This is a genomic window from Nocardia grenadensis (assembly GCF_050942415.1).
GTDB lineage: Bacteria > Actinomycetota > Actinomycetes > Mycobacteriales > Mycobacteriaceae > Nocardia > Nocardia grenadensis.
The window spans coordinates 345,080-401,564 of the sequence record NZ_CP192054.1; the positions used below are offsets into that span (position 1 = coordinate 345,080).

Consider the following 56,485-nt stretch of genomic DNA (forward strand, 5'->3'; position numbering starts at 1 on the left):
TGGTGCCCTCGGTCGAGCAGATCAGGACGGCGTTCGACAAACGCCGGACCCGGCCCGCGAACCCGGTGCAGCGCCTGCTGCGCGCGCTGCTCGGTATCGACGCGAAGGTGGCGCAGTACGTGCGCGGGAAGGCCTTCGTCGACGAGGTGGTGCGCACAGTCGGAATGGAACGGTTCAACGTGATCTGGACCGATGCCGATACGCTGCCGCGTACCGACGAGATCGACGAACCGCGGCGCTGGATCGCCCGCGTGCTGGACTGAGCGGTGCCCTCCGCCGAACAGCGGCCGATCCGGTTACCGGAGACGCCCGCGGTGCTCGGTGTGCGGCATGCGGTGCGGGCGTGGCTGACCGGGTTCGGCCCGCAGCGCCGGTGCGTGGCGGTCGCGCTGTCGGGCGGCGCGGATTCCCTGGCGCTCACCGCGGCCGCTCTCGCCGAAGCCGCGGAAGTGCACGCCCTGATCGTGGATCACCGGTTGCAGGACGGATCGGATGTGGTCGCGGCCACGGCCGCAGCGACGGCGCGTTCGCTCGGCTGCCGCTCCGCGCGGGTGCTGCCGGTCGAGGTGAGCGGGGCCGGCGGTATGGAGGCGGCGGCGCGGCACGCGCGCTACACGGCGCTGGACGAGGCCAGGTCGGGTTTGCCGGTGCTGCTGGGCCACACCCTCGACGATCAGGCCGAAACCGTACTGCTGGGACTCGGACGGGGCTCGGGCGCGCGTTCCATCCAGGGGATGGCCCCGAGCGATGGCCCGTGGGGCCGGCCACTGCTGGGGGTCCGCCGCGAGACGACCCGGCAGTTCTGCGCCGACCTCGCGCTGACGCCCTACGAGGATCCGCATAACAGCGCCCCGGAGTTCACCCGGGTACGACTGCGCACCGAGGTGCTACCGCTGCTCGAGGAAGTGCTCGGCGGTGCGGTGGCGCCGGCGCTGGCCCGGACCGCCGAACAGTTGCGTGAGGACAATGCCGCTCTGGACGAGTTCGCCGGCGAGCTGCTGGTGCGGGCCGGCACCGGATCGCCGGTCTGCGCTGTGCTGGCGGTGGCCGCCGCCGCGGTGCGCCGCCGGGCGGTGCGGGCATGGCTGCTCTCCCAGGGGATTTCCGGGGTGACCGGAAAACATATCCGCGGTATCGACGACCTGGTGGTGGCCTGGCGGGGGCAGGGCGGGGTCGCGGTGGGGGGCGGTGAGCGGGGGACGCGGTTGGTCGTCGTTCGTGAGCATGGCAGGCTGACACTTGCCCGCACCGATCGGGAACGCCGAGACCGAAGGGAAACCAGTTGACGTGTACGGGGACGATATCGATTCGGTCCTGATCACCGAAGAAGAAATTGCGGCGAAGGTCAGCGAACTGGCCGAACTGATCGCCAAGCGGTACCCGGCCGACGCACCGGAGGGCGATCTCCTGTTGATCGGTGTGCTCAAGGGCGCCATCTTCTTCATGACGGATCTGGCCAAGGCGCTGCCGATACCGACTCAGATGGAGTTCATGGCCGTTTCGTCCTACGGATCCTCCACATCGTCGTCCGGCGTGGTGCGCATCATGAAGGACCTGGACAAGGACATCGCCGGCCGCAATGTGCTCATCGTCGAGGACATCATCGACTCGGGTCTGACCCTGTCGTGGCTGATGCGCAATCTCTCCACCCGCAACCCGGCCTCGCTCGAGGTCGTGACGCTGCTGCGTAAACCCGACGCGCTGCGCACCCAGGTCGAGGTCGCCAATGTGGGTTTCGACATCCCGAACGAATTCGTCGTCGGTTACGGCCTCGACTACGCCGAGCGGTACCGGGATCTGCCCTATATCGGCACGCTGCACCCGCGGGTGTACGGCGGCGAACAGTCCTGAACGAACCGTGGGTAGGTGGGCGAGCCCACCTACCCACGGTTCGTTGCCGGATCAGGCCGGGATGGCGGGAGGCGCGGCGAAGCCGCCGGAAACGGCTCGCTGGCCGAATTCGAGAATCGTCGGCCGGGTGTCGTCGGCACGCCAGGCCACCGCGAGTTCGCACGGCGGCAGGCCGGTCACCGGACGCGCGGTGAGCCCTGGCCACCGGTACATCGGCACGTTGTTCTCGGCGAGCAGGCACAGGCCCAGTCCGAGCCCGACGGCCTCGAGCCGGTCCTCGGGGGTGGCGGCTTCCGCGCCGATGGTGGCGGGGCGGCCGTTGCGGGCGTCGTTACCGAGCCAGAAATCGCGGACGGCGCCCGCCTCGGCGGGCAGCGCGATGAACCGCTCGTCGATCAGGTCGGCGAAGTCGATCATTTCCTGATTGGCGCGGGGATGGTTCTCCGGTAGGAGTACCCAGCGGCGCTCGGTACGCAGTACCTGCCAGCGGTAGCGGTTCTGGTCGGGCAGCGGGAGCCAGACCAGCGCCAGATCGGCCTGGCGGCCGGCGAGGCCGCTGGAAGGGTCGGTCCAGGCGGCGGCATGCAGGGCCAATCGGTGGCCACTGGCGCTCTCGAGATCGTTGAGCAGTCCCCGACCCAGCGTTGATTGCAGGCCGACACGCAGGACTTCGCCCGCCTCCTGCAGCGAGCTGTTGGTGGTCCCCCAGAGCTCCAGGATCTTGCGGGCGCCGCTGAGCAGTTCCTTACCGGCAACCGTGAGCGCGACACTGCGCTGGTTGCGATCGAACAGGACCACATCGAGCTGACGTTCCAGCTGCCGGATCTGACGCGACAGGGTCGGTTGGGCGATGTGCAGCCGCTGAGCGGCGTTGGTGAAGTGCAGTTCCTCGGCGACGGCGACGAAATACCGCAGATCGCGCAAATGCGGGTCCATAGCACCTTGCTATCAGAATCGTTGCTGAATTTCCAGCCCTAATTTGTCCGGTGGGTCCGCATATTGGGTCCGAAACAGTCAGCAGGTTTGTTAGTGACAGCTTATGTGGTGGCGCGGTGATGTGCATCATGAGTTCTTCGGATCGCCGACGGTCGGGCATTGCCGGGCGATACGACGTAAAAACCGACACGTTTGCAGTGGTAGAGCTGTTCATCCGGTGCGTGCTGTCACCTCGGGCTATGGAACTCCGGTCCGATCCGGCGGTGGTCGCGCGAAACGATCTCGCGCCACCATTTCATCGACTATGCACGTCAAGTGACATTGATCACAATAGAGTTTCGGTGGGGTCTCGACGGGCCGATGGCGGTGCGCCGCGGCCCGTCGGGTGACGGACCGCGGCGCGGTGACGGCGACCGGCGGATCAGCTCCCCCGGACCCGCTCCTCGTAGGCCTTGCGCTCCTCGGCGTTCACATCGTCGAGGAAGGTCTGGGCCGACCCCATCGACCGACCGAGGGCATCACCCACCGACTGCGGCAGCAGATTAACGAACACCGACATCGCGCCTGCCGCCCGGGTGACCCGGGCCTTGGGCCGAGGTTTGGCGATCAGCCGGACCACCGCCGCGGCGATATCCTCCGGTTCCGCCGCGGGCAGGCCCTTCGGTGCCGCCACCCCGGAACCGAGTTCGGTCCGGGTCAGTGTCGGCAGCACCGAAGAGAACGCCACACCGGTGCCCCGGTACTCCTCGCGCAAGGTGTCGGTGAAACCGAGCACCGCGTGTTTGGAGGCGTTGTAGGTGGCCAGACCCGGAATATGTGTCTCGCCGGCCAGCGACGCGATATTGATGATGTGGCCGCTACCGCGGGCGAGCATGCGGATCAGCGCGATCTTGGACCCCAGGATCACGCCGTAGACATTGATATCCAGGATCCGCCGGGTGATCTGATCGGTTTCCTCCACCAGTCGCCCGGTCGGCATGATGCCCGCATTGTTGATCAGGACATCGATCGGCCCGATCTCGCGTTCCACATCGTCGAGGAATGTGGTGAAGGACTGGATATCGGTCACGTCGAGCCGGCCGTAGTAGTCGAAATCGTGGCCGGTGCCCGATTCCTTGACGGTCTTCTCGTCGATATCGCCGATCGCGATCTTGGCGCCCAGCTTGTCCAGGGCGATCGCGGTGGACAGGCCGATACCGCGGGCGCCCCCGGTGATGACGACGACCTTGCCGCGGATGGATTCGGTGCTACTCGCCACGGTTGTCTCCCTTGAGTCGCAGCAGCGCGGGGATATCGATCCGGCGCATACCGCGCGCTCCGGCCGCGCGCATGGCGCCGAGCCCGATCAGGATCTTGTTGAGGTCATAGGGCATCCAGGTGAGTTCGCGTTCCTGGGTGGGCAGTATCGGCGTGGTGATCGCCTTGGCCCGGCAGTACTTGCGCACCCCGTTCGGGCCGCCCCACCGGGCGCCGACACCGGAATCGCCCCAGCCGCCCATCGGCAGCGCGAAATTGAACAGGTTGGCGAAAACGTCGTTGATATTGACCGCGCCCGCCTGCAGCGCCCGGGCGACCCGTTCGCCGCGTGCCTTGTCTCCCGTCCACACCGTCGCGGACAGCCCGTAAACGGAGTCGTTCGCCAACCGGATGGCCTCGGCTTCGTCGGCGACCTTCATGACGGGCAGTGTCGGCCCGAAGGTTTCCTCGGTGATACACGACATGGAGTGGTCGACGTCCACCAGCACGGTGGGTTCGAAGAAGGTGCCCACACCCGTCCGTTTGCCACCGGTCAGGATCTTCGCTCCGGCCGCTACCGCTTCGTCGATATGCCGCTGGACGATGCCGACCTGGTTCTCGTTGGCCATGGCGCCCACATCGTTGCGGGGCGTGCGATCGTCGCGGCCCTGTCGCAGGGACTTGACGTTGGCGGTCAGTTTGGCGACGAACTCGTCGTAGACGGGCGCCTCCACATAGACCCGCTCGACCGAGATACAGACCTGCCCGGAATTGAACATGCCGCCGAAGGCGATGCCGTGGGCGGCGCGGTCGAGATCGGCGTCGGCCAGCACGATGGCCGGATCCTTGCCACCCAGTTCCAGGCTGTAGGGGATCATCCGGGCCGCACAGGCCGCCGCGATCCGACGGCCGGTCGCGGTGGAACCGGTGAACTGGATGTAGTCGGCGTGCTCGACCACCGCCGCGCCGGTGACGCCCGCTCCGGTGACGACGGAGAGCACCGGTGGCGCGCCGATCTCGGCCCAGCCGCGGGCGAGTTCGAGCGCGGAGAGGGGAGTCACCTCGGAGGGTTTCAGGATCACCGCCGCGCCGGCGGCCAGCGCCGGGATCACATCGAGCAGCGGCATGGCCAGCGGGAAGTTCCACGGCGTGATCACACCGACCACCGGATACGGCTCGAATACCGTGGTCAGCCGTTTCACCCGGGAGAGCGGACTGTGCGGGGCGGGATGCTCGTCGGCGAGGAACTTGGCGGCGCGGCGCGCGTAATAGCCGATGAGATCACTGCCGAAGATCGGATCGATGAGCGAATCGACCCGCGGTTTACCTGTCTCGGACTGCAGGACATCGGCCAGCACCTCGGTGTTGTCGATAATCCAGTCCTGGAGTTTGAGCAGCCATTCCTTGCGCTCGTCGGCGCCGATGGCCTGCCACGCGCGCTGGTGTTCGCGTAACTCGGCGACGGCCGCGACAACCTGCTCGGCCGACATATCCGGTACCGAGCCGACCACCTCGCCGGTGGCGGGATTCAGGACTTGGATCTCCGAGTCCGGAGTCGGGTCCACGGTTTTCACCGTGGCGTCGGGTTGTCCCGATTCGGTTTTGGTCACTGCGTTCTCCCACTGCGTCGTGCTCGGAACCGCTGGGCCGATCATTGTGAATCAGCTCACGGGATCGATCGTGACACACTGTGCGAGACACCGCGCCCGGTCGCGGTGTCCGATACCGGGATCTATTGGGATTCGCGAGCCAACCGGCGCAGTGGCGGCTCGGTCGCCGGGGGCACCCGGCGGTCGGGTAATTCGGCGAGCAGTTCGGTGGTGGCCGCGGCGACGGCGGCGACGGCTTTGTCCAGGGCGGGCTTGGTGGCCGAACTCAACCCGGACAGGCCACCGACCTTGCGCACGTACTGCAGTGCGGCGGCATAGATCTCCTGCTCGGTAGCGGCGGGCTCCAGACCTCGCAAGACGGTGATGTTTCTACACATGAATGCACATTAGCGCTGGAACACAGCCTGTGACAGGGCAAGGAACAAATGTGAAAATACGTCGCCCGGACCGGCCGGGGCCCGCGCGTCCTAGACTCACGGTATGGCTGCTGCCGGATTGCCCACGCCGACCCCCTTCCCCTATCCGGAGCTCGACAAGCGCGAGGAGGACCACTGGTCCGGCGCGCAGATGGACGATGACCGCCTGCGCGCGTTGTCGTTGGGCGCCTTCTATTCGGCGCGCTGGGACGCCTTCCACGACGCGCTGCTGCTGGGGCCCGAACGCGACCATCCGCTCGGCGACCGGCGTGAGCTGGCCATCGACACCCTCACCGGGGCCTGGGGGATCACCGACGGCACCGAGGCGCGCGCGTCCATGGAGCAGCTGCTCGAGGGTATGCACGCCCCGCTGTACGCCCTGGTGCATCCACTGGTCACCGCCTCACTGAACGCCAGCGAACGCGACCGGTTCGGCGAACGCGCCGATCGGCACCGGGCCTTCCTACGGCAGGTTGCCTCGTTCCGCGGTATCGACAATTCCGAGGCCCTCGTCCGCGACTACGACATCTGGTCCCAGGCGATCAAAATCGGTTTCACCGACCACCTGTCGCGTCCCCTACCGGCCGATATCCACGCCTGGGATCTGGCGCGGGTGGTCGCGGTGGCGCGTATGTCCTACACCGCCGGCTATATCGAAGCCGATGTCGCCTGGGACTATCTGGGCCGGGCGCTGCCGCTGGCCCAGCGCAAGTACCGCAACTGGCGGCAGTTCGGCGACGCCTACCTCACCGGCTGGACCTATTGGCAGGCCTGTGAGGACTTGGCCGAGCTGAAGGACGGTGGCGTCGACCGCCGCCTGGAACTGATGCGCCTGTGGCTCCGCCCGACCAGCCCCTGGCGCCGCATCGGTTTGGTGTAGCCCGGAATACGTCGGCCGGCCCGGCTGCCGTCCGCCTGCGCGGCCGGTCACGACGGCCGGCTCTGGGCGGCCAGCCACTGGTCGAAGGTTGTCGGGGCGATTCGTGCGTTCTCGGCGGGCAGCAGCGTGTTCCCGGCCATTTCCGGCCCGAACAGTGACGACCAGGTCGGCACCAGCCGGACCGAGCGACCCCGCGCGTCATTCGTACGGCGGGCCATATCGACCAGGTCCTGGGGTTCCGGTCCCGCGATATCGCGATAGCGGCCCTGTGGCGTGCCGGTCGCGAGTTCGGCGAGGATATCGGCGACATCGGCCGGGGCGATCGGCTGGACGAGCAGCGGAGCGAGGGTGGCGACGCCGTCCTGTTCGGTCCAGCCGGTGACGGTCGCGGCGAAATCGTGGAACTGGGTGGCCGCGACGATCGTCCACGGCACACCTCCCTCCGTGACCAGACGTTCCTGCTCCCGCTTCCCGGCGTAGTGCGCGTTGCCCTCCACCCGGCCGATACCGACGATGGACAGCAGGACATGGTGTGCCACGCCGGCGCGCTGCTCGGCCGCCAGCAGGTTGCGGGTGGTGCTGCCGAGATAGTCGACGACCTCGGCGCGGTCGGTACTTTCGACGCTGATGGCGTCCACCACGGCATCCACCCCGGTGAGGGCGGTATCCAGTCCCGCGCCGGTGCACAGGTCGACGCCGAGCGAGCGGCTGATGCGGACGACCTCGTGGCCCGCGGAGCGCAGTGCCCCGACGGTGAGTCTTCCGATATTGCCGGTGGCGCCGGCGACGGCGATTCGCATGGTCATGGCCTGTCTCCTCCAGCTCTGGTCTGCTGCTGCCGGCAGATTATCTCGGACTAAATAGATCTGCAATATCTTGGATAGAATCACAGGCATGAAGTTGCCGGTGAGTACCGAATGGCTGTTGCACTGCGCCACCTCGCTGGCGCAGCTCGAACCGGGAACGACCGCCTCGGCGGCGCAGCTGGCCCAGTACTTCGATCTGCCGGCGCCCTACCTCGCCAAACAACTCCAGGCCCTGGTTCGGGCCGGCCTGCTGAGCGCCAGCACGGGCCCCCGCGGCGGATTCCGGCTGGCCCGGCCCGCCTCGGAGGTCACGCTGCTGCAGATCGTCGAGGCGGTGGACGGCGGCGCCTCGCCCTACGAATGCCGTGAGATACGTCAGCGGGGTCGCGGCGGACTACCCGCGGAGGAATGCCGCGAACCGTGCCTCCTCGCCGTGAAGATGGCCGAGGCGCACGAAGCGTGGCGGGCGAGCCTGGCCGCCACCTCACTGGCCGAACTCGTCGCCGAGTTACCGGAATGGGCTCCGGAACGAACCCGTCGGCGTCTCGTGGGGTGGCAGTAGCCGGACGGGCACCGGTCCGGCCGGGCGGTGGGCCCGGCCGGACCAGGGCTCAGATGCCCGGAAGTGAGCGCAGAATCCCGCGGCCGTAGCGCTGGAACTGGGTGTCGTCGACCATGCCCAGGGAATGCCGCTCCACCAGCAGCTCCCATTCCGAATACAGATGCGCGACGCTGGGGTCGGCGGGGCCGGCGGCACCGTCCACCGCGACCAGCCGGACGGCGAAGTTGATCGCGGTGGCCAGCCGTTCGGAATCGGCGCGATCCATCGCGGTGAAGTACATCGTCGTATTACCGTCGTGTACTTCCACCAGAGGACGGCGGTCCCGCACCCGGATGTCCTCCACCACCGAGACCGCCTCCTCGGTGGCGCGGGCCCGCATGATGACGGGGATCGGCAGTTCGTGGGCATACGCCTCACCGGTGCCGAGCGAGACCAACAGCAGCCGCGTCGTGGTCACGGTGAACAGGCAGGGGTCGTCGTCGCCTACCGGCGGGTGGGCGACGACACTCGCGGTCTCCAGCACGTATTCGTCAGGTGTGACGTAACCGGCCAGATCGGCCACCGCGGCCTCGCCCCGCCCGGTGGCCGACATCCGGCGTACCGCGCGCTCCACATCGGCGCGTACCGGCCCGTGCTCGGTCTGTTCGGTGGGTGGCGCGATCAGCTCGGGAGCGGCGATATCGATCCGCTGGGCGGCGAGGATCTGGTCGTTTATCCGGGCGACGATGCCGGCGGCCGCCGGTACATCGTGTTCGGCGATCAATACGGGCAGCGGCGTCCGGTCGGCGGGAACGCCGACCAGCACGGGGGTCGGATAGCGCAGATATATCTCGATGACCACCGCGTCGTCGGCTCGCCGGCTGAGTCGCACCTCCAGTAGATCGGTCACCGCGACGTCGAGAACCCGCTCGCCGTCGCTCTCGGATTCGCCGTCGGCACCGGGGCGAAGGACGACCAATCGCCCTTCGCCGTGCCGCACGATTGCTGTGGGTGTCCGTAACTCGACTATGTCCATACCCCCTGCGCTCGGGTCGTACGCGATCATCATCGGTCCTACATGCGTGCCATGATTGTGATCACTACGAGATATCACAGACCATGACCCCGGGAACCACCGTGGTTTTCCGGCCGTTTACCTCTTGAACTCCATCACCAGCCGAACCACTGGCTTGCGACGAGTCAGGAAGCGCGATGTATCGACTAGACCGTACGCGGTAACGTGGCATGTCCGCACCCGAATCCGCTCAGCGGGCGGTAAGGATGTGGGTTGCGTCGCCCGAGATCGACGCATCGCTAGGCAAGAACGCGGAGACGCCTGAAAGGACTGGCCGCCCGGCCGACGCTCTATGAACCGCAAGACAGTGTTTCGTACCCTGGCGATAATCGCGGGCATTCTGCTCGTGATCTATCTGTTCAGTTACTTCGGCAACGACACCCGCGGCTGGCAGAGCGTCGACACGTCGGTGGCCATCAGTCAGCTCACCGACAAGGAGAACGTCGCCCACGTTCAGATCGATGACCGCGAACAACAGTTGCGGATCGAACTGAACAACGGCAACGACGCCACCCAGGGCCACGACAAGATCATCGCAAAGTATCCCGGTGGCAGCGACACCTCGGCTCAGATCTTCAAGGCCGTTCAGGATTCGGGCGCCCCGTACAACACGGTGGTCAAACAGGAGAGCTGGCTCACCCAGATCCTGCTGTTCGTACTGCCCATGGTGATCCTGCTCGGCCTGTTCATCTTCGTGATGTCGCGTATGCAGGGCGGCGGCCGCGGCGGCATGATGGGCTTCGGGAAATCCAAGGCCAAACAGCTGTCGAAGGATATGCCCAAGACCACTTTCGCCGATGTGGCCGGTGCCGACGAGGCGGTCGAAGAGCTCTACGAGATCAAGGACTTCCTGCAGAATCCGGTGCGCTACCAGGCGCTGGGCGCCAAGATCCCGAAGGGCGTCCTGCTCTACGGTCCGCCCGGCACCGGTAAGACGCTGCTCGCGCGTGCCGTGGCCGGCGAGGCGGGCGTCCCCTTCTTCACCATCTCCGGTTCCGATTTCGTGGAGATGTTCGTCGGTGTCGGTGCCTCCCGCGTCCGCGATCTGTTCGAGCAGGCCAAGCAGAACAGTCCCTGCATCATCTTCGTCGACGAGATCGACGCGGTCGGCCGTCAGCGTGGCGCCGGACTCGGCGGCGGCCACGACGAGCGCGAACAGACCCTCAACCAGCTGCTGGTCGAAATGGACGGCTTCGGCGATCGCACCGGCATCATTCTGATCGCCGCGACCAACCGCCCCGATATCCTCGACCCCGCCCTGCTGCGTCCCGGCCGGTTCGACCGGCAGATCCCGGTCAGCAATCCCGACCTGGCCGGCCGTCGCGCCATCCTGCGGGTCCACTCGCAGGGCAAACCGATCTCCCCGGAAGCCGATCTCGACGGCCTGGCCAAGCGCACCGTCGGTATGTCGGGCGCCGACCTGGCCAATGTCATCAACGAGGCCGCCCTGCTCACCGCGCGGGAGAACGGTTCGACCATCACCGGTGACGCGCTCGAGGAATCCGTCGACCGCGTGATCGGCGGCCCGCGCCGCAAGAGCCGGATCATCAGCGAACACGAGAAGAAGATCACCGCCTACCACGAGGGCGGTCACGCGCTGGCCGCCTGGGCCATGCCCGATATCGAACCGGTCTACAAGGTGACGATCCTGGCCCGTGGCCGCACCGGCGGGCACGCGATGACCGTGCCCGAGGACGACAAGGGCCTGATGACCCGCTCGGAGATGATCGCCCGGCTGGTCATGGCCATGGGCGGCCGCGCCGCGGAGGAACTGGTCTTCCACGAGCCGACCACCGGTGCCTCCTCCGATATCGACCAGGCGACCAAGATCTCCCGCGCGATGGTCACCGAATACGGGATGAGCTCCCGGCTCGGTGCGGTGCGGTACGGCCAGGAACAGGGTGATCCCTTCCTCGGTCGCTCCATGGGCACCGCCTCCGACTACTCGCACGAGGTCGCCGGCGCCATCGACGTCGAGGTCCGCAACCTCATCGAGGCCGCGCACACCGAGGCGTGGGCGATCCTCAGCGAGTACCGCGATGTGCTCGACGATCTGGCGACCGCCCTGCTCGAACGCGAAACCCTGCACCGCAAGGATCTGGAAACCATCCTCGCCGCGGTGCAGAAGCGGCCCCGGATCACCGCGTTCAACGATTTCGGCGATCGCGTGCCGTCGGACAAACCGCCGGTGAAGACCCCGGGTGAGCTCGCCGCCGAACGTGGCGAACCGTGGCCTCCGCAACCCGCCGTCCCCGCCGGTGTCGGCCCGGGCGATCCGGCGCTCGCCGGGAGCGTGCCGCAGCCCGCGGGATTCCCCGGCGGCGCGGTTCAGCAGCCCGGTTACGGCCGGCCGCCCAGCGGCTACCCGGCCCCGCCGCAGCCCGCTCCCAGTTATCCCCGCGGCGCCACGCAGGGCTCCCGGCCGGACTACGGCGCCCCCGCAGGCTGGTCGGCGCCGGGGTGGCCGCCGCGCGAGGAACCGCAGGCCCCGCCTGCCGACCGCGGCTACGGCGGCGGGCAGGAACAGCCCCGGTACTCGCATCCCGACCAGAACTCCGGGCACGACGAATCCGGATACGGCTCCGGTGAGGATTCCGGCCGTGGTGGCCCGCACTCCTGGGACAGCCCGAACGGTCGGCAGTAAACCGCCGCCGATTACGCTCGGAGGGGTTCGGCGCCCGGTGTGTACTGCCGGGCCCGAGATGTGGAGGTGTCCTCGAATGTCGACCGATCAGCAGACCAACGGCTACCCGGCCGATATCCACGCCGAGCTGGGTGAGAGCGGCGCACCCGCCGCGGAGCTGGTCGCGCTGCACACCGGTAGACGCTTCGATCAGCCGCGTGCCGAGGCGGCGGTGCGCGAGCTGCTCCTCGCGGTCGGCGAGAACCCGGACCGGCCGGGACTGCTGGACACCCCGGCCCGGGTTGCCCGCGCCTACCGGGAGATGTTCGCGGGGCTGTACGTGGAACCGGACGCGGTTCTCAACACCACCTTCGACGAGGAGCATCAGGAACTCGTGCTGGTGCGCGATATCCCGATGTACTCGACCTGTGAACATCACCTCGTGTCGTTCCACGGCATCGCCCATGTCGGATATATTCCAGGCCCGCACGGCCGGGTGACCGGGCTGTCCAAATTGGCGCGGCTGGTCGACCTCTACGCCAAACGCCCTCAGGTGCAGGAGCGGCTGACCAGCCAGATCGCCGACGCGATCATGCGGAAACTGGATCCACGCGGCGCGATCGTCGTGGTCGAGGCCGAGCATCTGTGCATGGCCATGCGCGGTATCCGCAAACCCGGCGCCAGTACCACCACCTCGGCCGTCCGCGGAATCCTGCAGACCAGCTCGGCCTCGCGGGCCGAGGCCCTCGACCTGATCCTGCGCAAGTGAGTGACCGGCGCACGGCCGTGGCCGTACCGACCCTCACCGGGGTACGGCCACGGCCCGGCGTGGAGCCGCGTCCGGGTCGCTCCTGCGTGGTGATGGGCGTGGTCAACGTCACCGGTGATTCCTTCTCCGACGGCGGCCGCTATCTGGATCCGCAGCGGGCGATCGAGCACGGTATCCGGCTCTACGAGATGGGCGCCGACATCATCGATGTCGGCGGCGAGTCGACCCGGCCCGGCGCCGTGCGGGTCGAGGTGGAGACCGAAATCGACCGGGTGGTGCCGGTACTGCGCGGGCTGGTCGCGGCCGGGATACCGACCAGCGTCGACACCATGCGGGCCCGGGTCGCCGAAGCCGCCGTCGCGGCCGGGGTGACGGTGATCAACGATGTCTCCGGCGGCCGCGCCGATCCGGCGATGGCCGCGGTTGTCGCCGCCGCCGATATCCCGTGGATCCTCATGCACTGGCGGGCGGCGTCGGACTACCGGCACACCGGACCGGCCGACCACTACGACGATGTGGTGGATGAGGTCCGTGCCGAGCTGGGAGTGCAGGTGCGGCACGCGATCGACGCGGGTGTCGATCCCGCCCGCATCATTCTGGATCCCGGCCTCGGATTCGCGAAAACCGCAGCACACAATTGGGCGCTGCTGGGCGCCCTGGATCGGTTCGTCGCCGACGGATTCCCGGTGCTCATCGGCGCCTCGCGCAAACGGTTCCTGGGGTCGCTGCTGGCCGACGGTGCCGGTCCGCGCCCGCCGGCCGGTCGGGAGACCGCCACCGCCACGGTGTCCGCGCTCGCGGCCTGGCACGGCGCCTGGGGTGTCCGGGTCCACGATGTGCGTGGATCTCGGGACGCTCTCGCGGTGACCGACGCCTGGCGTCGCGCGCAACAGCCGGGAACTCCGCGGTGAGCGCACCGGCACCCGGCCCGGACCGGATCGAGTTGCGGGGGTTGCGGGTTTTCGGCAGGCACGGAGTTTTCGAGCACGAACGCCGTGATGGGCAGGAGTTCGTGGTGGACCTCACCGTCTGGTCGGATTTCGGCGCCGCGGCGGCCACCGACGATCTCACCCACACCGTCGACTACGGCGCGCTCGCGGAGCTGGCCGTGCGGATCGTGACGGGCCCGCCCCGGAATCTCATCGAAACCGTCGCCACCGAGATCGCCGACCGGGTGCGCGAAGTGCCCGGCGTCACCGATGTCGAGGTGGTGTTGCACAAACCGGCCGCGCCCATCCCGCACAACTTCGCCGATGTGCGGGTCGTCACCGCGGGCCGCCGGGGTCAGGGGGCGCCGTGACGCGTGCCGTGCTCTCGATCGGTTCGAACATGGGGGATCGGCGCGAACTGCTGCGCAGTGTCGTCACCGGGCTCGGTGCCCGGGTGCGGGCCGTATCACCGGTGTACACCACCGCGCCGTGGGGCGGGGTGGAGCAGGATGATTTCCTCAATGCCGTGTTGGTGGCCGAGGATCCGGATTACGACTGCCGTGCCTGGCTGCGGCACGGACAGCGGTTGGAGCAGGCCGCCGGGCGTGAGCGGACGGTGCGCTGGGGCGCCCGGACCCTCGACGTGGACATCGTCTCCTGCGCCGAGCGGGCCGGCACCGGACTTCGTGCCCTGCGCAGCACCGATCCCGACCTCACCTTGCCGCACCCGCAGGCGCACCACCGCGCGTTCGTACTGATCCCGTGGCTCGATGTGGAGCCCGACGCGTCCCTGACCGTCGACGGGACCGAACGTCGTGTGCGCGAACTACTGGCGGAACTGGACCCCGCCGAACGTGACGGTGTGCGGCGCACGGAGTTCACGCTCCTACCCGCCGCGAGGACGGTGCCATGATGCGATACCCCCGCCTCGGCCGCGGTCTCCGCGGGCCACAGGTACCCCCTTCGAGGGGCGTTCAATGACTCGCGGTGGCGGCCATATGGACACCGGCGGCGGCCGGGGTGATGGCGACGACGGGGGGATGAAGCTCAAACCCACCCGCATCCGGGAATTGCTGGCCAATGTCCTGATCGCCGCGGTGATCGCCTGGGTGGCCACGCGGCTGGCCTACGCGAATTTCCCGCCGATCTCCACCATCGCCGGTGCCTCGCTGTATCCGGTCGCGATGCTGGAGGCCGCCCTGGGCTTCTATATCCGGACCCGGGTGAGCAACAGGCAGATCGGCGCCGATTCCCGCCAACTGCACCCGATCACCGTCGCCCGGGCTCTCGCGCTGGCGAAGGCGTCGGCCCAGGTGGGTTCGCTGGTGGCCGGAGTGTGGCTCGGATTCCTGCTGTGGATTTTCCCGCAGCGCGGGGATCTGCGGGCCGCCGACGCGGACTATCCGGGCGCGCTCATCGGATGCGGTGCCGGTATCGCCTTGGTAGTGGCCGCGCTGTGGCTGGAATATTGCTGCCGGGCACCCGACGATCCGACCGACGATCCGGCGCCGTCGTAGGCCTGATCGCCGTGATCGATCCCGCCCCTTTCCGGCGTGGGCGATGACGAATATCGCGGCTACCCTTGCGGTCATGGTTTCACCGTCCCGCAGTAGTATTTCCGCGCGCGGCCGGGAAGATGTGGGCAAGCTCTTCCTCGGTGCACTCGTCCTACTGGGTCTGGTGGCCAGCGTATTTCTCGTGCTGAGCGATAGCCTGCAATTCATCCGGGTGGGGTTGGTGGTGGCGCTGTGGGCGGCGGTGCTGGGAGCCTGGGCGGCCGGCCGGTACCAGGCCAGGATGCGTGATCTGCGCCGCATCTACGAACTCGAACTCGAACGTGAGATCAGTGCCCGCCGCGAACACGAACTCGGGGTCGAATCGCGGGTGCGTGCCGAACTGGGTGCCGACGCGACGGAAATGGCGGCGCTGCGCGCCGAGCTGACGGTGCTGCGGCGGCAGCTGGAGCGGCTCTTCGACGGAGACCTGCCGGAGGAGCGGCCCGCGCTGCGCGCGGCCGCCTTCCGTCTCCAGGAGCTGCCCGGGACCGACGGCCGGCCGGGGCTCGCACCCGGCTGGCAGGGGCCGGACGAAGGTGAACGGCGGGCCGTGGACGCCTGGGCGAATGCCGCGGCGAGCTGGTCGCAGGCCGCCGACGGCTGGGTCGATACCGAAGCCGGGGCCGCCGAACCGGCGAGCGATACCGGTGAACGCAAAGCGGTGACCCCGGTCTACGAAACCGACCACCCGGGCCGGCCGCGGTTCGCGAGCCCCGACGACGCGCCGGTCACCGCCGAAACGGCGATCGTCCGGCTCGACGACGATCCGCCCCACGGGTCGCCCAGCTCCGACATCTCCGGGCCGAGCTGGGCGGACGCGTTCACCGAGGTGCACGACGAGCCCGACGCCGGCGAGCACCGCTACGGCCCGTTGCTGCGCGACGAACCCTTCCACGGCCCGCCCGCGCCGGAGCGTGAGGCTCCGGACTCGCGCCCGCCGGTGGTCGCCGGGCCGATAACCGCGGCAGCCGAATCGGCCGAGCCGGTGGTCACCGGCACTGCCATCGATGAAGACCCCCGCGAACCGGCCGCGACCGCGGCGGCCAACCTGTTCCCGCGTTCGGCGAATTCCCGCCGCCGCGGCACCCGGCCCGACGCCGCCGGGAACCGGCGGCTGTCGGTCGCCGAGATCATGGCGAACCTGCGTCAGGAAGAGGAGCAGCGCAGCTCCTGAAGTGCGGTATATATCACCCGGGGCGCCCATGGCGCATCGGCGAGAGACGGCCCTATCCTCAACTTGTAACGTCCGGTACCCGCAGTGCGGGACTGGAACGACTTCGAGAGGACACTGGTGACCTCGCCACGCGTGACTCCTGGCAACCCGGCCGCGAGTGGTGATCCGGCGCCCGCACGACTGACGGTAGGCATCGTCTCGGCGGGACGTGTGGGATCAGCCCTCGGCGCCGCGCTCGAGCGCGCCGGACATGTGGTGTTCGGCGTCGCCGCGATATCCGACGCTTCGGTGCGCCGGGCACGGTCCCGGCTGCCCGATTCGCAGATCCTCCCGGTCGAGGAGGTCGCTGCCCGCAGTGAGCTGCTGATCCTGGCCGTGCCGGACGCCGAGCTGGCCGGTCTGGTCCGCGGCCTGGCGAGTTCGGGCACCGTAAGGCCCGGCACGATCGTGGCCCATACCTCCGGAGCCAACGGCATCGGTGTGCTGTCCCCGCTCCGGGAAGCCGGTGCGCTTCCGCTGGCCGTACATCCCGCGATGACCTTCACCGGCCACGACGAAGACCTGCCCCGTCTGGCCAACGCCTGTTTCGGGATCACCGCCGCCGACGAGATCGGCTATGCCATCGCCCAGTCCCTGGTGATCGAGATGGGCGGCGAACCGGTCCGGGTGGCCGAGGAACACCGCACGCTCTATCACGCCGCGCTCGCGCACGGCAGCAACCATCTCGTCACGCTTGTATTGGACGCGGTGGAGGCACTGCGCGAGGCGCTGGCCGGACCCGGCCTGCTGGGCCAGCAGACGGTCGACGATCAGCCCGGCGGTCTGCCGGAACGCCTGCTGGCCCCGCTGGCCTCCGCCGCCCTGGACAATGCGCTGCGCCGCGGTCAGGCCGCGCTCACCGGCCCGGTGGCCCGCGGCGACACCGCGGCCGTCGCCGCGCACCTCGAGGCCCTCACGGCAGCGGACCCCGAAATCGCCGCCGGGTACCGGGCCCTGTCGCGGCGCACCGCGGAACGGGCGCAGGCCCCCGCCGAACTACGCGAGCTGTTGGAGGACCACCGATGATGCGTTACCTCCGCCAACACTTCGGCCTCCGCGGACCTCTGACAACAGCATCGAGGGAGGCTGCATGACAGACGGGACCCTGCGCGGTGCCTACCGCGCCGGCGAACTCACCGTGCAACACGATCCGGCCGTGCTCGGCAAAGTCGTTCGCGCATTGCGTAGCACCGGGCGCACCGTCGGCCTGGTGCCCACCATGGGCGCCCTGCACGAAGGCCATCTCGAACTGGTGCGCCGCGCCAAGCGGAGCAATCAGGTCGTGGTGGTGTCGGTGTTCGTCAACCCGCTGCAGTTCGGCGCCGGCGAGGATCTGGACAGCTACCCCCGCACCCTGGACGCCGACGTGGAGTTGCTGCGCGGCGAGGGAGTCGACCTGGTCTTCGCGCCGAGCGCGGCGGATATGTATCCCGCGGGCCCGCGGACGACCGTGCAGCCCGGCCCGGTCGGCGCCGATCTCGAGGGTGCTTCCCGGCCGACCCATTTCGCCGGGATGCTCACCGTGGTGGCCAAACTGCTGCAGATCGTGCACCCGCACGAGGCATTCTTCGGGGAGAAGGACTATCAGCAGCTCACGCTGATCCGCCAGATGGTCCGCGACCTGGACTTCGACGTGAAGATCGTGGCGGTGCCGACGGTGCGCGAATCCGACGGCCTGGCGCTCTCCTCCAGGAACCGCTACCTCGATCCCGACCAGCGCGGCCTCGCGACCACCCTGTCGGCCGCCCTGTTGGCCGGCGCGCGCTCCGGAGCGGCCGGCGGGGACGCCGTCCTGGAGGCCGCGCGCGCGGTCCTGGCTGCCGCGCCCGGGATCGAACTCGACTACCTGGAATTGCGCGCCGCCGACCTGGGCCCCGCCCCCGAGTCCGGCAATGCCCGGCTGCTGATCGCGGCCCGCGTCGGCACCACCCGGCTGATCGACAACGCCCCGGTTCGGTTGGGAGCCCAGTTGGACGGCCACCCCGACGCCGACATCGTGTCCCCTGGAACTCGGCAGTTCGCGCCGAGCAGCTCCGACGGGACGAAACCTTAGTGAACGCGCCATCGATCGCCCCCCGGCGGACTGCCGGTCACATCAACCGCGACGGCCCGTTTCCATCTGCTTCGGATGGTCTCGACGGCGTTCACCTTCTGTCTATTCCGGATGGTCTACCTCCGTGGTCGGGGCCCGCCCCCGGTTCTGGAGCGACAGAGCGAAGGAGCGCAGCGACTGAGTGGCGGAGTGAAGAACCGGGGTTACAGGGCCCCGACCCGCGCGCCGAAGGCGCGCCGATAAACACAGAAAGGCGACGATGATGTTGCGCACCATGATGAAGTCGAAGATCCACCGGGCCACCGTGACCCATGCCGATCTGCACTATGTCGGGTCGGTGACCATCGACCAGGATCTTCTCGATGCGGCCGATCTGCTCGAGGGGGAGCAGGTCTGCATTGTCGACATCGATAACGGAGCCCGTCTCGAAACCTATGTGATCGCGGGCGAGCGCGGGTCCGGGGTGATCGGCATCAACGGTGCCGCGGCTCATCTGGTCAACCCCGGTGACCTGGTCATTCTCATTGCCTACGGCATGATGGACGAGGCCGAGCTGCGCGAGTACGACCCGAAGGTCGTGTTCGTCGATGACCGTAACCGTCCGGTCGAGCTGGGCTCGGATCCGGCGCATGCGCCGGCGGGCTCGGATCTGATCAGCCCGCGCAACCTGACCTTCGCCTGAGCGGCGGCGGTGAGCGCATGCTCTTGACCATCGACGTCCGGACGACCAGCACAGTGGTCGGGCTGATCGCGGGCTCCGGCTCGCAGGCCGAATTGGTCCGGCATTGGCGGATCCATACGAATCCGTTGCATACCGCCGACGAGTTCGCGATGAGTCTGCGGGGTCTGGTGGGCCCGGACCTCGACGCGGTGACCGGTGTGGCCGGTTTGTCGACGGTGCCGCCGGTCCTGCGTGAACTGCGGTTCATGCTGGATCGCTACTGGCAGCAAGTGCCGCACGTACTGGTGGAACCCGGCGTCCGGACCGGTATCCCGCTGCTGGTGGACAACCCGAAAGAGGTCGGCGCGGACCGGATCGTGAACAGTCTGGCCGCCCATCATCAATTCGGTGGTGCCGCGATCGTGGTGGATTTCGGTGTGTCGATCTGCGTCGATCTCGTATCGGCCAAGGGTGAGTTCCTCGGTGGTGTCATCGCACCGGGAGTGGAGACCGCGACCGAGGCGCTGACCGAGCGGACCGCATTGCGCCGGGTGGAGTTGAGCCGGCCCCGGTCGGTGGTGGGCAAGAACAGCGTCGAATGTATCCAGTCCGGTGCGATCTTCGGATTCGCCGGCCTGGTGGACGGGCTGGTCGATCGTATCCGGGACGATATCGAGGGTTTCGCCGATGACGGCGTCGCAGTGGTGGCCACCGGTGCGGCGGCTCCGCTGATCATCGATGAATCCGAGACCATCGAGCACCACGAGCCCCATCTGACGATCACCGGGCTGCGGGTGGTCTTCGAACGCAATCAACGCCGCGCTCGTGGTTGATACCGCGGCCCGCGGCTGTGACGTATTCCGCTGATTCGAATGTGGCCGAGCCGCCACCGGCTTGCTAAGCTCACCGTGTGCTGAACCGCATGCGTACCCAGGAGTGTTGTCGAGGCTGATTCGCCTCGATCGTTCGAGGCATTCTGCAGTCCTCGACCGTTTCTTTCACTTCCTGGAGATGCGCTCATGCATTCGCCTGTTCTCTCGTCCGTTGTGCGTCGGTCGGCCCGTGACACTTCCGCCGCGGCCGCGAATCCGATTCCCGATCGCCCGATCTCCCCGGCACTGCCCACGCGGCTGCGCCCGGCCGATCTGCTGCGCCTGACCGACGAGACCGGTGAGGATGTGCTCGCCGGACGGTACGACCACCTGCTTCCCGCGGACGGTCTGTGGCCGGCGGTCGACCGCTGGGCCACCCGCCTGGTCGCCGACGACGAGGTCGATGTCTGGCTGATCAGCTGGACCCCGGACAAATCCACGAAACTGCACGATCACGCCGGTTCGCTCGGGGCGCTCACCGTACTCAGCGGGGCGCTGGCCGAATACCGCTGGAACGGAACCGAATTGCGACACCGGGTGCTTTCCGCCGGTGATCAGGCCGCGTTCCCCATCGGCTGGGTGCACGATGTCGTGCGCACCCCCGACCGGAGCGCGGTATCCGGCCCGTCCGGTACCGGCCCGCTGGATCCCACGCTCAGCGTGCATGCCTACTCGCCGCCGCTCACCGCCATGTCCTATTACGAAGTGACCGGACACGGCAGCCTGCGGCGCACTCACACCGTTCTCACCGACCAGCCCGAAGGTGACCTCTGATGTCGCGACTGACCATTGATCAGATGCTGGACCAGGCCCGCGCGCAATTGCGGCGGATCCATCCCGTAGAACTGCCCGGCGCGCTCGCCCGCGGGGCGATTCTGGTCGATATCCGGCCTGCGGCGCAGCGGGCCAGGGAAGGGGCACTGCCCGGAGCCCTGGTCATCGAACGAAATGTGCTCGAGTGGCGGCTCGATCCCAGCAGCTCGGCGCGCCTGGCGCTGGCCACCGACCACGATGTCGAGTGGGTGGTGGTGTGCTCGGAGGGCTACACCTCCAGCCTCGCCGCGGCGTCGTTGCGCCAATTGGGGCTGCACCGCGCGACCGATCTGGTCGGCGGGTACAAGGCGCTGGAAGCCGCCGGTATGCGTTCCGTTGCCACCGGTGCCGCGCACTTCACCAGGGAAGTTCGTTCGCTCGCCGTTCTCTGAATTGTTGTCCTCGGCCGAATGCGGCCGGACGACAATACATTTCCGTCGCGCGGTGGCGACCCGGAAAATTCTAAGCAACCAAATGGTCTATTTCTCCCGGGGCGCCCTGCTGTGCCTTCCGTAAGTCATTCCTTATCGCGCGGTTGGGGCGGGCGGATGACGAATCGATTTGCGGTGCACGCTAGGGTGGTTCGCTGTGAGCAACCCGAACATCTCGTCATCCGGCGGCTCCGCGGGCGCTGTTCCCGCGGGGCGATCCAGCCGCTCTGTGGAGGTCGACGACGTCCCCGAGCAGATGCGGATCCGCCGGGAGAAGCGGGAGCGGCTGCTCGGATCGGGCGGGGAGGCCTATCCCGTTTCGGTGCCGCGCACCCATGGTCTGGCCGAAATCCGCGCCGCCTATCCGGATCTCGCGGCCGATACCGCGACCGGCACGATCGTCGGTGTGGCCGGCCGGGTCATCTTCATGCGAAATACCGGCAAATTGTGTTTCGCTCAGCTACAGGAGGGCGACGGCACCACATTGCAGGCCATGGTGAGCCTGAACGGTGTCGGTGCGGACGCGCTGGCGGCGTGGAAGGCCGATGTGGATCTCGGCGATATGGTTTTCGTACACGGCGAAGTCATCTCATCGCGTACGGGTGAATTGAGTGTCATGGCCGATTCCTGGTCCATGGCCGCGAAGGCGCTGCGGCCCCTTCCGGTAGCGCACAAGGAGATGGGCGAGGAGACGCGGGTCCGGCAGCGTTATGTCGATCTGATCGTGCGTCCGGAGGCTCGCCGAACGGCCCGTACCCGGGTGGCGGTGGTGCGCGCACTGCGCAATGCGCTGGAACGCCGGGATTTCCTCGAGGTCGAGACGCCGATGCTGCAGACGCTGCACGGAGGCGCGGCCGCACGGCCCTTCCGCACCCACTCCAATGCGCTCGATATGGATCTCTACCTGCGCATTGCTCCGGAATTGTTTCTGAAGCGGTGCGTGGTCGGCGGGATCGAGCGGGTCTTCGAGATCAATCGCAACTTCCGTAACGAAGGTGCCGATTCCACCCATTCGCCCGAGTTCGCGATGCTCGAAACTTATGAGGCGTACGGTACCTACGACGACTCCGCGCGCATGACCCGGGAATTGATCCAAGAAGTCGCCGAGGAAGCGCTGGGAACGCAGGTTGTCACCCTCGCCGACGGTTCGGAATACGACTTGAGCGGCGAGTGGACAACGGTCGAGATGTATCCGTCGTTGTCCGAGTCGGCGGGGGTGGAGATCACCCCGGAAACAAGTGTTCCGGAATTGCTCGAGCTAGCCGATCGGGTCGGCCTGGAAATTCCCGAAGGTAAGGGCTACGGCCACGGCAAACTGGTGGAGGAACTCTGGGAGCACTGCTACGGCGACAAGCTGTACGTGCCGACTTTCGTCCGTGATTTCCCAGTGGAGACGTCCCCCCTGACCAGGCAGCACCGGTCGCAGGCCGGTGTTACCGAGAAGTGGGATCTGTATGTCCGCGGCTTCGAGTTGGCCACCGGGTATTCGGAGTTGGTGGATCCGGTGATCCAGCGCGAGCGGTTCGTCGATCAGGCGCGCCTGGCCGCGGCCGGTGACGATGAGGCAATGGTGCTCGACGAAGACTTCCTTGCCGCGATGGAACACGGGATGCCGCCGACGACCGGAACCGGTATGGGAATCGATAGGTTGTTGATGGCGCTCACCGGATTGGGAATCCGGGAAACGATACTGTTCCCAATAGTGCGGCCGGTAGGCCGTTGAGCGAACGGTTTGCATAGCAGGCCGCTCGCCTTGGAATTTTCCGAATTCGAGGTATTCTTGCCTCGGGTAATCGGCCTGATATTGCGGGCCGCACGATTTCGAGAGGACGTTCATCTCATGGCAAAGAAGGTCACCGTTAGCCTGATCGACGATGTCGACGGTGAGTCCATCGCGGACGAGACCATCGAGTTCGCAATCGATGGGGTGTCGTACGAGATCGACCTGTCGTCGACGAATGCGACGAAGCTTCGGGACGAGTTGGAGCAGTGGGTGACCAGTGCCCGCCGGGTGAGCGGCCGGCGTCGGGTGAAGGCCGCTGTCGCGGCATCCGGGAACACCAAGGCACGCGCCACCATGGATCGCGAACAAAGCGCGGCTATTCGCGAGTGGGCCCGCCGGAATGGTCACAAGGTTTCCGCGCGTGGCCGCATCTCCGCGGATATCACCGACGCGTACAACAAGGCCGCGAAGGGATAGTTCTTCTTTCAACCGTCGCGCGTGCGGGTTATTCGCGGAACACGCCGACGGCTGGTCTTCTCGATAGCTATTTGGAATTACCGCTGGCCCCGGCGTCGATCGCCGGGGCCGCTGCGCCCGGCGGCGTTCCATCTTGCCCGAGTGGCGGACTGCCCGGCACCATAGGTGTGATCGGCCGGGCCACATGCGCCGCAGTGCAAGAGGTCCGCAGTGTTCGGCAGTTGCTGCCGATATGGAGAGGTGAGGTATCGGCGCAGTGTCCGGATCCGTCGGTTCGTTCCTTCGATTCACCGATGACGAAGGCCGTAGGTGCGAGGTGATGTTGAGCCCCGATCGGCAGCGGATCACCGTCGGCCGCTCCGCGAGTGCCGATCTGTCGCTGCGCTGGGACGCCGAGGTGTCGCGGTTGCACGCCGCGGTCGAATACCTCGCCGCGCACTGGACCATCGTGGACGACGGCCTCTCCCGTAACGGCACGTTCGTCAACGGCGAACGCATCAACGGCCGCCGTCGGCTGATGCCCGGCGACCGTATCCGGGTGGGCACCTCGCTGGTGTCCTTCCACGACTTCAACGGTGTCGCCGACGACGCCACCCGCGCCTCCGGCGCCAGTATGCCCACCGTGCGCTCACTGACCGAGGCGCAGCGGGGTGTGCTCGTCGCGCTGTGCCGCCCGTTCGAAGGGGATGCCGGTTTCGCGGCCCCCGCCACGAACCAGCAGATCGCCGATGAACTGTTCCTGAGTGTGGACGCCGTCAAGACCCATCTGCGCGCCTTGTTCGCCAAGTTCGGGGTCGAGGACCTGCCGCAGAACCAGAAGCGGGTCCGGCTCGCCGCGCTGGCCATGCGCAGCGGTCTGATCACCGATCGCGATCTGTGACCGCCGTCCCCCGGCCGCTCACCCCCCGACTATCCGATATCCCCAGCTCTGGGAGTCGTTCTGTTCGCTCTGGGCAAAACCGGAGTGGGAAACCAATCGGTGGGTAAGGGCGTTATGAGTGAATAGGTCTGCTGTCGGGCCCACATCATTAGGGTGGAGCGGCGGCGGCGTAATCCCCTGCCAACTAGAGTGGGAGGCGGGGGCCGCAACCCCTGGCCTTCATGGCAGGCTGAAGCCGACGGTTGTCCACGACACACCACGGCGTCAGCCGGCCATAGAGTCCGGAGCAGGAGAGTGAGGGAGCGATGTTCGAGAGGTTCACCGACCGCGCGAGGCGTGTCGTCGTCCTGGCCCAAGAAGAGGCCCGGATGCTCAACCACAACTACATCGGCACCGAGCACATCCTGCTGGGTCTGATCCACGAGGGTGAGGGTGTCGCGGCCAAGTCCCTGGAGTCGCTCGGTATCTCGCTGGAGGGCGTGCGCAGCCAGGTCGAGGAGATCATCGGCCAGGGCCAGCAGGCCCCGTCCGGTCATATTCCGTTCACCCCCCGCGCCAAGAAGGTGCTGGAACTGAGCCTGCGCGAAGCGCTGCAGCTCGGTCACAACTACATCGGCACCGAGCACATCCTGCTCGGCCTGATCCGCGAGGGCGAGGGCGTCGCGGCCCAGGTGCTGGTCAAGCTCGGCGCCGATCTCAACCGGGTCCGCCAGCAGGTCATCCAGCTGCTCTCCGGGTATCAGGGCAAGGAGCCCGTGGAGTCCGGCGCCCGGGGCGAGACGGGTACCCCGTCCACTTCGCTGGTGCTCGACCAGTTCGGCCGCAACCTCACCCAGGCGGCCCTGGAAGGCAAACTCGACCCCGTCATCGGCCGCTCGAAGGAGATCGAGCGGGTCATGCAGGTGCTCAGCCGCCGTACCAAGAACAACCCGGTCCTGATCGGCGAGCCCGGTGTCGGTAAGACAGCCGTGGTCGAGGGCCTGGCCCAGGCCATCGTCAACGGCGAGGTCCCGGAGACGCTGAAGGACAAGCAGCTCTACACTCTCGACCTGGGTTCCCTGGTCGCGGGCAGCCGCTACCGCGGTGATTTCGAAGAGCGCCTGAAGAAGGTGCTCAAGGAGATCAACACCCGCGGCGACATCATCCTGTTCATCGACGAGCTGCACACATTGGTCGGCGCGGGTGCCGCCGAGGGGGCTATCGACGCGGCCTCCATCCTGAAGCCCAAGCTGGCCCGCGGAGAGCTGCAGACCATCGGCGCCACCACCCTCGACGAGTACCGCAAGTACATCGAGAAGGACGCCGCCCTGGAGCGCCGGTTCCAGCCGGTGCAGGTGGGCGAGCCGACCGTCGAGCACACGATCAATATCCTCAAAGGTCTGCGCGACCGCTACGAGGCGCACCACCGGGTGTCCATCACCGACGGTGCCCTGGTGGCCGCGGCCACTCTGGCCGACCGCTATATCAACGACCGGTTCCTCCCGGACAAGGCGATCGACCTGATCGACGAGGCCGGCGCCCGGATGCGCATCCGCCGGATGACCGCGCCGCCGGACCTGCGCGAATTCGACGACAAGATCGCCGACGCGCGCCGGGAGAAGGAATCGGCGATCGACGCGCAGGACTTCGAGAAGGCCGCGCGGCTGCGCGACAAGGAGAAGCAGCTCGTCGCCAAGCGGGCCGAGCGGGAGAAGCAGTGGCGCTCCGGTGACCTGGATGTCGTGGCCGAGGTCGACGACGAGCAGATCGCCGAGGTGCTGGCCAACTGGACCGGTATCCCCGTCTTCAAGCTCACCGAGGAGGAGACCACCCGTCTGCTCCGCATGGAGGACGAGCTGCACAAGCGGATCATCGGCCAGGAGGACGCGGTCAAGGCCGTCTCCAAGGCCATCCGCCGCACCCGCGCGGGTCTGAAGGATCCGAAGCGTCCGTCCGGCTCGTTCATCTTCGCCGGTCCGTCCGGTGTCGGTAAGACCGAGCTGTCCAAGGCGCTGGCGAACTTCCTCTTCGGCGACGACGACGCGCTCATTCAGATCGATATGGGCGAGTTCCACGACCGTTTCACCGCGTCGCGGCTGTTCGGTGCCCCGCCCGGGTACGTCGGCTACGAAGAGGGTGGCCAGCTCACCGAGAAGGTGCGCCGCAAGCCGTTCTCGGTCGTGCTGTTCGACGAGATCGAGAAGGCCCACCAGGAGATCTACAACACTCTGTTGCAGGTGCTCGAGGACGGCCGCCTCACCGACGGCCAGGGCCGGACCGTGGACTTCAAGAACACGGTGCTGATCTTCACCTCGAACCTCGGTACCTCCGATATCTCGAAGGCCGTGGGTCTGGGCTTCTCGCAGAGCAATGCGGAGGGATCGAACTACGAGCGGATGAAACTCAAGGTCAACGACGAGCTGAAGAAGCACTTCCGGCCGGAGTTCCTCAACCGTATCGACGATGTGATCGTCTTCCACCAGCTCACCACCGAGCAGATCGTGGAAATGGTGGATTTGATGATCGCCCGCGTCGAGCGGCAGCTGAAGGCCAAGGATATGGCGATCACGCTCACCGAGAACGCCAAGAGCCTGCTGGCCAAGCGTGGTTTCGACCCCGTGCTCGGTGCCCGGCCGCTGCGCCGCACCATCCAGCGCGAGATCGAGGACCAGCTCTCGGAGAAGATCCTCTTCGGCGAGATCGGCCCCGGTCAGACCGTCCAGGTCGATGTCGAGGGTTGGGACGGCGAAGGCTCCGGCGAGGACGCCCGCTTCACCTTCGCACCGAAGGCCAAGCTCACCAAGGAAGACGGCGAGAAGAAGCCCGAGGTCGTGCTCACCGGCGCCTCCGAGGGTTCGACCGAAGCCGCTTCGGGCGAGTAGCCGACAGGTCGGCAGAGGGCCTGCCCGCCGGTATCACACCGGTGGGCAGGCCCTTTCGTGTGGGTGAGAGGACGCGCCTGCCGGTCTGCGGGGGACATTCCGGTCGGTGCGCGCGCGTACGGTGACGGCAGTTCATTCGATACGAATCGGGGGTATCACCATGACGAATCCGGATCTGACCACGATCGCGGTTCTGCTCGACCGTTCCGGCTCCATGCAGACCATCAAATCCGATACCGAGGGTGGGTTGGCCGCCTATTTCGAGGAGCAGCGGCAGGTCGAGAAGGCAGTGCGGGTCACCCTCGCGCAATTCGATACCGAGTACGAATGTGTGTACTCGAATGTCCCGATCGATCAGGTCCCGCCGCCGGTCCTGCAGCCGCGCGGCGGCACCGCGCTCTACGACGCCATCGGCAGATCGGTCACCGATCTCGGTGCGGAACTGGCCGCCCGGCCGGAGGAGGAGCGGCCCGGCACCGTGATCGTGGTCGTCCTCACCGACGGGCACGAGAATTCGAGCCGCGAATGGACGCATGCCGCCGTGCGGTCACTGATCGAGCAGCAGCAGAACGTCTACAGCTGGGATTTTCTGTTTCTCGGCGCCAATATGGACGCGGTCGAGATCGGGAGCGGTCTCGGCTTCGCCCCGCAGCAGTCCATCACCTACGGGGCGGCGCCGGCGGGCGTCGCCGGGGTATTCCGGGCAGCAGGGGCGTACTCACGGCGGCTACAGGCCCCGGCGGGCGCACCGGACTCGGCCCGCGCGGCCGGGTTCACCGAGCAGGAGCGTCGCGACGCGAACCCGGGCTGAACCGCGGGGTCACTCGGGTGCTGCGGGTCCCGGATCGGCCGGGGAGCCGCCGCTTCCGCGTGGTTCGGAGGTCACCGCTACCGGTGCCGGCGGCCGGCGAGAATCGTTGTCGCCGGGCTCGTTACGGGTCGGGGGCCGCGCATCGGGGTCGATCGCGATCCGCAGTGGGCGGCTCGGTAGCCGCGCGGCGACCCGGTAGCCGCCGCTGGGTTTGGGGCCGGCGGTCAATGCGCCACCGAGCGCGTGAGTGCGTTCCCGCATGGCGATGATCCCCATCCCACGGGTGGGGCCGGCGTGTTCGGGTTTGCCGGTGGGACGGGTGTTGTCGACGGTGAGATCCACCGAATCACCGGTGTAGCGCACCGTCACGGTGGCCTCGGAGCCCGGGGCGTGGCGCACGACATTGGCCAGGGATTCCTGGACGATCTGGGTGGCCGCCTCGTCGATCGCCGCGGGCAGGGAATCGGGGGTCCCCAGGACCCGGGTGTGCACCGTCAGCCCCGCCAGCCGGGGTTTGCGCAGGAGTTCGTCCAGGTCGGACATGGTGGGGTCGGGTTCGCGAGGTGGTGGTGGGGACGGCGCTTGGGCGGCGGCCGGTGGGCGGCCCGCGCTGGAGCCGTTCGCTCGCGGCTGGTCGGCGCCGGGCCGTTCGCGGCGGCCGAAACCACCTCGGCGCGAACGTCTCGCACGCTCGCGCGGACCGATATCCGCGGCGTCGGCAGGGTCGTGATCGCGGCGCGGCTGCGCGGGTGTGCCGGATACGGGCTCCACCGCCTGGATCGCGTGGCGCAGTGCCTGCACATCCTCGAGCGCGCTGCGGCTGGTGGTTTTGATCTCGGCGACCGTCCCCGCCGCTTTCGCGGACTTGTTCTCCACCTGCTGGAGAGCCATTCCGGCCTGCACATTGATGAGCGAGAGATTGTGCCCCACCACATCGTGCAGCTCCCGGGCGATCAGCAGGCGCTCTGTGCCGACCTCGAGTTCCCGCTGCTGCCGCGCCGCCATGCGTTCGGCGGTGTCCAGGGCCTGCCGGGTCTGTGCGAGTAGGCGACGGTGCCGCAGCACTTCGAACAGCGCCGCGGCCAGCGCGACCCAGCCCAGTAGCCCGACCATCTGCCAGCCCGTCATCGCGCACTCTCCACCTGCACCACCCTATTCGCCTGTTGTGCTCGGTCGTCGGCGCACACCCGGATTACCGGTGCCGCAATGGTATTCCGATGACGAATGCGCCGGTTCCGGGTGGGCCGGTCGGCAGCGGCGCGTGATCACCGCATCTGCGGCAGTACCCGCCCCGGCGCGGGTATGGTCCAGTGATGGTCGACCAGCAAGTGCGTGTACCGGACCTGTCCACACGGCCGTACGAACTCACCGTGGAGCGGGTGATGACCGCTTCACCCGAACTCCTCTACTTGGCGTGGACCCAGGGCTTCGATATCTGGTTCGCGGAACCGTCCTCGGTGCGGATGCGGCCCGAGGTGAACGAGCCGTTCTATTTCGAGACCCGGGAGGAGGGGAACTCTCGGCCGCATTACGGCCGCTTCCTCCGTCTGGAACCGGGCCGGCTCGTCGAAATGACCTGGGTGACCGGCGCCGGCGGCACCGAGGGCGCGGAAACGGTGGTGCGGGTGGAACTGGTCAAACAACCCCGTGGCATCCGGTTGCGGTTGCGGCACAGCGGTTTTGCCGACGAAGCGGCCCGCGACCGGCATCGGGACGTCTGGCCCGCGGTGCTGGCCCGCCTCGACGAACGAACTGCGACGAAGTGAGGGTACTAGTAGGTTCGAGTCCGACTCACAACGAATCGTCTTCGAAAGGATCGTGATGCCCACACGTACCGCGCGCACCGCATGGACCGGTGGTCTCCAGGACGGCTCCGGCCAGGTCGAGCTGATCAGCTCGGGGGTCGGTAAGTACGAGGTGTCGTTCCCGAAGCGGTCGGCCGATGACGCCGACGGCACAACCAGCCCGGAGGAACTGATCGCCGGGGCACATTCGTCCTGCTACGCGATGGCGCTGTCGAACGAGATCGCTCAGGCCGGCGGTACCCCGCAGAGCCTCGACGTCTCGGCCGCGGTGACCCTGGGCCCCGACCCGGCGGGCGGTTTCCGGATCAGCCGGATCGCACTGAAGGTACGTGGCCGGGTATCCGGCCTCGACGAGGCGGGTTTCGCCGCCGCGGCCGCTGCGGCCAAGGCCGGATGCCCGGTGAGCAAGGCCCTGGGCGGAGTGGACGACATCACCCTGGACGCGGCGCTGGAATCCTGAGATGCCTGTCCCGGGCCCCGCGCGGGCCCGGGACAGGGAAGGGCCTTTACCAGGGCCTACCGGCGCCGTGTCCGGCCCGGAACCACGCCCGGGCGCCCCGTGTGTACATGGCGGGGATCGCGACGAATACCGCGCATAGATGGCCGGCCCGGGTGAGCGCCAGGAATACGGTCGCGGCGCTCATATCGGCGAACACACCGGCGCCTCCGTTCGCGAGCATCCGAACAGGCTCCACCACCAATGAGGCCGTACCGACCACGCCTATCCCGGCGGCGAGCAGATTCCTGGCCCAGCGTTCGCCTCGCAGCATCCGCCACGCGACACCGAGAACCGCCAGGTAGATCCCGGCGCGCAGTAGCCAACCGCCGGTGAGTTCGCCGATATCCGCTGCGTCGCCCAGCAATGCGCCCCGGACCGCGGCTTCGGTGATACCGCAGCCCACGGCCGCCACGAGCGCGACGAAGGCGATGGTGACGGCTGCGGGCCGCCGGGCGAGTGGACTGTCCGGGTGGGCGAGCGTGGTGTCGTGCATACCTCGACCATGCCCGGTGACTACCGCTCCCCGGATCAACCCGCTGTAGCAGCAGCCTCCGCTACCCGGGTACCACCGCGGTTGCTCCACTCGGTGAGCGCGGCGAAGGCCAGAGCGATCCCGACCCACAGCGCGGTGGATACGGCCAGCGACGCGGCGCGGAACTCCCACAGCAGCGAGGCCGGGAAGTCGGCCCCCACTTCGTTCACCCCGGGCAACAGCACGTAGCCGAGGGTGATTACCAGTACGAATCCGGCCGCGGCCGCGACGAGCCGGAGGGATTCGGGCCGCGGCCGCAGCGCCTTCCAGATGTACACACCGGCCGCGACGGCCACCAGGCCCAGCACCACCGAGGCCAGCCAGAGCAGGGTGCGCTCGTTGATCGTCTCCGGGTCACCGACCGCCGGTGGGTTGGCCGGATACTTGAAGAACGGCACTGCCACCACCGCGACCCAGCCGCCCAGGCCCAGCCCGAGTATCAACCGATGACCGGGCAGCGCGGTGAACCGCCGGGCGTAATGCGCCGCGGTCGCCACGATCGCCCCGAACGCCATCCCGGCCAGGGCGTCTGCCAGGAACTGCCCGAATTTCTGCCACGGCCTGCTCACCACGGCCTCGTCCCCGTGCGTGTGCGCTGTCTCCCCGTGCGTATGTCCGGTACCCGAATCCTGGGCATGCTCCGGCGTGGGAGCCGCGGCCTCCTCGATGGCGATGGCGGCATCGACCTTGGGCTCGCCGACGAAATTTCCGACGACACCCGCGAGGAGACCGGCGATCAGGCCGGCGAGCAGACCACGGAGCAGCAGGGCACCGAAAGATCCACTCAATGGCACGGGACACCCAGCAGGTGGCGCCCGTCGTGCATCAGCTCGTGCAGGAACATACCGCCGCGCGATACGGCGCCTTGATCGAATCCGACCAGGTAGAGCGTCAGCAGTGCCAGCAGGACGACGCCTACTGTGACGAGCACTGTCGCCGCCGTATCGGCGGCCCTGCTCGGGACATGGGCTATGGCCATGGTGGGTCCTCCTCATCCGGATGCTCGCGTCCGGTTCGCGAGTTGTGCGCAGGTGCCGGTGTCTGACTCTGCCCACCCGTTCCGGCGCGGACATCACAGTGGCGCGACCGCTCCGGGTTCTCACCGGATTACCGCATCACCTTTGCTTTCACCTCGAACTGTGACACCGGCCGTCGCCGCCGTCAATATGTCCACGAACGATCACCGGCCACGCCGCCGGTGGTCGGCGGCGTGGCCGGTGTGGGGGAGGCGATCAGGACGCGGGTTTACCCGCTACATCGAGTACGACCTCGAACTCCAGCAGTGAAGCGCCGGTGGCGACAGGCTTGTTCTGCTGTCCGGCATGTGCCTCTTTGGCGGGGCCGTCGCGCCACGCCGCGAAGGACTCCTCGGAATCCCACTGGGTGACCACGAAATACCGATTCTCGCCGGCCGTGGGCCGCAACAATTGGAAGCCGAGAAACCCCGGGGAGTTTTCGACCGCGTGCGCGCGATGGGCGAACCGCTTCTCCAGCTCGGGACCCGCGCCCTCGGGGACCTCGATCGCATTGATCTTCACAACAGCCATACCCCTGAGCTTAGGTATCGCGAGTCCGGGAGGGACAGTGCCGCACGCCACAGCGGGTCACTACGTGCACCGCCCGGTGGCGCCGACCCCGCCCTGTGGAGGGTTGTGAATAAACTCGGCCCGGTGTTGCACGACGAAGGCGGGACCGGGATCCCGATACTGCTGCTGCACGGGTTGATGGGCAGCGCCCGTACCTGGCAGAACCAGGTCCGGTGGTTGCGTGACCACGGCCGGGTGTTCACCTTCGACGCCGCCGGGCACGGGCGCCCCGCACCGCCCGAACTCACCACCGACGCTTTCGTCGCCGATCTGGCCGCCGCCACCGCGCGCATCGCCGAGCCGATGATCGTGATCGGGCATTCCATGGGTGGTCTGCACGGCTGGGTGTTCGCGGCCACGCATCCGAACCGGGTGCGCGGGCTGGTGGTGGAGGATATGGCAGCCGATTTCACCGGCCGTACCGCTGCCCACTGGGCCGCGATGGTCGAGGCCTGGCCGCAGCCCTTCGCGGACGAGGCCGCCCTGGTGGCGCATTTCGGCCCGGTCGCCGGCCGTTACTTCCGGGATTCGTTCCAGCGGGGCCCGGACGGTTACCGGTTGCACGGCGAGGTGGCCACCTTCCGGGATATCTCGGAGGAGTGGGGTGCCCGGTCGTTCTGGGCGGAGTGGGGCAGGCTCACCGTCCCTACGCTGCTGCTAGAAGGCGAATACACGATCACCCCGCCGGGGCAGATGCGCCGGATGGCCGAATTACATCCCGCCGCCGAACATGTCCTGGTTCCCGATGCGGGTCACCTGGTGCACGATGACCAGCCGGCGTACTACCGGGCCGAGGTGGAGCGTTTCCTCGCGCGCCTGCGCGGAGTCCCCGGAACTGTCGCCGAGACCTGAGCGCTCCGGCCGCGGCGGGCGTCAGCCCTCTCCGGCCAGGGCGAACCGTCCATCGTCGGTCTGCTCGATCAACCCGTCCACCAGCAGCGAATCCAATGCGCGGTCGCGCTGGCCGGGATCGCGGGTCCAGGCGAGATCCAGCCGGACGCGTTCCACCGGCGCGTGCGCGGCCCGCAGCACGTCGAGCAGCCGCCCCCGCGCCTGCCGGTCGGTACCCTCGTACTTCTGCGTCCGGCGTACCGACTCGGCCGCCGGCCGGCCCGCGGCGACCCACGCGCAACGCGGCAGCGGGCAGCGCCCGCAATCCGGGGTCCGCGCGGCGCACACCGTCGCGCCGAGTTCCATCAGGGCCGCCGAGAACACCGCTGCCCGGTCGATCCGGCCGGGCAGCAGCGCCTCGGTTTCCCGTAGATCGCGGGCGGCCGGATTACCGGCCTCCCGGCCGTGCACGGCCCGGGCCACCACCCGACGGACATTCGTGTCCACCACCGGGACTCGTTGCCCATAGGCGAAACAGGCGACCGCCCGCGCCGTGTAGGCGCCGATGCCGGGCAGCCCGAGCAGCACTTCGACATCGTCGGGCACCTGGTCACCGTGCTCGGCGGCGAGGACCTGGGCGCATTCGTGCAGGCGCAGGGCTCGGCGCGGATAGCCGAGTTTCCCCCAGGCCCGCAGCACCTCACCCGCGCTCGCCGCCGCCATGGCCGAGGGCACCGGCCAGCGTCGCACCCATTCCCGCCAGATCGGTTCCACCCGCGACACCGGCGTCTGCTGCAGCATGATCTCGCTCATCAGGATCTGCCAAGCGCTCACTCCGGGCCGCCGCCAGGGTAGGTCCCGGGCCGTCCGCGTGTACCAATCGATCAGGGTGTCGGAGTCGATCGCGCCGGGTTCGATCGACACGACACCGCGCCCGCCCGAACCCGGCTTCCCGATACCTGCGCTGCTCACCGACCCACTCCATCCACCTCACCGTGCAGTTCCACCGGTTCGGCGTGGCCCGACGCCGCGCTGTAACGGGACGGAAGCAAGCGAGCACATCAAATCGTGCAGAATGGACACCATGCCTCAGTCCAACCCGGTAAGTGCCTGGAAGTCGCTGCGCGAGGGAAACGAGCGCTTCGTGAACGGCACGCTGCTGCATCCTAGTCAGGGAGCCGCCGATCGAGCCAAGCTCGTCGCCGGCCAGCATCCGACCGCCGTGCTATTCGGTTGCGGAGACTCCCGAGTCGCCGCGGAACTGATCTTCGACCAGGGTCTCGGCGATATGTTCGTGGTCCGCACCGCGGGCCACGTCATCGACGCCGCGGTGCTGGGATCGATCGAATACGGCGTCGGTGTGCTCGATGTACCGCTGATCGTGGTACTCGGCCACGACAGCTGCGGTGCGGTGAAAGCGACGCTGGACGCGCTGGACGGCGGCGAGGTGCCCGGCGGATTCATCCGCAGCATCGTCGAGAAGGTCACGCCGTCGATGCTGATCGGGCGCCGCGAGGGGCTCGAATCGGTGGACGAGCTCGAAGCCCGCCACGTGGTGGAGACCAGCAGCCTGCTGATGGAACGGTCGATGATCGTGTCCGAGCGGGTGCAGGCCGGTAAATGCGCGATCGCCTGCGTCACCTACAAACTGGTCGACGGCCGGGCGAAGCTACACCGCGTGGTCGGCAATATCGGCGAGACCGTCTGACTCCGTGGGCGGCTGCCGGCGGCACCTTCGGGTGTGCCGTTGACGACCGCTGCCGCCCGCTGCGCTTACCGTTGACACGTGTTGGAACCGACAGGACCGTTACCGCCGGAGATCTACTGGCGGCGTCGTGTGTTCGCCATCGGCGCGCTCGTGGTCGCGCTCGCGGTGGTGATCTGGCTGGCCGTCACCGTCTCCCGGGGCGGTGACGCGCCCGATGCCGCCGCGGTGGCATCGGCCTCCGAGACCACCGAGCCCGGCCCGGGGCCGGCCGCATCGTCCACCACGGCGACCGGCACGCGTGCGTCCGGCACGACATCGGCTACGCGCAGCAGCGAACCCACCCCGGCGGCCGCCGGTCAATGCGCCGACCAGTCACTGGCCATCAAGGTGTCGGTGGGGCAGCCCACCTACCAGGTTGGTGAAGAGCCGGTGTTCGGGATCGTGATCACCAATATCTCCGGTGCGGCGTGTACCCGGGACGTGGGATCCGGGCTGCAGCGCGTATCCGTGCACTCGCTCGACGGTGGGCGGCAACTGTGGGCGAGCACGGACTGTTTCCCCGACGGCGACCCGGATGTGCGCACCCTCGACCGCGGTGAGCAGGCCGCGTTCACGGTCACCTGGACCGGCGCGACCTCGCAGCCGGAATGCGCGGGGGAGCGGGTGCAGGTACCCGCGGGCGCCTACAACGTGGTGGCGCAGATGGGTTCGGTGCGCAGCGCGCCCGAACCTTTCAATATCGCCTGAGCGGGAGTCATTTCTTGGTCAGGCCGGCCAACCGCAGCGCGCCGCGCAGGCCGGACGCCTCGTGCAGGGTCATCGGTGTGGCCTTGCCGTCGGTACCCGGCGGCACCACCGCGGTGGTGAACCCGAGTCGTTCGGCCTCGGCGAGCCGGCGGGTCACCGAGGTGATCCGCCGGACCTCCCCGGCCAGCCCCACCTCGCCGAGGATCACCCAACCGGGCGGTAGCGCTGTATCGCGAGCCGCGCTGGCGATGGCGAGTGCGACGGCGAGGTCCGCGGCCGGTTCGGTGAGCCGCATACCGCCCACGGTGGCCGCGTAGACATCCTGTTTACCGACATAGACACCGCACCGGCTCTGCAGCACCGCCAGCACCATGGCCACCCGGTTGTAGTCCAGTCCGCTGACGGCCCGGCGGGGTGCCGGTGCCTGCGTTTCCACCGTGAGCCCCTGTACCTCGCCGACCAGCGGCCGCTTCCCGTCCATCGCGACGGTGACCGCCGTACCCGGCACCGAATCCGCGCGATGGTGCAGGAACAGGCCGGAAGGGTCTGTCACACAGGCGATTCCGTCGTCGTGGAGTTCGAAACAGCCCACCTCGTCCGCGCTGCCGAACCGGTTCTTGATCCCGCGCACCATCCGCAATGTGGTGTTCTTGTCGCCCTCGAATTGCAGCACCACATCGACCAGATGTTCCAGGGTGCGCGGCCCGGCGACCGCGCCGTCCTTGGTGACATGCCCCACCAGCAGTACGGCGATACCGCTCGCCTTCGCCAGTGAGGTCAGCGCCGCGGTCACCGCGCGCACCTGGGTGACACCCCCGATCACGCCGTCGGTATCGGCGGCCAGCATCGTCTGTACCGAATCGACCACCAACAGTGTGGGTTTCACCTGATCGACATGCCCGAGCACCACCGAGAGATCGGATTCGGCGGCCAGATACACCCGGTCGTGCACCGCACCCGTCCGGTCGGCACGCAACCGCACCTGTCCCGCCGATTCCTCCGCGGTGACGTAGAGAGCCCGCTCGTCGCGCTGGCGCGCCCAGCGATGCGCCACCTCGAGCAGCAAGGTCGATTTACCCACCCCCGGCTCGCCGGACAGCAACACCACCGACCCTGCGACGATCCCGCCACCGAGCACCCGGTCCAGCTCGGAAACCCCTGTGGGCCGCGCCGTGGTGGTCTGCGAATCGATCCGGGAGATCGGCGCCGCGGCGGTACTCGGGAGCATCGCCTTCCGCGCCGACCCCGCCGCCGCGGCCGCCACCGGCATCGCCTCGTCCACGGTCCCCCAGGACCCGCAGCCGGGACATTTACCGACCCATTTGGCGACCTCGTGCGCACACTCCGAACACCGATAGACGGCTTTGTTCTTGGTCCCTGCCACAGCCGCACCCTACGCAGCCCCGCCGACAGTGTTTATTGGCGGCGCCTTCGGCGCCGCGGGGTCGAGGCCCCCGAAGGTCCCGCCGTTCAGGCCTCGAGACTCGCGGCTTCGCCGCATGCGCTTCGAGGCCTGAACGGCGGGACGGGCCTCGACCCTTTCAGGGCCTCGTAAGACTCGGCACCGAGCAGGCGCTGCTATTCGTGGAAGTGATCAGGTGCCAGGTCGGCCGGGCGGTCGAGTCGGCATCCGACACGGACATCGGGTACCGACGTAACCCACGTGCGTCGAGTTTTACGAGACACCTCGAAGGGTTGCCGCCCGTCTCGCCCCTTGGCCGAAGGTGTTCAACGGTCGCTCTCTATGGACGGCCCACCGCACATCGCATGAGCCGAAGACTCGAGTCCCGAGGCCGAAACGGCGAGACCAAGGGGGCCTCGACCCCGCGCGCGCCAGCGCGCCGAAAACACAGCACCTCCGCCGGCAAACCCACATCCCCCACCTTCGCGAGCAGGCCCACACCTCCACCTTCGCTAATCGGGCCCGCCCTGTGGAGCGAGCCTCCTCGATTCGGTCGGTGCCGGAAGCTGTGGGTTCCGGCACCGGGAGGCCGGCATCGGCTCAGGGAAAGCTCAGTGCCCGCCTGCCGAGCCCGTGGTGCTCTTGGAGAGTTCCGATTCGTGCCGGGGCGCTTCTACGCCGGCGTCGACCGGCACCTGGACCAGGACGTTCCCGTTGTTCTTGAAGTTGAACGTGACGTCGTATGCGAGGCCCGGGATGATGTCCTTGGTGAGGCCGGTGATCTCGATGCGGGCCGGTGTGGTCTCGCCGCCTTCGGTTTTGATCGTTTCGTCGCCGGTGTGGGTTTCCACGCCGGCCTGCGGGGTGGAGACCACGATCGTCTCGGAGGGGGCGATCTCGAGTTTGCCGCCTTTACCCGGGGTGATCTGGACGGTCCCGAGGTCGGTGGTGACGCTGGTGAGTTCGTCTGCGCCGACCGCGCCGGTGTTCACGATCGACAGCGCGAGCGCGGCCTTGCCGCCGGCGGTGTGGGTGGTGGTGGCGCTGCCGGGGAACACGATGTGCACATTGCGCAGGGCGATATCGCCGGCGTTGGCCGTGTTGCCGTTGATGGCGGCGACCTGTACGGCGGTCTGGGAGATCTGACCGGCGCTGCAGCCGGACAGGATGAGCGCCGCACCGGCGGCGAGCGCGGCGGCCGCAACCATGCGGCGCCGCCGGGTCGGGACCGGGCCAGCGGCAGTCACAGCAGTCAGGGCAGTCACGGGTTGTCCTCCATGTCCGAGTGGGCGCACTCCAACTAGGCACTGTAGTAGTTGGGTTCGGGGCCGGGGAGCACCGGGCGGCGTCAGGGGGGATTACGTGCCGTGTGTTGTGTGATTTGTCGCACGTCATGGTGTGTCCGGCGGGTCGCGGATCGTAGTCTCGGCAGCGCTCCGGTGCGCGTCGGGGGCCGGTGCGCCGACCGGGTGTCGTGTAGATCCCGGGACGTCGCGCTGACCGGTAACGATCGGGCCTCCGCGACCCACTTGCGTGACCGCGCGGAGTGGGTTTTCATATGCCCTCGGAGGGCCCGTGCCCGACACTCGTTCGGGCACAACGTGATGCACACCAAACTCGTCCTGTCAAGCCCCAGTACCTGGTCGTTGTGGCCCTGACCTGCGCAGTTGATCGCGCCGTTATCGAGTCGCGTGTTAAACTGTGAACATCGAAAGGGGCACGGGACACATGATTTTTAAGGTCGGAGATACCGTCGTTTATCCCCATCATGGGGCGGCTTTGATCGAAGCTATCGAGACCCGCACCATCAAGGGTGAGCAGAAAGAGTATCTGGTCCTGAAGGTCGCACAGGGTGACCTCACTGTTCGGGTTCCCGCGGAAAACGCGGAATATGTCGGCGTCCGCGATGTCGTGGGCCAGGAAGGTCTGGATCGGGTTTTTCAGGTGCTGCGTGCGCCACATACGGAAGAGCCCACCAATTGGTCCCGCCGTTACAAGGCCAACCTCGAGAAGCTCGCTTCCGGCGATGTGAACAAGGTGGCCGAGGTCGTTCGTGACCTGTGGCGTCGGGAACAGGATCGTGGCCTGTCCGCGGGCGAGAAGCGGATGCTGGCCAAGGCTCGGCAGATCCTCGTCGGGGAGCTCGCGCTCGCCGAGGGCACCGATGACGGCAAGGCCGAGACGCTTCTCGACGAGGTTCTCGCCGCGGCTTCCTGATCGTGCACAAAACAGACGGTCCCGGCCGTGACGCCGGTCCCGTCACAGCACTGGTTCCTGCCGCCGGTCGTGGCGTGCGCTTGGGTGCAGATGAACCCAAAGCGTTCGTCCCGATCGGCGGCACACCCATGCTCACACTGGCTGTGAACGGGCTGGTGGCTGCCGCGGTCGTCGACGAGATCATTGTGATGGTGCCCGCCGAACACGTCGACCGGACGGCAGCTCTCCTACCCTCCGATGCGCCGGTGCGGATCGTGGTCGGCGGCGCCGAGCGCACCGATTCGGTACGTGCCGGTCTCGCCGCTGCCGGTGATGCGGCGTTCTTCCTGGTGCACGACGCGGCCCGCGCGCTCACGCCGCCCGCGCTGATCGCCCGGGTGGTGGACGAGCTGCGTGCCGGTCATGCCGCTGTCGTGCCCGCACTGCCGGTGGTCGACACCGTGAAAACCGTCGATTCCGGCGGGAATGTCACCGGTACACCGGACCGTGGCGCGTTACGGGCCATCCAGACCCCGCAGGGATTCGCCGCGCGGGCATTACGCGCCGCGTACGCCGACGCGGGCTCGGCGACCGATGACGCCGGCCTGGTGGAGCGGCTGGGCGTCGAGGTGCGTACCGTCGCCGGCGATCCGCTGGCATTCAAGATCACCACCCCCTTCGATCTGCGTTTGGCCGAATCCCTGCGCACTGCGTACCCGGTGGTGACGCCGTGCTGAACATGCGAGTGGGGATCGGCACCGATGTACATCCGATCGAACCGGGTCGTCCCTGCTGGATGGCCGGTTTGCTGTTCGCCGGCGAGGACGGTTGCGCCGGACATTCCGACGGTGACGTCGCCGCGCACGCCCTCTGTGACGCCCTGTTGGCCGCGGCGGGCCTGGGAGACGTGGGGTCGGTCTTCGGTACCGGCCGGCCGGAATGGGCCGGGGTGTCCGGGGCCGCCATGCTGAAGGAAGTCCGGCGGCTGCTCGACAACGCCGGATACGAGGTCGTCAACGCCGCCGTCCAGGTGATCGGTAACCGGCCGCGGATCGGTCCGCGTCGTGCCGAGGCCCAGCAGGTACTGGGTGATCTGCTGGACGCGCCCGTATCGGTCTCCGGCACGACCAGTGACGGCCTGGGCCTCACCGGCCGGGGTGAGGGGATCGCCGCGGTCGCCACCGCGCTGCTGCACTGTCCGGAGCGGCCGAGTGGACAGCCCGGAGACGGTCGCGAGGTGCGACCGGCATAGGGCCCGCGAGGTCGCCCGCACAGTCCTGTGGCCCGTCGCCGGGCCCGGACCGGTGATCGGTTCGAGCCGGTGAAGCGCTCACCGCGCCAACCGCCGACCGTGCCCCTGTGGAATACCGAAGTTCGCACGCGCGGCCGAGCCGACTGCCGGAACACCCGGCCGCACCGCTACCCTGCCCATATCCCCCTGCACCAAATTCGAGTGCAATCCATACACGAAACTAGGATCGACTGCCGTGACGCTGCGCCTGTTCGACACCGAGAAACGGACCCTGCGTGATTTCACGCCGCTGGTACCCGGCCACGCCTCGGTGTACCTGTGTGGGGCGACCGTACAGGGGCTACCCCATATCGGTCATGTGCGTAGCGGGGTCGCCTTCGACATTCTGCGCCGGTGGCTTGCGGCCAACGGCTCGGATGTGGCGTTCATCCGCAACGTGACCGATATCGAGGACAAGATCCTCACCAAGGCGGCCGCGGCCGGCCGACCCTGGTGGGAATGGGCGGCGACGCACGAACGCGCCTTCGATCAGGCCTATCGGCAACTCGGTGTGCTGCCGCCGTCCGCCGAACCGCGCGCGACCGGCCACATAACCCAGATGGTCGATTTGATGCAGCGGCTGATCGACCGGGGGCACGCCTACGCCTCCGAAGGCAATGTGTATTTCGATGTCCGGAGCTACCCGGATTACGGGCATCTGTCCGGGCACCGGCTCGAAGATGTGCATCAGGGCGAAAGCGCCGGCCTCGGTAAACGCGATCCCCGTGATTTCACGCTGTGGAAAGCCGCCAAACCGGGAGAGCCGACCTGGCCGTCACCTTGGGGCCCGGGCCGTCCAGGCTGGCATCTGGAATGCTCGGCCATGGCCGAGTTCTATCTGGGGCCGGAATTCGATATCCATTGCGGTGGAATGGACCTGGTCTTCCCGCACCACGAGAACGAAATCGCGCAGTCCAAGGCGGCCGGGCACGGTTTCGCCCGGTACTGGTTGCACAACGGCTGGGTCACCATGGGTGGCGAGAAGATGGCGAAATCGCTCGGCAATGTGGTGTCCATTCCGAATGTGCTGAAATCGGTGCGCGCAGTGGAATTGCGCTTCTACCTGGGCAGTGCGCACTACCGGTCGATGCTGGAATATTCGGACAAGGCGCTGCACGATGCCGCCCAGTCCTATCAGCGGATCGAGGCGTTCATACAGCGGGTGGCCGAACGCGGCGGGGATATCCCGATGGGCAAATGGACCGACGGATTCGCCGCCGCGCTCGACGACGATCTCGGGGTGCCGAAGGCGCTCGCCGAGATCCATCACGGCGTGCACGAAGGCAACCGCGCGCTGGACGCGGGCGTGCTCGACACCGCCCGGGAACACGCCGGTCAGATCCGGGCCATGCTCGATGTCCTGGGCGTGGACCCCCTCGACCCGCACTGGCACGCCGCCGCCGACCATTCGGCCGCCGACGCCGCCCTGGATGTGCTGGTGGGTGCCGAACTCGAACGGCGGCAGCAGGCCCGGGCCGCCAAAGACTGGGCGACCGCCGACGCGGTCCGCGATCGGCTGCAGGCGGCCGGAATCGAAGTAACCGATACACCCAACGGTGCCGAATGGTCGCTGGGCGCACCTACCCCTGGAAAGGCGGGCTGATGGCCGGCAATTCACAACGTCGCGGGGCGATCCGTAAAGGCGGCACCAAGAAGGGAGCCGTGGTGGGGTCCGGGGGCAAGCGGCGTCGCGGGCTGGAGGGCCGCGGGCCGACACCACCGGCCGAACAGCGCACGAAGCATCCGGCGGCGCGGCGGTCGGCGGCGAAGGCCAAGGCCGCGCAGAACAATCCGCCCGGCCGCGGGCGCCCCGCCGGTAGGCGGAGCGAGGACGGTCCCGAGCTGGTGCTGGGCCGCAATCCTGTGGTGGAGTGTCTGCGGGCCGGGGTTCCGGCCAGCGCGCTGTACGTAGCGGTGGGTACCGAGAACGACGAGCGGCTCACCGAGAGTGTCCGCCTCGCGGCCGATACCGGGATCTCCATACTCGAGGTGCCGCGTACTGATCTCGACCGGATGAGCTCCAACGGCCTGCACCAGGGCGTGGCGCTGCAGGTGCCGCCCTATCGGTACGCCCACCCGGACGATCTGCTGAACCGGGCCAAGGAATCCGCCGAGCCGGCACTGCTGGTGGCGCTGGACAATATCTCCGATCCGCGCAACCTCGGCGCCGTCGTTCGCTCGGTCGCGGCTTTCGGCGGGCATGGGGTGGTGATCCCGCAGCGGCGCAGTGCCAGCGTCACCGCGGTCGCGTGGCGGACCAGCGCCGGCGCCGCTGCCAGGCTCCCGGTCGCCCGTGCCACCAATCTCACCCGCACGCTGAAGGATTGGGCCGCTACCGGTGTCCAGATCGTGGGCCTGGACGCCGGCGGCGATCTGTCCCTCGACGATTTCGACGCCACCGCCCCCACGGTGATCGTCGTCGGATCGGAAGGTAAGGGACTGTCGCGGCTGGTCCGGGAGACCTGTGATGCGGTCCTGAGCATCCCGATGGCGGGCCCGGTGGAATCGCTCAACGCCTCCGTCGCCGCGGGCGTTGTGCTGGCCGAAACCGCCCGGCAGCGCCGCGCCTGACCGATCGAGCACGGCGTCCCGCCCGCCCGGCCCACGGCCCGGCGAACCGCGGCGGCGGCGCGGCGATCGAGCGTGTCGGGGTGCGGTCAGCGGCCGGTTCGGGAGTGAATCCGCCGTGCCCGGACCGCAAATCCGGCACCGCACCGTAGAATTCGTCATGTGGTGATACCCAACGCGCCCATCGGTAAGCCGGTAGAGCACCCGCACGCGACAGCGGTGCTGTTCCTCGGTGCGCTCAGCGTGCTGTGTTGCGGGCTGACCGGGCCGGTGGCCTGGGCGATGGGTAAGCGCGCACTCGATCAGATCGAGGAGTCCGGCGGCGCATACGGTGGCCACACGCAGGTCGTCGTCGGATTCATCCTGGGCGTCATCGGCACCATACTCATGGTCGTGATGGCGGTGCTGTTCCTGGTAGTGCTGCTCGGCGGGGGCTGAGCGACGTCAGTCCAGGCTCTGCTGCCCGGACCATTTCGTGCGCGCCCAGCTCGGCCATTCGTCATTGATCGAGCCGGACCACGAGGGCTGGCGGCGCTCCCGGAAGGCCGCCATCGCCTCCCCGGCATCCCGGCCGTCGGCGATGTGCTCGTTCAGCTCGGCTTCGAGCCGCGCCACCACATCGGGTTCGAGTCCGACACCCTCCCACAGCAGCCGCTTGGACAGCGCGGCGCTCAACGGGGCCGAACCGCCCGCGATATCGTGCGCCACCGCCATCGCCGTCGGCACCACCTCCGCCGCGGGCAGGCACGCATTGGCCAAACCCATGGCCCGGGGCCTCCGCCCCGTCGAAGGTACGGCCGGTGAGCAGGATATCGGCGGCATTGGCCAGCCCGGCCAGCCGTGGCAGCGTCCAGTGCGCGTAGCCGTCCGCGAGGACCCCGCGCCGGACCTGGCTCAGCGCGTAGACCGCGTCGTCGGCCATGTAGCGCAGATCGCACTGCAGCGCCAGCGCCAGCCCGGCACCCACCGCGTGCCCGTTGACCGCCGCGATCACCGGTTTACGCACCCGGAACGGCGGCGGATCGATACTCGCGCTCACCTCGCCCACCCGGTCCGACAGGTCGGCGCCCGCACAGAAAGCGGGCGGGGTACCGGTGATCACCACGACTCGGATGGCGTCCTCGCTGTCACACCGTTTCAACGCGGCCCCCAGGGCCTCGGTCATGGCAGGGTTGAACGCGTTCTGTTTCGCCGGCCGATTCAACGTGAGGACGGCGATGCCCGCTGAGACATCGACGAGCAATTCCGAACTCATGGCTCGGATGGTAGCTGGGTTTATGGCGCCGGGGCGCGCGCGGGGGTTGGGGATGTAGGCCGGTTCGGGGAGGCGGGGGATGTGGGTTTGCCGGCGGAGTGGCTGTGTTTCGGCGCGCCGGTTGAAGATGTGGATTGATTCGCGAAGGCGGGGGACGTGGGTTTGTTTGGTTGAGGTGCTGTGTTTTGGCGCGCCGGTTGAGGCTGTGGGCTGATTCGCGAAGGCGGGGGACGTGGGCCTGCTCGCGAAAGTGGGGACGTGGGCCTGCTCGTGAAGGTGCTGTGTTTTCGGCGCGCTGGCGCGCGCGGGGTCGAGGCCCCCTTGGTCTCGCCGTTTCGGCCTCGAGACTCGAGTCTTCGGCTCATGCGATGTGCGGTGGGCCGTCCATAGAGAGCGACCGTTGAACACCTTCGGCCAAGGGGCGAGACGGGCGGCAACCCTTCGAGGTGTCTCGTAAAACTCGACGCACGTGGGTTACGTCGGTACCCGATGTCCGTGTCGGATGCCGACTCGACCGCCCGGCCGACCTGGCATCTGATCGCTTCCACGAATAGCAGCGCCTGCTCGGTGCCGAGTCTTAGGAGGCCCTGAAAGGGTCGAGGCCCGTCCCGCCGTTCAGGCCTCGAAGCGCATGCGGCGAAGCCGCGAGTCTCGAGGCCTGAACGGCGGGACCTTCGGGGGCCTCGACCCCGCGGCGCCGAAGGCGCCGCCAATAAACACAGCAATTACCGCAGAACTTTGCGGCCGATGGCGTATTTGTGGACCTCGGTGGGCCCGTCGTAGAGGCGGAAGGGGCGCATATCGCGGAAGATCATCTCGACCACCGTCTCGTCGCTGACGCCGATACCGCCCAGGATCTGGACGCAGCGGTCGGCGACCTTGAACAGTTCCTCGGAGACGAATGATTTGGCCATCGAGCTCTCGTGGCGGGCCTTCTCGCCCTGGTCCATGAGCCAGCAGGTGTGCCAGATGGTCAGCCGGCACTGATGCAGCGCGATCTCGTTGTCGGCGATCATGAACGAGACGCCCTGGTGTTCGCCGAGGGTCTTGCCGAAGGCGGTACGGGTTTTGGCGTGGTCGATGGCGATGCTCTGGGCGCGTTCGGCGGCGCCGAGCCAGCGCATGCAGTGGGTGAGGCGGGCGGGGGCCAGGCGCAGCTGGGCGTAGCGCAGGGCTTGGCCCGCCTCGCCGAGCAGTGCTGATTTCGGGAGGGTGAGGTTGTCGAAGCGGACCACACAGTGCCCGGCCACATAGTTGCGGTCCATGGTGTTCATGGTGCGTTCGATGACGATGCCCGGCCGGTCGCCGTCGGTGAGGAAGAGGGTGGGGCCGGCGGGTAGGTGGGGGTTGTCGCCGAGCAGCGCCATGATGATCCAGGTTTTTGCGCCGTTGGCGCCGGTGATCAGCCATTTCCGGCCCTCGATGACGAAAATCTCGCCGTCGAAGGTGGCGGTGGTGGCGAGCTGGCCGGGGTCGGAGCCGGCGCCGTCGGGTTCGGTCATGGCGAACACCGAGCGCTGGTGGCCGTCGATGACCGGCCGGAGGTAGCGCTCGGTCTGTTCCGGGTTCGCGATCTTGGAGAGCAGGAACATATTGCCCTCGTCGGGAGCGGCGCAGTTCATGGCGATCGGGCCCAGGGTCGACCAGCCGGCGGCTTCGTAGAGTACGGCCTGTTCCACGTGGGTGAGGCCGCGGCCGCCGAGCGCGGTGGGGGCCTGGATGGTCAGCAGGTTCTCGGCGCGGGCGAGTTCCACGAGTTCCTGGCGGAGTTCGTCGGTGGGGCCGTGCGAGGTGAGCCGTGGGTCGCGCTCGTAGGGCACGATCTTGTCTGCGACGAATGCGCGGACCCGGTCACGTTCGGTGGCGAGCTCGGCGGGAATCGTGAAGTCGATCATGTGGTCACCTTCGTCCGGGGCGTTGAAGGACGAGCATACGAAACTTTGCCACCCGGACTGAAGGCACCTGCCCGCAGCTACTCAGCGGACCCGGGCGACCTGTCGTTGCCGCACCCCGATCACCCGGCAGACCAGGTAGATCACGAACGAGATCGTGGTGACGAAGGTGGAGACCGGCGCCCCCGGCGCCAGCGACAGCAGGATGCCGCCCACCGCGGAGATCTCGGCGAAGACGACCGCCAGTACGGTGGCCCGCACCGGGTCGGCGGTGAGCTGTGCCGCTGCGGCCGCCGGGGTGATGAGCAGTGCGAGCACCAGCAGGGCACCGACGATCTGGACACCGAAAGCCGCCGTGATCCCGAGCATCACCGCGAACAGGATGGACAGCGCCTGCACCGGCACACCCCGGGCCACCGCGACCTCGGGATCGGTGCTGGCGAACAGCAGCGGCCGGTACACCACGGCCAGTACGGCGAGCACCGCGGCGGTGCAGGTGGCCAGCAGCGTCAGGCCACCGAAACCTACGCTCACCACCTGTCCGGTCAGCAGCGAGAATTTCGATCCCGCGCGTTCGGGACCGAGCCACAGGAAAAGCACCGACAGGCCGAGGCCGAATGACAGCACCACCGCGATCACCGAATCGCGCTCTCTGGCCCGGGTGCCGAGCACCCCGAACAGCACGGCCGCCACCACCGACCCGGCGATCGCCCCGAGCCCGACGCCCGCGCCCACCAGCAGCGCGGCGGCCGCACCGGTCAGCGAGAGCTCGCTGGTGCCGTGTACCGCGAACGACATCTGCCGGCTGATGATCAGCGGGCCGATCACCCCGGCGAGCAGCCCGAGCAGGGCCGCCGCGACCACGGCCTGCTGTACGAAGTCGTAGCCGAGCAGGTGCGCGGTGGTCTGGATATCGAAGATCTCGCCCAGCATCTCGGAGAGCTTGTCCATCTATCCGTTCGCCTGTCCCGCTCGCTGGGGGAGTTCGGCCAGGGGGTCACCGGCGTGCGGGGTCCCCGGCTCCCCGTGACAGTGCGCGCCGGCCGTGCCGAGGGCGTCCATGGTGTCGCCGGTGCCGACCACGACCAGCCTGCCCCGGACGCGCAGCACATCGACCTCGGTCTGGTAGAGCTCGGAGAGCACCGCGGAGGTCATGACCTCGTCCGGGGTGCCGATCCGGAACTTCCCGCCGACCAGGTAGAGGACGCGGTCCACCAGCGGCAGGATCGGGTTGATCTCGTGGGTGACGAAAAGCACCGATGTGCCGTGGTGGCGGCGGCGGGCGTCGATCAGCCCGGAGACCAGCTGTTGGCTGGCCAGGTCGAGGCTCAGCAGTGGTTCGTCGCAGAGCAGCACCGAGGGATCGCCGACCAGTGCCTGCGCCACCCGCAACCGCTGCTGTTCGCCGCCGGACATGCTCTCCAGCGGGGCCTCGGCGAACCTCTCCGCACCGACATCGGCGATCGCGGCGGCGACCTTGCGCCGGCGCTCGGCGCGTGCCCGCAGACCCAGCCCCCAGCGGTGGCCGTCCACGCCGAGACCGACCAGGTCGACACCGCGTAACTGCACGCCCGCGTCGATGGTTCGCTGCTGCGGTATGTAACCGATATCCGGGTGGCCGGCGCGCGGCGCGGCACCGGCGATCCGGGCGCTGCCCGAGCTCAGGGCCAGTTGGCCGAGCAGCACCCGGAGCAGCGACGTCTTTCCGGAGCCGTTGGGTCCGAGCACGGCGATGAACTCGCCCCGGGCGATGCTGAGGTCCAGTTCCCGCCACAGGACGCGGTCGCCGAATGCCAGTGTGGCCGCTTCGAGCCGTACGGCGGGCTCTGGCGCGGGCCGAGCGGAGTCGTCGAAGCGCTCGGCCGCGACACTGCCGTCACCGGCCGTCGTGGCACGGTGCGCTGTCGAGGCGATATCGCTGCTCATATCGATCCATCCGTTCCTCGGGTGCCGTCAGCCGATGGCGTCGGCGAGCGCCTGGGCGTTCTGCGTCTGCCACGTTACGAAATCCGTTCCGGACGGCAGGGTTTCGGTCACCTCCACCACCGGGATGCCGGCGGTGACGGCGGCATCGCGCAGCTCCCGGCCCACCTTGTCCTCGGTCTGCACGTTGTAGACCAGGACCGCGACCTGCTTGCCGGTGATCAGGTCACGGGTGGCGGCGACCGCCGCGGGCGACGGATCGGTTTCCTGCTCGATCGCCTCCTGGTAGTCCCGGGGCGTCCGGTCGACGGTACCGGCATCCTGGAGCAGGTAGTACGCCAGCGGTTCGGTTTGCAGGACCGGGGTGCCGGGGTGATCGGCGGCGATCGCGTCGGTGCTCGCGCCGACCTGTTCCAGCCGGTCGGCGAGCTGCGCCGCCCGGTCGGTGTAGTCCTGGGCGTGCGCGGGATCGATCTCGGCGAGTTGTTCGCCGATCTGTCCGGCGACCAGCGCGACGGTTTCCATGTCGTACCAGACGTGCTCGTTCGAATCGTCCCGGATCGCCTCGTCCCGGGCCGCGACCGCCTCGACGGTGCGCTTGTCGCGGCCCTCGATCGCCTTCGCGATGAACTCGTCGTAGTGGCCGCCGTTGTACACGACCAGATCGGCATCGCTGAGTTGCGCGGATTCCGATGCCGAGGTTTCGTGCGAATGCGGATCGGCGGTGGGGTCGGAAATGATGGCGGAGACGTCGGCATCGGGTCCCGCGACGGTGCTCGCGATATCGGCCCAGACATTGGTCGAGGCGATTACCGACGGTTTACCGGAATCGGAGCCGGCCCCGCCGCAGGCGGTGAGCGCCGCGGTCGTCGCCACCCCCACGGCGATGATCAGAGCGCTACGGGCATAGTGAGGTGACACGGCAAGTACCTACCAGGGTTAATGGAAATCGTTTCCGTTTTACTTTAGCAGCCCTGGTGAGGAGCTCTGAACCGACCGCCCAGTTCCAACAGTTCCCGGCGCGCGGTCATTCCGGGCCGCGGGCGCCGATCCACCCGCCGGAAAGCGCTGGGACGGCGGGCGCTCCGCGGCCCGCCGTCCTCGCTCACCGAGCGGCCGACTCTATTTCCCGAGCAACTGCGCGCAACGCAGCAGGCCCAGGTGGCTGTATGCCTGGGGATGGTTGCCCAGGGACCGTTCGGCGACCGGGTCGTACTCCTCGCTGAGCAGCCCGGTGGGTCCGGCCACATCCACCAGCTGCGCGAACAGCGCTTCGGCGTCGGACCGTTTGCCGATCAGCAGGTAGGCCTCCACCAGCCAGGCGGCGCACAGGTGGAACCCGCCCTCGCCGCCGGGCAGACCGTCGTCGTGGTGGTAGCGGTACACCGTGGATCCACTACGCAGTTCGGCCTCGGTGGCCACCACCGTCGCGGCGAACCGCGGGTCGGTGGGATCGATCAGGCCGCTGAGTCCGATGTGCAGGGTCGCCGCGTCGAGATCGGTGCCGTCGTAGGCGGCGGTGTAGGACTGCACTTCGTCGTTCCAGCCCTTGGCCTTGACCTCCGCGGCGATGGTTTCGCGCAGCGGCGCCCAGTCGCTGTCGACGGTCCGGTCGAACTTCTCCGCCAGGGTCAGCGCCCGGTCGATCGTGAGCCAGCCCATCACCTTCGAGTAGACGTGGTGGCGGGGGTTGCCGCGGATCTCCCAGATGCCGTGGTCGGGTTCGGTCCAGCGGCGCTGCACCGCCGAGACCATGGCGTGCACGAGTTCCCAGTCGGCGTCGGGCAGTACCTTGCGCGGATCGGTGGTGCCCTGCTTCTCCCGGGCGTGGGCCAGGCTGGTGATGAGGTCCACGATCGGGCCGAAGACGTCCAGCTGGACCTGCATATTGGCCGCGTTGCCGACCCGCACCGGCCGGGATCCGGCGTAGCCGGGCAGCTGATCGATCACGGCCTCCGGCGGCAGGGTTTCGCCGTAGATGGTGTACAGCGGGTGCAGGCGTTCGGGGCCGGGCAGGGTCTCCAGCACCCGGTGCACCCATTCCAGATACTGTTCTGCCTCACCCAGGGAACCCAGCGAGACCAGCGCGCTGGCGGTCAGCGCGGCATCGCGCAGCCAGCAGTAGCGGTAGTCCCAGTTGCGAACGCCGCCGATATCCTCCGGCAGCGAGGTGGTGGCCGCGGCCAGGATCGATCCGGACGGGGCGTGCACCAGCCCGCGCAGGGTGAGCGCGGACCGTTTCATCAGATCGGGTTTGAGGGCGGGCAGGTCCAGGGTCGCCGCCCATTCCTTCCAGTACAGTTCGGCGATCCGCCGCCGTTCGCCCTCCCCGGTGGCGGCGGGGGTGAGATCGTGTGTGCCGCAACGCAGTTCCAGGACGATGGGACTGTCGGACGGGTCCACGATCGCGGTGGCCGTATCGTGTGCGCCGTCGCTGTGGATCTGCCACTGCACCCCGGGGGCGCGCAGTACGACCGGATCGTTGGTGCCCCAGACCCGCAGGCCGTCGGTTTCCACCTGGATGGACACCGGAACCTGGCCGAACTCCGGACGCGGGGCGAAGCTGATCTCAGCGGGAGCAGTACCGGTGATCACCCGGGTGAGATCGGTGCGGTCGGGGTCCACGTCATGCGGAAGATAGTCGGTGACCTGCAGTTTCGCCCAGCGGGTCTCGACGGTCATGGTGCCGTCGACGTACCGCTGGGACAGCGGCAGGCCCGGTCGCTGCGGGGTGATGGAGAAGTGCCCGGCGTCCATACCGCCCAGCAGATGGGCGAAGACGGCGGCCGAATCCGGTTCCGGGTGGCAGAACCAGGTGACGGTGGCGTCGGGGGTGACCAGGGCGACCGAACGCGGACTGGCCATCATGGTCAGCCGTTCGATCCGGGGCGCGCTGGCGCCGGCCAGCCAGGTGCGGCGTTCCTCGAGCAGGAATGCCAGCGCGTGCGAGACCGCTTCGGTGCTGTCGACCCGGTATTTGGCCAGCGATTCGCCCTCGCCGACCTTGATACCGATATCGGGTCCGCTCAGCGCGCGGAACGCTTTCTCATCGGTGACGTCGTCGCCGAAGAACACCGCCGCCGAGGCGCTTTCCTGGTGGCGGACCGTGCTGAGGGCCGAACCCTTGTCGGTCGGCACCACAGCCAGTTCGATCACGGCCTTACCCTCGGTGACCTGCACACCGACCCAGCAGGCCGGACCCTGGCGGGCCTGGCCGAGGGCGCGGCGGCCGATCTCGGGGGTGGCGTTGCGCACATGTAGCGCGACGCTGGCGGGTTTGGTCTCCACCGTGACGCCCGGATGGTCAGCGGCGATCTTGTTGAGGGCGGTCACCACTTCCCGTAGCAACTGCCTGGCGTCACTGTCGATGGCGTGTACGAAACCCACGTCGAATTCCGAGCCGTGGCTGCCGATCAGTTGCACTTCGACCGGTAGCCGGGAGAGGGCGGCGAGGTCACGCAGCGCTCTGCCGGATATGACCGCGGCCGTGGTGCCGGACAGCCCGGCCAGCGCGCGTAATGCCCGCACGGATTCCCCGTGCGGGTACGCCTTGGCCGGATCGGAGACAATGGGAGCGAGTGTCCCGTCGTAGTCCGATGCGACGAGCAGTCGAGGGACGCGTGCGACCGTCGACAGCGCTCGGCGGAGTTCCAGTGGCAGATCCTGTGCGCTCACACATCCAACCTATTGATCGGAGTTTTCGTTAAGAGGGGGCGCGCATGACAATACTGTGTCACGTCCGCTGATCCGATTCGGCGGGAAGTGTGGGCGGGTGCCCCCGGCTCGACGTGCGAGCGGAGGCGCGCCCGGTGGCGGCCGGCGCGGAATCCGCGGGCCGAGCTCACCGGCGCCGGTGGTGGATTGCGAGGTTTTCCGGCTCGCGCGACACCGCAGCGAACGCCTGATCACCCCCACGTCCCACCGGGTCGACGAGCAGTCGGCCGCCCGGTCGGCGGACGCGGTGGCGCAGGCCTCAGGAGCGTTGACCGAGTAGGAGATCCACGGTCAGTTCGAGCCGTTCGGAGACATCGGTCGCGGAGGCGCGGCGGGTGAGCCAGGCGACCAGGTTCGAAAGCCACACATCGCTGATGACCCGGGCGATGGCGAGCTGGCGATCGGTGGGTTCGCCGTCGTTCATGGCCCGGGCGAAGACCCGGTCCATGACCTTGCCGACCCGGTCCACCTCGGCGGCGGCCGAGGCGTCGGCGAACATGAACGCGCGGGTCATGGCCTCGGTGAGTAGTGGGTCGCGCTGCATCATCCGGGTGATCTGGGAGAGCAGTACATGCATCCGCTCCTGTGGCGACTGACCCGCCAGCGGTTTGCGTTTGCCCTCGAACTGCTCGAACTCCCGGGCCAGTGCCGAAACCAGCAGGTGCACCTTGGAGGGGAAATACCGGTACAGGGTGCCGACCGCGACATCGGCGCGTTCGGCGACCGCGCGCATCTGCACCGCGTCGTAGCCGCCCTTGGAGGCGAGCGCGAGGGTGGCGTCCAGGATCCGCTTGCGGCGTTCCCGCTGCGCGGCCGAGCTCAGTTCGTCCTCCCGCAGCGTGGTGACGGGGGCGGCTGTCGCCGCACCCGGATCGCCGGGCTGGGAACGGGAGGGGCTGGCCATGGGGGGACTTCCTTTCCGTGACGTGTCGCGGACGTCAGCGCGTGCGGCAATGCGGTAGGCGCTTCTCTTGACTTCCGCCCACCGTGGATATTAGAACATGTTCTAGGTGTGGGAGTCACGCCGGAAAGGCGGTATGGACTGTGACCATCGCCACCACTGACGAGCATAAAGCCGTTCAGCAGTCGATGAGCGGGTGGGCAGCGGCGGCCCAACCGATTGCAACAATGCGGGCCGACGCGACCGACTTCTGGCGTACATATTGGGTAACGCTGACCGATCTCGGAATCTTCCGGGTGGCGGTGGCCGAGGAGGCGGGCGGCGCGGGCGGATCGGTCTCCGATCTGGCCGTATTCATCGAACAGGCAGCACACGACATGGTCGGCGGCCCGCTGCTGACCACCGCGGTCGCCGGGCTGGTGACCGCCGGGTGGCTGCCGGAGGAGCAGCCCTGCGGGATCGCGCTGGACACGGTCGCCGGGGACGAGACCGCGCCCGAAGCCGGCCGGACGGTACCGGTCTTCGACGCTGCCGGAACGCTCAGCGGTAGCTGGGAATCGGTGCTCGGCGCCGCGCCCGGGACCGCGGTGCTGCTGCCGGTGGACACCGCGGACGGCCGGCGCTGGTGCCTGCTCGGCCCGGATACCCCCGGACTGCAGCTCGAGGCCCTGGAACCGCTCGACCTGACCACGCCGCTGGCCCGGGTCCGCTGCACCGAGGTCCAGGTCGAACCGGACGCGGTGTTCACCCCCGGCTACGCGGTGGAAGACCTGCTGGTGGCGCTGGTCGTGGCCGAGCTCGCCGGCGTGACCGGCTGGTGCCTGACGACAGCGGTCGACTACGCGAAGGTTCGCGAGCAGTTCGGGCGGCAGATCGGGTCGTTCCAGGCGATCAAACATATCTGCGCGTGGATGCTGTGCCGCACCGAACTCATCCGGTCGGTGGCCGCCGACGCGGCCGCCGCGGTGGATTCCGGCGGCGCCGAACTACCGATCGCGGCCGCGATCGCCGCCGCCATCAGCCTGGATGCCGCCGTGGAGACCGCGAAGGACTGCATCCAGGTACTCGGCGGGATCGGCTTCACCTGGGAACACGACGCCCACCTGTACCTGCGTCGGGCGACCGCGCTGCGCCAGCTGCTGGGCGGCGCGTCGCACTGGCGGGCCCGCGTCACCGAGCTGACCCGGGGCGGTAAACGCCGCACCACCGGTGCCGACCGGGTCTTCGCCGATGCGGCGCTGGCCGGCGGTGAGACCGAAACCGAGGTGGCCACCGACGAACTCGCCGCCGAGGTCGCGCGGATCGCCGCGCTGCCGGCCCCGCAGCAGCGCGGAGCACTGGCCGACGCGGGGCTGATCATGCCGCACTGGCCGCAGCCCTACGGTCGCGGTGCCGACCCGATGACCGGATTGGTGATCTCGGAGGAGCTGCGCCGGGCCGGGCTGACCGTTCCCGACCTCACCATCGGCGGCTGGGCGATCCCGACCCTGCTGCAGCACGGCACCCCCGAACAGATCGAACGGTTCGCCTGGCCGACCCTGCACGGTGAAGTGGTGTGGTGCCAGCTGTTCAGCGAACCGGGGGCCGGTTCGGATCTGGCCGCCCTGCGCACCACCGCCGAACGCACCGAGGGCGGCTGGGTGCTGGGCGGCCAGAAGGTGTGGACTTCGCTGGCCAAGGAAGCGAATTGGGCCATCTGCCTGGCGCGCACCGACGTGAGCGCGCCCAAGCACAAGGGCATCAGCTATTTCCTGGTCGATATGCGCAGTGCCGGGATCGATATCAGGCCGCTGGTGCAGATCACCGGTGAGGCCCGGTTCAGCGAGGTCTTCCTGGACGGGGTCTTCGTTCCCGACGACTGCGTGGTCGGCGCGCTGGGCAACGGCTGGAAGATCGCCCGTTCCACGCTGTCGGCCGAACGGGTCGCCATGAGCGGTAACGGGATCGGACCGGCACTCGAGGAGCTGATCGCCAAACTTCCGGCGACCGGACGCGGATCGGAGCTGCTGAACGACCGGCTGGGCGGTTTCGTCGCCGACGCCATCGCCGGGCTGTTGCTGGAACAGCGCGCGGCGGTCCGGATCCTGGCCGGGGCCGACCCCGGCGCGCAGAGCAGTGTGCGCAAACTCGTGGGCGTGCGGCACCGGCAGGCGGTCGCCGAGTTCGCCGTCGAGGTGGCCGGCCCGGCCGGGGCGCGGGTCACCGAGGACACGTCGGAATTCCTGCTCACCCGCTGCCTGTCGATCGCGGGGGGCACCGAGCAGATCCTGTTGACCGTGGCAGCCGAGCGGATTCTCGGACTACCCCGCGACGCGGCCGGCTAACACAGTGCAACGACTGGAGAGCAGAACGTGGACTTCACCCGAGACGAGGCTCAAGAGGCGGTGGCCGAGGTCGTCGTCGGACTACTGGAGCGGGAGGCGGCGCGCGACGCCGGACTCTGGCCCAAGATAGCGGCTACCGGCCTGCTGTCGGTAGCGCTACCGGAACGGTTCGGTGGCGATGACATGGGTATCGACGCCGTATCGGTGCTGTTGACCGAACTGGCCACCGATGCCGTGGCTGCACCGGCGCTGCCCACCCTGGGGTTCGGCGTGCTGCCGCTGCTGGAGGCGGCGCCCGAGGCGGTGGCCGCTGAGGTGTTCCCTGCGGTCGCCGAGGGCGCGGTGCTGACCGCCGCCATCAGTGAACCCGGCGCGCCCCTGACCCTCGAGCCCACCACCAAGGCCGAAGTGACCGGCGACAAGGTGCGGATCACCGGGTACAAGGTGGCCGTGCCGTGCGCCGACCAGGCGCGCTGGCTGCTGGTGACCACGGATTCCGGCGTCGCGGTGGTCGATTCGGACGCTCCGGGTCTGTCGCTGACCCCCTCGGCCGTATCCGGCGAACTCGCCGAATTCTCGGTGAGACTGGATGGAGTCGAGGTGTCCGCCGACCGGTTGCTGCCGGACGCGGGCCCGCGGCTGCACCGGTTCGCGCTCGCCGCCATCGGCGCGGCGGCCGACGGTTTGCTCGCGGGCGCGGTGAAATCGACCGCCGCCCATGTGGGCACCCGGCAGCAGTTCAACCGGCCACTCGCCGAATTCCAGGCGGTGGCCCAGCAGATCGCCGACCTCTATGTGGTGTCCCGCACGCTGCATGTGGCCGCGGTCTCGGCGAACTGGGCTCTCGGACAGGATGATTCGAGCCCGGAGCGGCAGCAGCGGATCGACGACGATCTGAATGTGCTCGCCTACACTGTGGCCGCGGAACTTCCGCGTGCCATGCAGAAATGTCACCACCTGCACGGCGGGATCGGAGTGGATGTCACCCACTCGATGCATCGCTACTACTCACAGTCCAAGGACCTCGCCCGCTGGCTGGGCGGCGCCGCGCTGCGGCTCGAACGATTGGGGGCAGGGTGTTCGTAGATCTGACCAGCGAACAGCGCAAACTACGTGACGACCTGCGCGCCTACTTCGCCGACCTCGTCACGCCGGAGGAGTCCGCAGCCATGGCGGTCAACCGGCACGGCGACGCCTACCGCGAGGTGGTGCGCCGGATGGGCCGCGACGGCTGGCTGGGTGTCGGCTGGCCCAAGGAGTACGGCGGCCAGGGTTTCGGCCCGGTCGA

General features: G+C 68.2%; 57 protein-coding genes, 1 pseudogene and 1 riboswitch (2 of these 59 cut by a window edge). Of the genes and pseudogenes, 37 read left to right on the top strand and 21 right to left on the bottom strand.

Going from position 1 to position 56,485, the window contains the following annotated elements:
- The 3 genes in view from ACQPYS_RS01535 to hpt are tightly spaced (at most 3 nt apart) and all read left to right on the top strand, a layout consistent with a single transcriptional unit that may run on beyond the window.
- A protein-coding gene (locus ACQPYS_RS01535) for a zinc-dependent metalloprotease (RefSeq protein WP_433491508.1) crosses the window boundary here: on the top strand, positions 1-263 show its end. 850 nt of this gene lie to the left of the window's left edge; 263 of the gene's 1,113 nt are visible here — the last part of the coding sequence; the start codon falls outside the window, past its left edge; its stop codon occupies positions 261-263.
- Positions 264-266: 3 nt separating this feature from the next.
- On the top strand, positions 267-1,286 hold the full coding sequence (gene tilS, locus ACQPYS_RS01540) for a tRNA lysidine(34) synthetase TilS (RefSeq protein ID WP_373861394.1): 1,020 nt from the start codon (positions 267-269) through the stop codon (positions 1,284-1,286).
- A gap of 1 nt (position 1,287) precedes the next feature.
- Complete coding sequence (gene hpt, locus ACQPYS_RS01545) at positions 1,288-1,851, top strand: hypoxanthine phosphoribosyltransferase (protein WP_063035290.1); 564 nt, start codon at positions 1,288-1,290, stop codon at positions 1,849-1,851.
- A 51-nt stretch (positions 1,852-1,902) separates the two neighbouring features.
- Here hpt and ACQPYS_RS01550 read toward each other — a convergent pair whose 3' ends face one another.
- The 4 genes from ACQPYS_RS01550 to ACQPYS_RS01565 form a co-directional block, all read right to left on the bottom strand.
- A complete protein-coding gene (locus ACQPYS_RS01550) occupies positions 1,903-2,787 on the bottom strand; it encodes a LysR family transcriptional regulator (RefSeq protein WP_063035291.1) in 885 nt (294 codons plus the stop codon).
- A 421-nt stretch (positions 2,788-3,208) separates the two neighbouring features.
- Complete coding sequence (locus ACQPYS_RS01555; protein ID WP_063035292.1) at positions 3,209-4,045, bottom strand: SDR family oxidoreductase; 837 nt, start codon at positions 4,043-4,045, stop codon at positions 3,209-3,211.
- Complete coding sequence (locus tag ACQPYS_RS01560; protein WP_433491509.1) at positions 4,035-5,633, bottom strand: aldehyde dehydrogenase family protein; 1,599 nt, start codon at positions 5,631-5,633, stop codon at positions 4,035-4,037. The genes ACQPYS_RS01555 and ACQPYS_RS01560 overlap by 11 nt, the downstream gene beginning before the upstream one ends.
- 122 nt (positions 5,634-5,755) lie before the next feature.
- On the bottom strand, positions 5,756-6,010 hold the full coding sequence (locus ACQPYS_RS01565) for a DUF2277 domain-containing protein (RefSeq protein ID WP_063035293.1): 255 nt from the start codon (positions 6,008-6,010) through the stop codon (positions 5,756-5,758).
- Positions 6,011-6,113: 103 nt separating this feature from the next.
- On the opposite strand from ACQPYS_RS01565, the gene ACQPYS_RS01570 reads away from it, so the two are divergent.
- Positions 6,114-6,929, top strand: a complete 816-nt coding sequence (locus ACQPYS_RS01570; RefSeq protein ID WP_063035294.1) for a DUF1266 domain-containing protein — start codon at positions 6,114-6,116, stop codon at positions 6,927-6,929.
- Positions 6,930-6,976: 47 nt separating this feature from the next.
- Here the strand turns inward: ACQPYS_RS01570 and ACQPYS_RS01575 are convergent, their stop codons facing one another.
- A complete protein-coding gene (locus ACQPYS_RS01575) occupies positions 6,977-7,735 on the bottom strand; it encodes an SDR family oxidoreductase (protein ID WP_433491510.1) in 759 nt (252 codons plus the stop codon).
- Between the two features lie 88 nt (positions 7,736-7,823).
- Here ACQPYS_RS01575 and ACQPYS_RS01580 point away from each other — a divergent pair, with 88 nt between their 5' ends.
- Positions 7,824-8,297, top strand: a complete 474-nt coding sequence (locus ACQPYS_RS01580) for an RrF2 family transcriptional regulator (RefSeq protein WP_433491511.1) — start codon at positions 7,824-7,826, stop codon at positions 8,295-8,297.
- Between the two features lie 49 nt (positions 8,298-8,346).
- Here ACQPYS_RS01580 and ACQPYS_RS01585 read toward each other — a convergent pair whose 3' ends face one another.
- The gene (locus tag ACQPYS_RS01585; RefSeq protein WP_433491512.1) at positions 8,347-9,342 is read right to left on the bottom strand and encodes a hypothetical protein; all 996 of its coding nucleotides are present in this window, start codon (positions 9,340-9,342) and stop codon (positions 8,347-8,349) included.
- 301 nt (positions 9,343-9,643) lie between these two features.
- On the opposite strand from ACQPYS_RS01585, the gene ftsH reads away from it, so the two are divergent.
- The 18 genes from ftsH to ACQPYS_RS01675 all read left to right on the top strand — a co-directional run bounded on the left by ftsH (position 9,644) and on the right by ACQPYS_RS01675 (position 28,023).
- Positions 9,644-11,995: an ATP-dependent zinc metalloprotease FtsH gene (gene ftsH / locus ACQPYS_RS01590; protein WP_433491513.1), complete on the top strand. Its 2,352-nt coding sequence runs from the start codon at positions 9,644-9,646 to the stop codon at positions 11,993-11,995.
- A 76-nt stretch (positions 11,996-12,071) separates the two neighbouring features.
- Complete coding sequence (gene folE, locus ACQPYS_RS01595; protein WP_063035297.1) at positions 12,072-12,743, top strand: GTP cyclohydrolase I FolE; 672 nt, start codon at positions 12,072-12,074, stop codon at positions 12,741-12,743.
- Positions 12,744-12,835: 92 nt separating this feature from the next.
- A complete protein-coding gene (gene folP, locus ACQPYS_RS01600; protein ID WP_433492945.1) occupies positions 12,836-13,654 on the top strand; it encodes a dihydropteroate synthase in 819 nt (272 codons plus the stop codon).
- Positions 13,651-14,043 carry a dihydroneopterin aldolase gene (gene folB / locus ACQPYS_RS01605; protein WP_433491514.1) on the top strand — a complete coding sequence of 131 codons (393 nt, stop codon included), beginning with the start codon at positions 13,651-13,653 and terminating at the stop codon, positions 14,041-14,043. Before folP ends, folB begins: the two co-directional genes overlap by 4 nt.
- Positions 14,040-14,585, top strand: coding sequence for a 2-amino-4-hydroxy-6-hydroxymethyldihydropteridine diphosphokinase (gene folK, locus ACQPYS_RS01610; RefSeq protein WP_433491515.1), 546 nt, complete (start codon positions 14,040-14,042; stop codon positions 14,583-14,585). The genes folB and folK overlap by 4 nt, the downstream gene beginning before the upstream one ends.
- Positions 14,586-14,712: 127 nt before the next feature.
- Positions 14,713-15,189 carry a DUF3180 domain-containing protein gene (locus ACQPYS_RS01615; RefSeq protein WP_063035343.1) on the top strand — a complete coding sequence of 159 codons (477 nt, stop codon included), beginning with the start codon at positions 14,713-14,715 and terminating at the stop codon, positions 15,187-15,189.
- 73 nt (positions 15,190-15,262) lie between these two features.
- Entirely contained in the window at positions 15,263-16,402 is a 1,140-nt protein-coding gene (locus tag ACQPYS_RS01620; RefSeq protein ID WP_431941910.1) for a DUF6779 domain-containing protein, read from the top strand.
- A 117-nt stretch (positions 16,403-16,519) separates the two neighbouring features.
- Positions 16,520-17,467 (top strand): Rossmann-like and DUF2520 domain-containing protein, encoded by a 948-nt coding sequence (locus ACQPYS_RS01625; RefSeq protein ID WP_373861396.1) that lies wholly within the window; start codon positions 16,520-16,522, stop codon positions 17,465-17,467.
- A 64-nt stretch (positions 17,468-17,531) separates the two neighbouring features.
- A complete protein-coding gene (gene panC / locus ACQPYS_RS01630; protein ID WP_063035301.1) occupies positions 17,532-18,494 on the top strand; it encodes a pantoate--beta-alanine ligase in 963 nt (320 codons plus the stop codon).
- Between the two features lie 262 nt (positions 18,495-18,756).
- Positions 18,757-19,176 (top strand): aspartate 1-decarboxylase, encoded by a 420-nt coding sequence (panD, locus tag ACQPYS_RS01635; RefSeq protein ID WP_063035345.1) that lies wholly within the window; start codon positions 18,757-18,759, stop codon positions 19,174-19,176.
- Between the two features lie 17 nt (positions 19,177-19,193).
- Positions 19,194-19,988, top strand: a complete 795-nt coding sequence (locus ACQPYS_RS01640) for a type III pantothenate kinase (protein WP_433491516.1) — start codon at positions 19,194-19,196, stop codon at positions 19,986-19,988.
- A 186-nt stretch (positions 19,989-20,174) separates the two neighbouring features.
- Entirely contained in the window at positions 20,175-20,801 is a 627-nt protein-coding gene (locus ACQPYS_RS01645; RefSeq protein WP_433491517.1) for a cysteine dioxygenase, read from the top strand.
- 8 nt (positions 20,802-20,809) lie between these two features.
- A complete protein-coding gene (locus ACQPYS_RS01650) occupies positions 20,810-21,232 on the top strand; it encodes a rhodanese-like domain-containing protein (RefSeq protein ID WP_063035347.1) in 423 nt (140 codons plus the stop codon).
- 295 nt (positions 21,233-21,527) lie between these two features.
- A complete protein-coding gene (lysS, locus tag ACQPYS_RS01655; protein WP_431941919.1) occupies positions 21,528-22,994 on the top strand; it encodes a lysine--tRNA ligase in 1,467 nt (488 codons plus the stop codon).
- A gap of 117 nt (positions 22,995-23,111) precedes the next feature.
- Positions 23,112-23,471, top strand: a complete 360-nt coding sequence (locus ACQPYS_RS01660) for a histone-like nucleoid-structuring protein Lsr2 (protein WP_063035303.1) — start codon at positions 23,112-23,114, stop codon at positions 23,469-23,471.
- A gap of 319 nt (positions 23,472-23,790) precedes the next feature.
- Positions 23,791-24,351: an FHA domain-containing protein gene (locus ACQPYS_RS01665; protein ID WP_433491518.1), complete on the top strand. Its 561-nt coding sequence runs from the start codon at positions 23,791-23,793 to the stop codon at positions 24,349-24,351.
- A gap of 305 nt (positions 24,352-24,656) precedes the next feature.
- Complete coding sequence (locus tag ACQPYS_RS01670) at positions 24,657-27,212, top strand: ATP-dependent Clp protease ATP-binding subunit (protein WP_063035305.1); 2,556 nt, start codon at positions 24,657-24,659, stop codon at positions 27,210-27,212.
- 160 nt (positions 27,213-27,372) lie between these two features.
- Positions 27,373-28,023, top strand: a complete 651-nt coding sequence (locus ACQPYS_RS01675; RefSeq protein WP_174551668.1) for a vWA domain-containing protein — start codon at positions 27,373-27,375, stop codon at positions 28,021-28,023.
- 9 nt (positions 28,024-28,032) lie between these two features.
- On the opposite strand, the gene ACQPYS_RS01680 is transcribed toward ACQPYS_RS01675, so the two are convergent.
- Positions 28,033-29,151: a sensor histidine kinase gene (locus ACQPYS_RS01680; RefSeq protein WP_433491519.1), complete on the bottom strand. Its 1,119-nt coding sequence runs from the start codon at positions 29,149-29,151 to the stop codon at positions 28,033-28,035.
- 185 nt (positions 29,152-29,336) lie between these two features.
- Between ACQPYS_RS01680 and ACQPYS_RS01685 the strand changes: the two genes are divergently transcribed.
- Positions 29,337-29,789, top strand: a complete 453-nt coding sequence (locus ACQPYS_RS01685) for an SRPBCC family protein (RefSeq protein WP_063035307.1) — start codon at positions 29,337-29,339, stop codon at positions 29,787-29,789.
- 55 nt (positions 29,790-29,844) lie between these two features.
- Positions 29,845-30,288 (top strand): OsmC family peroxiredoxin, encoded by a 444-nt coding sequence (locus ACQPYS_RS01690; RefSeq protein ID WP_063035308.1) that lies wholly within the window; start codon positions 29,845-29,847, stop codon positions 30,286-30,288.
- Between the two features lie 46 nt (positions 30,289-30,334).
- Here ACQPYS_RS01690 and ACQPYS_RS01695 read toward each other — a convergent pair whose 3' ends face one another.
- The 4 genes from ACQPYS_RS01695 to mhuD form a co-directional block, all read right to left on the bottom strand.
- Entirely contained in the window at positions 30,335-30,820 is a 486-nt protein-coding gene (locus tag ACQPYS_RS01695; protein ID WP_063035309.1) for a hypothetical protein, read from the bottom strand.
- A 35-nt stretch (positions 30,821-30,855) separates the two neighbouring features.
- Positions 30,856-31,653, bottom strand: a complete 798-nt coding sequence (locus ACQPYS_RS01700) for a CbtA family protein (RefSeq protein ID WP_433491520.1) — start codon at positions 31,651-31,653, stop codon at positions 30,856-30,858.
- A complete protein-coding gene (locus ACQPYS_RS01705) occupies positions 31,644-31,838 on the bottom strand; it encodes a CbtB domain-containing protein (protein ID WP_063035311.1) in 195 nt (64 codons plus the stop codon). The genes ACQPYS_RS01700 and ACQPYS_RS01705 overlap by 10 nt, the downstream gene beginning before the upstream one ends.
- A gap of 36 nt (positions 31,839-31,874) precedes the next feature.
- Positions 31,875-32,022, bottom strand: a riboswitch (cobalamin riboswitch).
- A gap of 69 nt (positions 32,023-32,091) precedes the next feature.
- Complete coding sequence (mhuD, locus tag ACQPYS_RS01710) at positions 32,092-32,406, bottom strand: mycobilin-forming heme oxygenase MhuD (RefSeq protein WP_039821787.1); 315 nt, start codon at positions 32,404-32,406, stop codon at positions 32,092-32,094.
- Between the two features lie 123 nt (positions 32,407-32,529).
- Here mhuD and ACQPYS_RS01715 point away from each other — a divergent pair, with 123 nt between their 5' ends.
- Positions 32,530-33,297 carry an alpha/beta fold hydrolase gene (locus ACQPYS_RS01715; RefSeq protein WP_063035350.1) on the top strand — a complete coding sequence of 256 codons (768 nt, stop codon included), beginning with the start codon at positions 32,530-32,532 and terminating at the stop codon, positions 33,295-33,297.
- A 21-nt stretch (positions 33,298-33,318) separates the two neighbouring features.
- On the opposite strand, the gene ACQPYS_RS01720 is transcribed toward ACQPYS_RS01715, so the two are convergent.
- Positions 33,319-34,179 (bottom strand): A/G-specific adenine glycosylase, encoded by an 861-nt coding sequence (locus ACQPYS_RS01720; protein ID WP_245664472.1) that lies wholly within the window; start codon positions 34,177-34,179, stop codon positions 33,319-33,321.
- Between the two features lie 181 nt (positions 34,180-34,360).
- Here ACQPYS_RS01720 and ACQPYS_RS01725 point away from each other — a divergent pair, with 181 nt between their 5' ends.
- Both ACQPYS_RS01725 and ACQPYS_RS01730 read left to right on the top strand, forming a co-directional pair.
- Positions 34,361-34,984, top strand: a complete 624-nt coding sequence (locus ACQPYS_RS01725) for a carbonic anhydrase (protein WP_063035352.1) — start codon at positions 34,361-34,363, stop codon at positions 34,982-34,984.
- A gap of 78 nt (positions 34,985-35,062) precedes the next feature.
- Positions 35,063-35,731, top strand: coding sequence for a hypothetical protein (locus tag ACQPYS_RS01730; RefSeq protein ID WP_433491521.1), 669 nt, complete (start codon positions 35,063-35,065; stop codon positions 35,729-35,731).
- A 7-nt stretch (positions 35,732-35,738) separates the two neighbouring features.
- Here the strand turns inward: ACQPYS_RS01730 and radA are convergent, their stop codons facing one another.
- Together radA and ACQPYS_RS01740 are read right to left on the bottom strand one after the other, a co-directional pair.
- Positions 35,739-37,115 carry a DNA repair protein RadA gene (gene radA / locus ACQPYS_RS01735; protein WP_433491522.1) on the bottom strand — a complete coding sequence of 459 codons (1,377 nt, stop codon included), beginning with the start codon at positions 37,113-37,115 and terminating at the stop codon, positions 35,739-35,741.
- A 629-nt stretch (positions 37,116-37,744) separates the two neighbouring features.
- Entirely contained in the window at positions 37,745-38,380 is a 636-nt protein-coding gene (locus ACQPYS_RS01740) for a hypothetical protein (protein ID WP_245664464.1), read from the bottom strand.
- A 481-nt stretch (positions 38,381-38,861) separates the two neighbouring features.
- Here ACQPYS_RS01740 and carD point away from each other — a divergent pair, with 481 nt between their 5' ends.
- From carD to ACQPYS_RS01770, 6 genes are all read left to right on the top strand, one after another.
- Positions 38,862-39,350 (top strand): RNA polymerase-binding transcription factor CarD, encoded by a 489-nt coding sequence (gene carD, locus ACQPYS_RS01745; RefSeq protein ID WP_011206964.1) that lies wholly within the window; start codon positions 38,862-38,864, stop codon positions 39,348-39,350.
- A 2-nt stretch (positions 39,351-39,352) separates the two neighbouring features.
- Positions 39,353-40,066: a 2-C-methyl-D-erythritol 4-phosphate cytidylyltransferase gene (gene ispD, locus ACQPYS_RS01750; RefSeq protein ID WP_433491523.1), complete on the top strand. Its 714-nt coding sequence runs from the start codon at positions 39,353-39,355 to the stop codon at positions 40,064-40,066.
- A 2-nt stretch (positions 40,067-40,068) separates the two neighbouring features.
- Entirely contained in the window at positions 40,069-40,581 is a 513-nt protein-coding gene (gene ispF / locus ACQPYS_RS01755) for a 2-C-methyl-D-erythritol 2,4-cyclodiphosphate synthase (RefSeq protein ID WP_063035353.1), read from the top strand.
- Between the two features lie 235 nt (positions 40,582-40,816).
- On the top strand, positions 40,817-42,223 hold the full coding sequence (gene cysS, locus ACQPYS_RS01760) for a cysteine--tRNA ligase (RefSeq protein WP_433491524.1): 1,407 nt from the start codon (positions 40,817-40,819) through the stop codon (positions 42,221-42,223).
- The gene (gene rlmB, locus ACQPYS_RS01765) at positions 42,223-43,191 is read left to right on the top strand and encodes a 23S rRNA (guanosine(2251)-2'-O)-methyltransferase RlmB (protein ID WP_063035354.1); all 969 of its coding nucleotides are present in this window, start codon (positions 42,223-42,225) and stop codon (positions 43,189-43,191) included. Before cysS ends, rlmB begins: the two co-directional genes overlap by 1 nt.
- A 159-nt stretch (positions 43,192-43,350) precedes the next feature.
- A complete protein-coding gene (locus ACQPYS_RS01770; protein WP_030524119.1) occupies positions 43,351-43,626 on the top strand; it encodes a DUF4190 domain-containing protein in 276 nt (91 codons plus the stop codon).
- A gap of 6 nt (positions 43,627-43,632) precedes the next feature.
- On the opposite strand, the pseudogene ACQPYS_RS01775 reads toward ACQPYS_RS01770, so the two are convergent.
- The 7 genes and pseudogenes from ACQPYS_RS01775 to kstR form a co-directional block, all read right to left on the bottom strand.
- Positions 43,633-44,443, bottom strand: a pseudogene (locus tag ACQPYS_RS01775) (enoyl-CoA hydratase/isomerase family protein).
- A gap of 725 nt (positions 44,444-45,168) precedes the next feature.
- Positions 45,169-46,338: an acyl-CoA dehydrogenase family protein gene (locus ACQPYS_RS01780; RefSeq protein ID WP_433491525.1), complete on the bottom strand. Its 1,170-nt coding sequence runs from the start codon at positions 46,336-46,338 to the stop codon at positions 45,169-45,171.
- Between the two features lie 81 nt (positions 46,339-46,419).
- Entirely contained in the window at positions 46,420-47,286 is an 867-nt protein-coding gene (locus ACQPYS_RS01785; RefSeq protein WP_433491526.1) for a metal ABC transporter permease, read from the bottom strand.
- On the bottom strand, positions 47,287-48,261 hold the full coding sequence (locus ACQPYS_RS01790) for a metal ABC transporter ATP-binding protein (protein ID WP_433491527.1): 975 nt from the start codon (positions 48,259-48,261) through the stop codon (positions 47,287-47,289).
- 27 nt (positions 48,262-48,288) lie between these two features.
- The gene (locus tag ACQPYS_RS01795) at positions 48,289-49,179 is read right to left on the bottom strand and encodes a metal ABC transporter solute-binding protein, Zn/Mn family (RefSeq protein WP_063035357.1); all 891 of its coding nucleotides are present in this window, start codon (positions 49,177-49,179) and stop codon (positions 48,289-48,291) included.
- 201 nt (positions 49,180-49,380) lie between these two features.
- Positions 49,381-51,933, bottom strand: coding sequence for a trehalose-phosphatase (gene otsB / locus ACQPYS_RS01800; protein ID WP_063035358.1), 2,553 nt, complete (start codon positions 51,931-51,933; stop codon positions 49,381-49,383).
- 298 nt (positions 51,934-52,231) lie between these two features.
- On the bottom strand, positions 52,232-52,876 hold the full coding sequence (gene kstR, locus ACQPYS_RS01805; RefSeq protein WP_063035360.1) for a cholesterol catabolism transcriptional regulator KstR: 645 nt from the start codon (positions 52,874-52,876) through the stop codon (positions 52,232-52,234).
- A 140-nt stretch (positions 52,877-53,016) separates the two neighbouring features.
- Between kstR and ACQPYS_RS01810 the strand changes: the two genes are divergently transcribed.
- The 3 genes in view from ACQPYS_RS01810 to ACQPYS_RS01820 are tightly spaced (at most 27 nt apart) and all read left to right on the top strand, a layout consistent with a single transcriptional unit that may run on beyond the window.
- Positions 53,017-55,197: an acyl-CoA dehydrogenase family protein gene (locus tag ACQPYS_RS01810; protein WP_433491528.1), complete on the top strand. Its 2,181-nt coding sequence runs from the start codon at positions 53,017-53,019 to the stop codon at positions 55,195-55,197.
- Between the two features lie 27 nt (positions 55,198-55,224).
- Positions 55,225-56,283, top strand: a complete 1,059-nt coding sequence (locus tag ACQPYS_RS01815) for an acyl-CoA dehydrogenase family protein (protein ID WP_433491529.1) — start codon at positions 55,225-55,227, stop codon at positions 56,281-56,283.
- Positions 56,274-56,485, top strand: the 5' portion of a protein-coding gene (locus ACQPYS_RS01820) for an acyl-CoA dehydrogenase family protein (protein WP_063035363.1). Its footprint extends 958 nt past the window's final position; only the first 212 of its 1,170 coding nucleotides appear in the window; the start codon lies at positions 56,274-56,276; its stop codon lies off the right edge, out of view. Before ACQPYS_RS01815 ends, ACQPYS_RS01820 begins: the two co-directional genes overlap by 10 nt.

Bases quoted from the DNA above. Each gene is read 5' to 3' on its own strand.
- ACQPYS_RS01550 (WP_063035291.1), bottom strand. From the start codon at position 2,787: ATGGACCCGCATTTGCGCGATCTGCGGTATTTCGTCGCCGTCGCCGAG.
- ACQPYS_RS01565 (WP_063035293.1), bottom strand. From the start codon at position 6,010: ATGTGTAGAAACATCACCGTCTTGCGAGGTCTGGAGCCCGCCGCTACC.
- ACQPYS_RS01570 (WP_063035294.1), top strand. From the start codon at position 6,114: ATGGCTGCTGCCGGATTGCCCACGCCGACCCCCTTCCCCTATCCGGAG.
- ACQPYS_RS01575 (WP_433491510.1), bottom strand. From the start codon at position 7,735: ATGACCATGCGAATCGCCGTCGCCGGCGCCACCGGCAATATCGGAAGA.
- ACQPYS_RS01580 (WP_433491511.1), top strand. From the start codon at position 7,824: ATGAAGTTGCCGGTGAGTACCGAATGGCTGTTGCACTGCGCCACCTCG.
- ACQPYS_RS01585 (WP_433491512.1), bottom strand. From the start codon at position 9,342: ATGATCGCGTACGACCCGAGCGCAGGGGGTATGGACATAGTCGAGTTA.
- ftsH (WP_433491513.1), top strand. From the start codon at position 9,644: ATGAACCGCAAGACAGTGTTTCGTACCCTGGCGATAATCGCGGGCATT.
- folE (WP_063035297.1), top strand. From the start codon at position 12,072: ATGTCGACCGATCAGCAGACCAACGGCTACCCGGCCGATATCCACGCC.
- folP (WP_433492945.1), top strand. From the start codon at position 12,836: ATGGGCGTGGTCAACGTCACCGGTGATTCCTTCTCCGACGGCGGCCGC.
- ACQPYS_RS01615 (WP_063035343.1), top strand. From the start codon at position 14,713: ATGAAGCTCAAACCCACCCGCATCCGGGAATTGCTGGCCAATGTCCTG.
- ACQPYS_RS01620 (WP_431941910.1), top strand. From the start codon at position 15,263: ATGGTTTCACCGTCCCGCAGTAGTATTTCCGCGCGCGGCCGGGAAGAT.
- panC (WP_063035301.1), top strand. From the start codon at position 17,532: ATGACAGACGGGACCCTGCGCGGTGCCTACCGCGCCGGCGAACTCACC.
- panD (WP_063035345.1), top strand. From the start codon at position 18,757: ATGTTGCGCACCATGATGAAGTCGAAGATCCACCGGGCCACCGTGACC.
- ACQPYS_RS01640 (WP_433491516.1), top strand. From the start codon at position 19,194: ATGCTCTTGACCATCGACGTCCGGACGACCAGCACAGTGGTCGGGCTG.
- ACQPYS_RS01645 (WP_433491517.1), top strand. From the start codon at position 20,175: ATGCATTCGCCTGTTCTCTCGTCCGTTGTGCGTCGGTCGGCCCGTGAC.
- lysS (WP_431941919.1), top strand. From the start codon at position 21,528: ATGCGGATCCGCCGGGAGAAGCGGGAGCGGCTGCTCGGATCGGGCGGG.
- ACQPYS_RS01660 (WP_063035303.1), top strand. From the start codon at position 23,112: ATGGCAAAGAAGGTCACCGTTAGCCTGATCGACGATGTCGACGGTGAG.
- ACQPYS_RS01665 (WP_433491518.1), top strand. From the start codon at position 23,791: ATGTTGAGCCCCGATCGGCAGCGGATCACCGTCGGCCGCTCCGCGAGT.
- ACQPYS_RS01670 (WP_063035305.1), top strand. From the start codon at position 24,657: ATGTTCGAGAGGTTCACCGACCGCGCGAGGCGTGTCGTCGTCCTGGCC.
- ACQPYS_RS01675 (WP_174551668.1), top strand. From the start codon at position 27,373: ATGACGAATCCGGATCTGACCACGATCGCGGTTCTGCTCGACCGTTCC.
- ACQPYS_RS01680 (WP_433491519.1), bottom strand. From the start codon at position 29,151: ATGACGGGCTGGCAGATGGTCGGGCTACTGGGCTGGGTCGCGCTGGCC.
- ACQPYS_RS01685 (WP_063035307.1), top strand. From the start codon at position 29,337: ATGGTCGACCAGCAAGTGCGTGTACCGGACCTGTCCACACGGCCGTAC.
- ACQPYS_RS01690 (WP_063035308.1), top strand. From the start codon at position 29,845: ATGCCCACACGTACCGCGCGCACCGCATGGACCGGTGGTCTCCAGGAC.
- ACQPYS_RS01695 (WP_063035309.1), bottom strand. From the start codon at position 30,820: ATGCACGACACCACGCTCGCCCACCCGGACAGTCCACTCGCCCGGCGG.
- ACQPYS_RS01705 (WP_063035311.1), bottom strand. From the start codon at position 31,838: ATGGCCATAGCCCATGTCCCGAGCAGGGCCGCCGATACGGCGGCGACA.
- mhuD (WP_039821787.1), bottom strand. From the start codon at position 32,406: ATGGCTGTTGTGAAGATCAATGCGATCGAGGTCCCCGAGGGCGCGGGT.
- ACQPYS_RS01725 (WP_063035352.1), top strand. From the start codon at position 34,361: ATGCCTCAGTCCAACCCGGTAAGTGCCTGGAAGTCGCTGCGCGAGGGA.
- carD (WP_011206964.1), top strand. From the start codon at position 38,862: ATGATTTTTAAGGTCGGAGATACCGTCGTTTATCCCCATCATGGGGCG.
- ispF (WP_063035353.1), top strand. From the start codon at position 40,069: ATGCGAGTGGGGATCGGCACCGATGTACATCCGATCGAACCGGGTCGT.
- rlmB (WP_063035354.1), top strand. From the start codon at position 42,223: ATGGCCGGCAATTCACAACGTCGCGGGGCGATCCGTAAAGGCGGCACC.
- ACQPYS_RS01780 (WP_433491525.1), bottom strand. From the start codon at position 46,338: ATGATCGACTTCACGATTCCCGCCGAGCTCGCCACCGAACGTGACCGG.
- ACQPYS_RS01785 (WP_433491526.1), bottom strand. From the start codon at position 47,286: ATGGACAAGCTCTCCGAGATGCTGGGCGAGATCTTCGATATCCAGACC.
- ACQPYS_RS01790 (WP_433491527.1), bottom strand. From the start codon at position 48,261: ATGAGCAGCGATATCGCCTCGACAGCGCACCGTGCCACGACGGCCGGT.
- kstR (WP_063035360.1), bottom strand. From the start codon at position 52,876: ATGGCCAGCCCCTCCCGTTCCCAGCCCGGCGATCCGGGTGCGGCGACA.